General features: G+C 40.8%; 38 protein-coding genes, 1 tRNA gene and 2 pseudogenes. 34 read left to right on the top strand and 7 right to left on the bottom strand.

The window, feature by feature from the left end:
• Positions 1–30: 30 nt before the first annotated feature.
• A tRNA-Pro gene (locus UF75_RS07505) sits at positions 31–108 on the bottom strand.
• Between the two features lie 628 nt (positions 109–736).
• Between UF75_RS07505 and UF75_RS07500 the strand changes: the two genes are divergently transcribed.
• The 12 genes and pseudogenes from UF75_RS07500 to UF75_RS07445 all read left to right on the top strand — a co-directional run bounded on the left by UF75_RS07500 (position 737) and on the right by UF75_RS07445 (position 17,047).
• Positions 737–1,594 carry a DegV family protein gene (locus UF75_RS07500; protein ID WP_045573985.1) on the top strand — a complete coding sequence of 286 codons (858 nt, stop codon included), beginning with the start codon at positions 737–739 and terminating at the stop codon, positions 1,592–1,594.
• Positions 1,595–1,942: 348 nt separating this feature from the next.
• Entirely contained in the window at positions 1,943–2,707 is a 765-nt protein-coding gene (locus tag UF75_RS07495) for a P-loop NTPase (protein ID WP_045573984.1), read from the top strand.
• Between the two features lie 72 nt (positions 2,708–2,779).
• Positions 2,780–4,798, top strand: coding sequence for an anaerobic carbon-monoxide dehydrogenase catalytic subunit (gene cooS / locus UF75_RS07490; protein WP_045573983.1), 2,019 nt, complete (start codon positions 2,780–2,782; stop codon positions 4,796–4,798).
• Between the two features lie 16 nt (positions 4,799–4,814).
• Positions 4,815–6,995: an acetyl-CoA decarbonylase/synthase complex subunit alpha/beta gene (gene acsB, locus UF75_RS07485; RefSeq protein WP_045573982.1), complete on the top strand. Its 2,181-nt coding sequence runs from the start codon at positions 4,815–4,817 to the stop codon at positions 6,993–6,995.
• 96 nt (positions 6,996–7,091) lie between these two features.
• A complete protein-coding gene (acsC, locus tag UF75_RS07480; RefSeq protein ID WP_045573981.1) occupies positions 7,092–8,417 on the top strand; it encodes an acetyl-CoA decarbonylase/synthase complex subunit gamma in 1,326 nt (441 codons plus the stop codon).
• A gap of 105 nt (positions 8,418–8,522) precedes the next feature.
• Positions 8,523–10,433 (top strand): ASKHA domain-containing protein, encoded by a 1,911-nt coding sequence (locus UF75_RS07475; RefSeq protein WP_045573980.1) that lies wholly within the window; start codon positions 8,523–8,525, stop codon positions 10,431–10,433.
• 20 nt (positions 10,434–10,453) lie between these two features.
• On the top strand, positions 10,454–11,215 hold the full coding sequence (locus tag UF75_RS07470; protein WP_045573979.1) for an AAA family ATPase: 762 nt from the start codon (positions 10,454–10,456) through the stop codon (positions 11,213–11,215).
• 15 nt (positions 11,216–11,230) lie between these two features.
• Positions 11,231–12,195, top strand: a pseudogene (locus tag UF75_RS07465) (acetyl-CoA decarbonylase/synthase complex subunit delta).
• A gap of 81 nt (positions 12,196–12,276) precedes the next feature.
• Positions 12,277–13,071, top strand: coding sequence for a methyltetrahydrofolate cobalamin methyltransferase (locus UF75_RS07460; RefSeq protein WP_045573978.1), 795 nt, complete (start codon positions 12,277–12,279; stop codon positions 13,069–13,071).
• 364 nt (positions 13,072–13,435) lie between these two features.
• The gene (locus UF75_RS07455) at positions 13,436–14,581 is read left to right on the top strand and encodes a sensor histidine kinase (protein WP_082075060.1); all 1,146 of its coding nucleotides are present in this window, start codon (positions 13,436–13,438) and stop codon (positions 14,579–14,581) included.
• The gene (locus UF75_RS07450) at positions 14,578–15,216 is read left to right on the top strand and encodes a response regulator transcription factor (protein ID WP_045573976.1); all 639 of its coding nucleotides are present in this window, start codon (positions 14,578–14,580) and stop codon (positions 15,214–15,216) included. The genes UF75_RS07455 and UF75_RS07450 overlap by 4 nt, the downstream gene beginning before the upstream one ends.
• A 100-nt stretch (positions 15,217–15,316) precedes the next feature.
• Positions 15,317–17,047 (top strand): MBL fold metallo-hydrolase, encoded by a 1,731-nt coding sequence (locus tag UF75_RS07445; protein ID WP_045573975.1) that lies wholly within the window; start codon positions 15,317–15,319, stop codon positions 17,045–17,047.
• A 10-nt stretch (positions 17,048–17,057) separates the two neighbouring features.
• Here the strand turns inward: UF75_RS07445 and UF75_RS07440 are convergent, their stop codons facing one another.
• Positions 17,058–17,648 carry an HD domain-containing protein gene (locus tag UF75_RS07440; protein ID WP_045573974.1) on the bottom strand — a complete coding sequence of 197 codons (591 nt, stop codon included), beginning with the start codon at positions 17,646–17,648 and terminating at the stop codon, positions 17,058–17,060.
• Between the two features lie 147 nt (positions 17,649–17,795).
• On the opposite strand from UF75_RS07440, the gene UF75_RS07435 reads away from it, so the two are divergent.
• The 9 genes from UF75_RS07435 to UF75_RS07395 all read left to right on the top strand — a co-directional run bounded on the left by UF75_RS07435 (position 17,796) and on the right by UF75_RS07395 (position 25,655).
• A complete protein-coding gene (locus UF75_RS07435; protein WP_045573973.1) occupies positions 17,796–18,563 on the top strand; it encodes a DnaD domain protein in 768 nt (255 codons plus the stop codon).
• A gap of 38 nt (positions 18,564–18,601) precedes the next feature.
• On the top strand, positions 18,602–19,432 hold the full coding sequence (locus UF75_RS07430; RefSeq protein ID WP_045573972.1) for an ATP-binding protein: 831 nt from the start codon (positions 18,602–18,604) through the stop codon (positions 19,430–19,432).
• Positions 19,433–19,521: 89 nt separating this feature from the next.
• Entirely contained in the window at positions 19,522–20,100 is a 579-nt protein-coding gene (locus UF75_RS07425) for a hypothetical protein (RefSeq protein ID WP_045573971.1), read from the top strand.
• Positions 20,101–20,262: 162 nt separating this feature from the next.
• Positions 20,263–20,919, top strand: coding sequence for a hypothetical protein (locus tag UF75_RS07420; RefSeq protein WP_242860160.1), 657 nt, complete (start codon positions 20,263–20,265; stop codon positions 20,917–20,919).
• Positions 20,920–21,103: 184 nt separating this feature from the next.
• Complete coding sequence (locus UF75_RS07415; protein ID WP_052693068.1) at positions 21,104–21,757, top strand: hypothetical protein; 654 nt, start codon at positions 21,104–21,106, stop codon at positions 21,755–21,757.
• A gap of 179 nt (positions 21,758–21,936) precedes the next feature.
• The gene (locus tag UF75_RS07410) at positions 21,937–22,518 is read left to right on the top strand and encodes an ANTAR domain-containing protein (RefSeq protein WP_045573969.1); all 582 of its coding nucleotides are present in this window, start codon (positions 21,937–21,939) and stop codon (positions 22,516–22,518) included.
• Positions 22,519–22,578: 60 nt separating this feature from the next.
• Positions 22,579–23,001: an OsmC family protein gene (locus tag UF75_RS07405; protein WP_045573968.1), complete on the top strand. Its 423-nt coding sequence runs from the start codon at positions 22,579–22,581 to the stop codon at positions 22,999–23,001.
• A 401-nt stretch (positions 23,002–23,402) separates the two neighbouring features.
• Entirely contained in the window at positions 23,403–24,368 is a 966-nt protein-coding gene (locus UF75_RS07400) for a phosphodiester glycosidase family protein (protein ID WP_045573967.1), read from the top strand.
• Positions 24,369–24,401: 33 nt separating this feature from the next.
• Positions 24,402–25,655 carry a hypothetical protein gene (locus tag UF75_RS07395; RefSeq protein ID WP_045573966.1) on the top strand — a complete coding sequence of 418 codons (1,254 nt, stop codon included), beginning with the start codon at positions 24,402–24,404 and terminating at the stop codon, positions 25,653–25,655.
• 131 nt (positions 25,656–25,786) lie between these two features.
• Here the strand turns inward: UF75_RS07395 and UF75_RS07390 are convergent, their stop codons facing one another.
• Positions 25,787–28,534, bottom strand: coding sequence for a UPF0182 family protein (locus UF75_RS07390; protein WP_045573965.1), 2,748 nt, complete (start codon positions 28,532–28,534; stop codon positions 25,787–25,789).
• Between the two features lie 230 nt (positions 28,535–28,764).
• On the opposite strand from UF75_RS07390, the gene trxB reads away from it, so the two are divergent.
• The 11 genes from trxB to pepV all read left to right on the top strand — a co-directional run bounded on the left by trxB (position 28,765) and on the right by pepV (position 40,918).
• The gene (gene trxB, locus UF75_RS07385) at positions 28,765–29,682 is read left to right on the top strand and encodes a thioredoxin-disulfide reductase (protein ID WP_045573964.1); all 918 of its coding nucleotides are present in this window, start codon (positions 28,765–28,767) and stop codon (positions 29,680–29,682) included.
• 135 nt (positions 29,683–29,817) lie between these two features.
• A complete protein-coding gene (locus UF75_RS07380) occupies positions 29,818–30,651 on the top strand; it encodes an electron transfer flavoprotein subunit beta/FixA family protein (protein WP_045573963.1) in 834 nt (277 codons plus the stop codon).
• Positions 30,651–31,982 (top strand): electron transfer flavoprotein subunit alpha, encoded by a 1,332-nt coding sequence (locus tag UF75_RS07375; protein WP_045573962.1) that lies wholly within the window; start codon positions 30,651–30,653, stop codon positions 31,980–31,982. Before UF75_RS07380 ends, UF75_RS07375 begins: the two co-directional genes overlap by 1 nt.
• A 12-nt stretch (positions 31,983–31,994) precedes the next feature.
• On the top strand, positions 31,995–33,287 hold the full coding sequence (locus UF75_RS07370; RefSeq protein ID WP_045573961.1) for an FAD-dependent oxidoreductase: 1,293 nt from the start codon (positions 31,995–31,997) through the stop codon (positions 33,285–33,287).
• A complete protein-coding gene (locus UF75_RS07365) occupies positions 33,284–33,565 on the top strand; it encodes a 4Fe-4S dicluster domain-containing protein (protein ID WP_045573960.1) in 282 nt (93 codons plus the stop codon). Before UF75_RS07370 ends, UF75_RS07365 begins: the two co-directional genes overlap by 4 nt.
• Positions 33,566–33,729: 164 nt before the next feature.
• Positions 33,730–34,557, top strand: coding sequence for an ATP-dependent sacrificial sulfur transferase LarE (gene larE, locus UF75_RS07360; RefSeq protein ID WP_045573959.1), 828 nt, complete (start codon positions 33,730–33,732; stop codon positions 34,555–34,557).
• Complete coding sequence (larB, locus tag UF75_RS07355; protein ID WP_045573958.1) at positions 34,554–35,309, top strand: nickel pincer cofactor biosynthesis protein LarB; 756 nt, start codon at positions 34,554–34,556, stop codon at positions 35,307–35,309. The genes larE and larB overlap by 4 nt, the downstream gene beginning before the upstream one ends.
• An 18-nt stretch (positions 35,310–35,327) precedes the next feature.
• Positions 35,328–36,086: a LarC family nickel insertion protein gene (locus tag UF75_RS07350; protein WP_045573957.1), complete on the top strand. Its 759-nt coding sequence runs from the start codon at positions 35,328–35,330 to the stop codon at positions 36,084–36,086.
• 16 nt (positions 36,087–36,102) lie between these two features.
• Positions 36,103–37,044 carry a rhomboid family intramembrane serine protease gene (locus UF75_RS07345; RefSeq protein ID WP_052693067.1) on the top strand — a complete coding sequence of 314 codons (942 nt, stop codon included), beginning with the start codon at positions 36,103–36,105 and terminating at the stop codon, positions 37,042–37,044.
• A 322-nt stretch (positions 37,045–37,366) separates the two neighbouring features.
• Positions 37,367–39,373, top strand: coding sequence for a penicillin-binding transpeptidase domain-containing protein (locus tag UF75_RS07340; protein ID WP_045573956.1), 2,007 nt, complete (start codon positions 37,367–37,369; stop codon positions 39,371–39,373).
• Positions 39,374–39,517: 144 nt separating this feature from the next.
• Entirely contained in the window at positions 39,518–40,918 is a 1,401-nt protein-coding gene (gene pepV / locus UF75_RS07335; protein ID WP_045573955.1) for a dipeptidase PepV, read from the top strand.
• Positions 40,919–41,082: 164 nt separating this feature from the next.
• Here the strand turns inward: pepV and UF75_RS29945 are convergent, their stop codons facing one another.
• The 4 genes and pseudogenes from UF75_RS29945 to UF75_RS07320 form a co-directional block, all read right to left on the bottom strand.
• Positions 41,083–41,238: a hypothetical protein gene (locus UF75_RS29945; protein WP_242860159.1), complete on the bottom strand. Its 156-nt coding sequence runs from the start codon at positions 41,236–41,238 to the stop codon at positions 41,083–41,085.
• Positions 41,239–41,264: 26 nt separating this feature from the next.
• Positions 41,265–41,435: a metallophosphoesterase family protein gene (locus UF75_RS29940; RefSeq protein WP_242860158.1), complete on the bottom strand. Its 171-nt coding sequence runs from the start codon at positions 41,433–41,435 to the stop codon at positions 41,265–41,267.
• 9 nt (positions 41,436–41,444) lie between these two features.
• Entirely contained in the window at positions 41,445–43,163 is a 1,719-nt protein-coding gene (locus UF75_RS07325) for a methyl-accepting chemotaxis protein (protein WP_045573954.1), read from the bottom strand.
• A gap of 14 nt (positions 43,164–43,177) precedes the next feature.
• Positions 43,178–45,334 (bottom strand): annotated as a pseudogene (locus tag UF75_RS07320) (EAL domain-containing protein).
• A 385-nt stretch (positions 45,335–45,719) separates the two neighbouring features.
• On the opposite strand from UF75_RS07320, the gene UF75_RS07315 reads away from it, so the two are divergent.
• A complete protein-coding gene (locus tag UF75_RS07315) occupies positions 45,720–46,397 on the top strand; it encodes a zinc dependent phospholipase C family protein (RefSeq protein ID WP_242860157.1) in 678 nt (225 codons plus the stop codon).
• A 37-nt stretch (positions 46,398–46,434) separates the two neighbouring features.
• Positions 46,435–47,309: UDP-N-acetylglucosamine--LPS N-acetylglucosamine transferase (locus UF75_RS07310; RefSeq protein ID WP_045573952.1), on the top strand; the 875-nt coding region annotated here is incomplete at its 3' end.

Here is a 47,309-nt window from a genome sequence, read left to right as displayed (position 1 = left end):
GAATCAATTCAAACCTTTAGCAAATCCAAGTGGTCGGGGCGACGGGATTCGAACCCACGGCCTCTTGGTACCCGAACCAAGCACGCTACCAAACTGCGCCACGCCCCGTACTATAAGCACGTATTTATATACTAACAAATCGCTCTAATCCTGTCAATACCTTACCACTTGGAAGAAGCATCAACACCATGACAAGTCACAACTAATTAACATAAATAAGTTAATATAAAATAATTGATTTACCACATCATGAACTTAACGATGGACACATCTTATAGACTTAAAACTAGAGCTATTAGGCAGAAAAAAGGTCAAAGCTTGAAGGGCTTGATGAGTTCTATTATAATAATATTCATGGAATAATTATAATTTTCCTAATTAATAAATCTCTTGTAGGGTTGATCTATTTTTGACATCCATTTTTTATATGAAGCGGTTATTCGTAAACAATGAAGTTTTGGTTAAGACTCTGAAAAAATAATACAATAAATGAATGGTAATTCATTGCTAATTCGTGAGGGCTAAGGTAAAATATTATATAATTAACTTTTCAAAATATTAAGTATTGGATAAAACTGAATTTTGGAGCAAAAAGAGTTTATGACTTAGCAAGATTAATTCAACTAGCTAAAATTTGTCATTTATCAAGATTGCTACACTTTTTATTTTACTATATACTTTAATAATAGCTGTAAAACCTTCAAAGGTGTCCGTATATAGAGGGAGAGAAGAGATATTGAAAAAAATAGGAATCGTTATGGATTCTACAGGATACCTACCGAAGGAAATCCTGGATCGATTTCAAATTCGTGTAGTACCCCTAAATGTAACGATCGGTGATGAAACGTTTTCGGAGACGGAGTTAACCAATCAAATTTATTTTGAAAAGTTAAGTCATATCCAAGGTTTGTCTACAACCTCTCAACCTTCGGTTGGAACATTTTTGGAAACCTATGAATCATTGTTTACGGATGGTGTTGAAGATATCATAAGCATTCATATATCTTCAGGGATCAGTGGAACAATTCATTCAGCACTGATGGCAAAGGATTTGGCCTCGAGTCCCAGTATTTACGTCTTTGATTCAAGGTCCTCGGCCTTGGGTCTCGGTGTGCTTGCTTGGGCTGCTGCAGAATGGGCCGAACAAGGGTTGAGTACTTCAGAAATAATGGCGCGGCTTCCAATTCTTAATCAGCAAACAGAACTCTTTTTTATTGTCGATACACTTGAAAACTTACGTAAAGGGGGACGGATTGGAGGGGCCGCAGCGCTAGTAGGCACGTTACTGCAAATAAAACCAATCCTATACTTTAATCAGAATGCACAAATTGATGTTTTTGATAAAGTTCGTTCGCGTCATCGGGCTTGGGAGCGTGTCCTCCAAGAATTAACTAAGGCATTGTCAACCGGCAAACGCTATCGTATTTGTGTTATGCACGTTAATATACCAGAAGAAGGACAAATCTTGTTTCATGAATTGCAAGTTCGTTTTCCTGAACATGAAATTCAATTATGTGAGGCGGGAGCAGTAATTGCAACCCATGTCGGAACTGGGGCCTTTGGTCTTGTGTTTCATCCATGGCCTTTTCAATAATTCCCAAGCTATTCAATTGAATTTTAAACGACTAAATGTCAAAGCAGAACTATAAATTTTTGCATGACATTGAAAGTTTTTGCTAGATATTGAAAGAAGCGAAGAAGACCTTTTTGGGATAGAAAGAAAAGCGATTATGCAATTAGGAATACACAGAATATTATATTAATTCAAACAATTGATATAAATATTATTAAAAGTTTATAAATTTTAAAAAAACTTTAAATTAATAGATAATATATTCAGAAAGTTTGCAGGATTTTGCAAACAAAAAAAGAATATCTAATCAAGGGGATTAGTTAGCATAGGAAGTCTCATAAATATTCACGTAGAAGGAGTTGAGACAGGTTGAAAATAGCAATCTCTGGTAAGGGTGGTGTCGGTAAAACTACCTTTGCAGCTAATTTTGCTCATTGGCTCTCTCAAAAAGGAATTACTGTTTTAGCTGTGGATGCTGATCCAGATGCAAGCCTCGGGACAATCTTAGGTATCTCCGAGGATGTTCTTGCTGATCTTAAACCAATTGTCGATATGAAAGAACTGATTGAAGAGAGAATGGGTGGAAGCGGAACTTATTACCCATTGAATCCGCAGGTTGACGACATCCTTGATGATTACAGCATTTCGATAGGTGCGATTAAATTTTTCCGTATGGGTAATATCAAAGGCGGTGGAACCTCCTGTTATTGTAAGGAAAATAGCTTTCTTCAAGCTCTGGTCAATTCCTTAATACTTGGAGAACAAGACACTGTTATTTTAGATATGGGTGCTGGTATAGAACAGCTTACTCGTGGTACTGCCTTAGGGGTTGATATTCTTGTGATTGTCACGGAACCTTCCAAGGTGAGTGTACAAACTGTAAAAGTTATTCAAAAGCTTGCTTCTGAATTGGGAATTCCACATGTAGTTGTGATTGGTAATAAGGTACGTAATTCCAAAGATGAAAATTTTCTTAGAGACCACTTTCCTTTAGAACAGCTTATTGGTATTATCCCTTATAGTGACGAGCTGTTGGAAATGTCCATAAATTCAGGCAGTGACGAGTTGCCTGGTGGGTCTCTGGGAGTTATGCTCAATACAATTTACCAGAAGATAGTTGATGAAGGGAGATGACAGAGGTTTTCGTTAGTGAGATGTGAGTATAAGTAAGAAGAGACAAGATCTTAAAAAAGAGGAGGGTGTAATATGCCTAGATATCGGGATTTAACCCATACCGCCCGACCATCCGACGCACCGCGAGTCGTTGATCCTAAGAATCCCATTCGTACTACTGACCCCGGTGCTCTACAAATGTTAAAAATGATTCAGGATAAGAAAATCGAAACGGTTTATGACCGCGTAGTTGCCCAACAGCCGCAGTGTACTTTTGGATATAATGGAATTTGTTGCCGAATTTGTATCGCTGGTCCTTGCCGAGTGAAAAAAGAAGAGGGTCCTGCGAGTCGAGGAATATGTGGAGCAACTGCCTACACGATCGTTTCCCGTAACTTAGTCAGAATGATTGCCGGAGGAGCTGCATCCCACTCTGAACACGCGCGACATGTTTTGCATACAGCTCACGCTTTAGTCGAAGGACATGCTGACGATTATGAAATTAAATCCCCTGCCAAGCTTCTAGTATTAGCACAAAAGTTAGGAATTGCCACTCTTGACCGTGAGGAGAAAGACATCCTTAGAGATGTAGTAGAGCTTGGGTATTCAGATTTCGGACGTTACCAAGATCGTCCGCTGGCTTTTCTGGACTCCTTTATGACAGAAGGTCGACGTAAAAAATTCAAGCATACAAATATCATGCCTAGGAATATTGACGGTTCTATTACTGAACTTATTGCTCAAACAGCCATGGGCGTTGATAGTGATCCAGTCAATATTATCTTTGGGGGACTTAAAAGCTCACTTGCCGACTTAGGTGGGGAATATATCGGAACAAATCTCAGTGACGTGTTGTTTGGAATCCCCGAACCCATTGTCTCGGAAGCAAATTTAGGTGTAATCAACCCTAAAATGGTAAATATCGCAGTTCACGGGCATAACCCGGTTCTGAGTGAAATGGTGGTTGCCGCTGCACGAGCAATGAAAGAAGAGGCTGTAAAGGCTGGAGCTGAAGGGGTAAATATCGTAGGGATTTGCTGTACCGGTAATGAACTGCTCATGCGCGAAGGTGTTTATCTTGCAACCTCCTCTGCCTCTCAAGAAATGGCTATCTTAACTGGTGCTTTAGATGCGATGGTTGTTGATATTCAATGTATCTATCCAGCAGTGCAAACCGTTGCGGAATGTTTCCATACCAAGGTTATTACAACGGAAGCTATTATGAAAATCCCAGGTGCTCAACACATCGCCTTTGACACAACCACGGCGATGAATGATGCCAAAAAACTTATTAGCATCGCTATTGAGGCATATAAACATCGGGATCCTAAGAAAATCTCCATTCCTAGCGAAAAACACAAGCTTGTAGCTGGTTTTAGTGTCGAAGCACTCATGGAAATTTTCTCAAAGGTCTGTCCTGAACGACCGATTTCTGTGCTTACAGATGCTATTTTAAGTGGACAGCTCAAAGGGGTCGCCCTCATGGCCGGATGTAACAATCTAAAACGAGCTCAAGATGAATCCCACATTACAGTCTTAAAAGAACTCGTGAAAAATGACGTTTTTGTTATTTCTACCGGTTGTTCATCAGGTGCTTATGCTAAATTCGGACTAATGTCGCCCTTGGCAGTAGATACCTATGCGGGCGCTGGTCTCAAATCCTTCATCCAAACATTAGAAGCTGCAAATCCAGAATTATCAACAGGTCTGCCACTAGTCTTCCATGTTGGTTCTTGTGTCGATAATAGCCGTGGCGCAGATTTAGCCGTAGCAATGGCTAATGAACTTGGCGTCGATATTCCAAAAGTTCCATTTGTTGCCTCTGCTCCAGAAGCTATGCATGAAAAAGCTGTCGCGATCGGTTCGTGGTGTGTTTCTCTCGGTTTACCTACTCACGTTGGATCTCTTCCTCCTCTTGAAGGAAGTGACCTCGTCTATGGTATCGCAACACAAATTGCTCATGATGTGTTCGGTGGTAATTTTATCTTCGAAGTTGACCCTAACATTGGCGCAAAGAAACTCTTAGATGCACTTGAGTATCGTACCTGGAAGCTTAATATTCATAAAAAGACTGCCGAGAAGAATAACACTTCACTAGCCCAAGGTTGGTAAGAAAGGAGGAATGTTTATGTCTATGGAGCAAATTTATGAAGGCGCAATTAAAGATCCAAGTATTCAACCTAAAAAACTGTTACGGAAAGCTTTAGACGGCACAATTATTGCCATGACCTATGCAGAAATTCTTTTGAATCGTGCTCTTAAAGACTTCGGAAGCGAACAAGTTATTGGTTACCCAGATACCGCTTACCACCTTCCAGTTATCACGTGTCTTTCTGGCGAAAAAGTTACTAAGCTGGGTGAATTAGTGCCGATTTTAAATCGCATGCGTACTCAAATTCGCACAGAGCTTACCTTTGATAACGCAAGGCTTTGGGGGGAATCCGTCCTTTATGCTGCGGAAATCATTGAGACCCTTAATTATCTACGTGGGGATGAACCCAAAACTAAGCCTTGGACTGGATTCTTAGGCGACCCCATCGTCCGGAAACATGGGATTAAAATGGTTGACTGGACCATTCCTGGTGTTGCTGTTATCCTCGGACGAGCCAAAGATTCTCCATCAGCTAAGAAAATTGTCGACAATCTCATGGGTAAAGGGTTTATGATTTTCTTATGTGATGAGATTATCGAACAGTTGCTTGAAGAAAATGTAAAAATTGGTGAGGACTACATTGCCTTCCCATTAGGAAACTTTACTCAGATTATTCATGCTGTTAACTATGCGTTCCGTGCAGGACTTGCTTTCGGCGGAATTCCTGCTGGAGAACGGGAAAACCATCGTGATTATCAACGTCGTCGGATTCGGGCTTTTGTCTTAAATCTTGGCGAATTGGATGATGTCAAAGTAGCGGCTTCAATGGGCGCGATTTTCATGGGCTTCCCAATTTTGACGGATCAGGTACTCAGTGATGATATGCAAATCCCAGATTGGTATATTTCCGAGCCTGATTATGAGAAAATAGTTCCGTTGGCCTTGGAAGTTCGAGGGATTAAATTAACCAGCGTCGAATTACCGATCCCGGTTAACTTCGGACCAGCGTTTGAGGGCGAGACTATTCGCAAAGGAGATACCTACGTCGAATTTGGTGGTGGACGAACGACTGCATTTGAACTTGTCCAAATGGTTGGACCTGAAAATATCGTTGACGGTCAGGTCACGGTTATAGGTCCCGACATTGATACCGTTCCTGAGGGAACCAAACTTCCTTTGGGAATTAAAATTGATATCTATGGACGAAAAATGCAGGCAGATTTTGAAGGAGTTTTTGAACGTCGAATTCATTATTTTGCAAACTATGGTGAAGGCGTTTGGCATGTGGCTCAACGTGATTTGTGCTGGGTCCGGATTTCTAAAGATGCTAGAGCAAAAGGTTTCTTAATGAAACACTTTGGCGATCTTTTGATTGCTAAGTTAAAAGAAGAATTCCCGGCAATTATTGACCGTGTTGAAGTAACTATTATGCTTGACCAAGCTGCGGTTGATGAAGGCCTTATTCTCGCGCGCGAACGTTATAGAGCTCGAGACGATCGCATGAGGAGCTTGACAGATGAATCTGTTGAAGACTTCTACTCCTGCTTGCTCTGTCAGTCATTTGCTCCAAACCACGTTTGCATCGTTACGCCAGAACGGGTTGGATTGTGTGGCGCAGTGAGTTGGTTAGATGCCAAAGCATCCCATGAAATCTCTCCAAATGGTCCAAATCAACCGATTCCTAAAGGGCCAGCCATTGATGAGTTAAAAGGTATGTGGCATAGTACTAATGAGTATTTGTATAAAGCTTCGAACAACACCTTGGAAGAGGTTAATCTCTATACTCTCATGGATAGACCGATGACCTCTTGTGGTTGCTTTGAGGCCATCATGGCCATCGTTCCTGAAGCAAACGGTCTTATGATCACGACTCGTGAACATTCAGGGATGACCCCTTGTGGAATGACTTTCTCATCACTAGCGGGAACATGCGGTGGAGGGATGCAAACCCCAGGGTTTATGGGAATTGGCAGAACTTATCTGCTCAGTAAAAAATTCATTCCTGCCGATGGTGGACTTGCTCGCATTGTTTGGATGCCAAAAGAACTGAAAGAATTCTTGCGTGAGGACTTTGTTCAACGCTCCATCGATGAAGGCTTAGGGGCAGACTTTATTGACAAAATTGCCGATGAATCAGTTGGTTCCACGGTAGAGGAAATTATACCTTTCCTTGAGGAAAATGGACATCCCTGCTTTAACCTTGAATCTCTCATGTAATATTTGCTCGCAGACAACAAGGTCCCAACGGTAAATCTCACTAGGGACCTTGCTAGTCTGCTCCTTATCCTATATCGATTAGAAAGGGGATTTAAAATGGCTCTTACAGGTTTAGAAATCTATAAACAACTACCCAAGAAAAACTGCGGAGAATGTGGTGTGCCGACTTGCTTAGCTTTTGCCATGGCTTTGGCGTCAGGAAAAGCAGCGTTAGACGCTTGCCCATATGTCACTGAGGCTGCCCGAGAAAACCTGGATTCTGCAGCGGCTCCCCCGATCAAAGCTATAAAATTTGGCAAAGATTCTGTTCTCGGAGATGAAACAGTCCTTTTCCGTCATGATAAGACGTTTTATCACCCAACGACGTTATTAATTCAGGTCTCAGATACCCTCAATGATGATCAATTGAATGCTAAAATTCAGGAGATTAAGGGCTTAGAATTTGAGCGTGTCGGTCTCCAATACACATTAGATGGTGTGGCTATCGTTCAAGAATCTGGTGATGCTGCACGTTTTGCTAAGGTAGCAGCTACTGTGGCAGAAGCTACTGATAAATCATTGCTTCTGTTAAGCAGCGATGTTGGAGCATTAAAAGCGGCCCTTGCACAATTGGCAGCCCGTAAACCCCTGATCGGTGCGGCGACTTCTGAAAATTATGAGGCTATGGTCAACCTAGCTAAAGAAAACTCAGTTCCAGTCATCCTTAAAGAAGAAGGACTGGATGCTCTAGAAGAACTCGTGACAAAAGCTCAAGCCTTGGGTTATAAAGAATTTGTCTTGGATCCTGGTGCAAGGACTCCCGTTCAGACGTTGGCCAATCTTACCCATCTGCGACGTTTAGCCATTAAGAAAAAGTTCCGGCCATTCGGTTATCCAGTCATTGCTTATACCAGCAATTCTGAGCCGATGGAAGAAATCATGGAGGCATCAGTTTATGTGGCTAAATATGCTAGTGCTGTTGTCTTAAAAACTAGCAAGAAAGCGCACATTTTACCACTCATGACTTTAAGACAAAACATTTATACTGATCCACAAAAGCCAATTCAAGTTGAGCCAAAACTTCATTCTGTAGGAAATGTCAACGAGAACTCACCTTTGTACATTACGACAAACTTCTCCTTAACGTACTATAGCGTCGAAGGGGAAGTAGAAACCTCCAAAATTCCAAGCTATATTCTACCGATCGATACTGACGGAACCTCAGTTCTTACAGCCTATGCCGCAGGTAAATTTGAACCTGAGAAAATCGTTGAAGCAATGGTTGCCAGTGGTATTGCTGACAAAGTAAAACATCGTAACGTGATCATTCCGGGTTACGTCGCCGTTATTTCAGGAAAGCTTTCAGAACTATCCGGCTGGAAAGCAGTTGTTGGACCACGGGAGTCAAGTGGAATTGTTTCTTTCTCTAAATCCTTAACCTAAGTCTTTTGGGTATAGATACCAATTACGTTATGATGAGGGCAAATAACTATGCTTGGCTTGACTGATTTTAGTGGGATTTCTTGGTAAAGTAAGGAAGTGAAAACGTTGACTCAATTTCAAGTAAAATTCATGCCAGATAACCGAGTTGTTGAGGTTGATCTTGGAACATCTTTGCTTGTTGCAGCTGCTAAAGCGGAGATTTTCATCAAATCCGGGTGCGGTGGTAAAGGGACTTGTGGAGCTTGTAAGGTTGTTGTGGCAAGTGGGGATCCCTTAGTAAACGGAACCGGAAATCTAACGCCTGAACAACTTTCTAAAGGGGTTCGACTAGCCTGTAAAACCATGATTCAAGGGGATATGATCATTGAAGTACCTCCTGAATCTAGGTTACAAGAACATCAAGTTTTAATGGGAGATGTCCAAAAGGGACTCTTACAGGAAAGCGAACATGATTTACTAGAACGGTTAGGGTATCACCCTTTAGCCATTAAGCAAAGGATTTCACTTTCTAAACCAACTTTGACGGAAAATTCGAGTGATTGGGCTCGCCTGAGCTTAGAACTTCGTCGAGTTTTAAAAACCGGAGATAAACCCCTTCAAATTCCCTTATCCGTTCTCAAACATCTGCCAGAGGCTCTCCGCAAAGCAAATTGGGATGTATCCGTTACTTTGACCGATAGTGAAGCAGGTTTTACTATTACTCATATTGAACCTGGAAATGATGATGCTCCATATGGACTTGCTATTGATATCGGTACCACGACAGTAGTCGTTTACCTCGTTAATCTCTTAACGGGTGAGATTGTCGATCAACAGGGTACTTACAACAAGCAAGCAAAGTTCGGAGATGACGTTATATCGCGTATAGTGTATGCGGTTGAAAACGATCAAAACTTGCATGAGATGAGAAACGCCGTGGTAGAAACGATCAATGGACTTCTAGATAAGATTCTAGCCCGACAGTCTTTGAGCAAGAAGGATATCTCTAGCGCAATGGTAGCCGGAAATACGACTATGACACAATTGTTCTTAGGTGTTGATCCTCGGTACATTCGCTTAGAACCTTACATTCCTACCATGACATCGATTCCTTCTTTTCCTGCTCGTGAAATTGGACTTCATATGCTGCCTGAGGCCTTGGTGCATTGTTATCCATCGGTTGCGAGTTATGTCGGGGGAGACATTGTTGCTGGAACACTTGTCACGGATTTAGCCAACAACGAAGATATAATTCTCTTTATTGACATTGGAACGAATGGAGAAATTGTCCTCGGAAATCAAGATTGGCTTGTTGCTTGTGCTTGTTCCGCGGGTCCAAGCTTTGAAGGTGGCGGCATTACATTTGGTATGCGGGCAATGCCAGGGGCGATTGAACGGATTATCATTGATCCTGAATCGTTGGATGTATCCCTGAAGGTGATTAACAACCAAACACCTGTAGGAATATGCGGCTCGGGGCTTGTGGATTGTATAGCCAAATTACTCGGTGCCGGTATTATTGACCGCGCTGGGAATTTCCAGTTAGGACATAAATCGGGCTCGGGACGATTACGTGCAACGGCCGATGATAAAGAATTTGTTCTAGCTTGGGCTTATCAAGCCGGTGGGGAAAAAGATGTCGTTATCACTGAAAATGATGTCAAAAATGTTATTCGCGCCAAAGGGGCAATTTATGCAGGAATTCGTTCCTTATTGAATATGGTTGCTGTGGATATTGACATGATTAGCAAAATTGTCATTGCTGGCGGTTTTGGGAATTACCTTAATATTCATGATTCCGTTCAAATAGGTCTCTTGCCGGATATAGAGCCAGAACGGTATGTGTTTATAGGAAATGCATCCGTAAAAGGTGCCCGTCTTGCTTTATTATCTCAGAATGCTTGGCGAGAAGCAGAAGAATTAGGTCGAAAAATGACCTACGTTGAGCTATCCGTTGGAGCTACCTATATGGACGAATATATGGCTGCCTTGTTTTTACCCCATACGGATATTTCTCTATTTCCATCTTTTCAATAACGTTATAATTGGAGGTCAGTATGTCTAAATATATAGCCGTTGCAGGTAAAGGTGGAGTAGGAAAAACCACATTCACCGCTTTATTATTAAGGCAAATGGTTCGCCGGAAACAAGGAACTTCAATCCTGGCTGTCGATGCAGACCCCAATGCAAACTTAGGCGAAGCTTTGGGCTTAACTGTTTCGTCGACAATCTCGGAATTGCTTGAGCAAAGTAAAGATCCCAAAGCGATTCCTCAAGGTATGCCCAAAAATATCTTTATCGAATACAAACTCCAACAATCATTAGTCGAATCAAAGGAAATTGATCTTCTGGTTATGGGTGGGCCACAAGGTGCAGGGTGTTACTGCTATCCTAATGATATCTTGCGTAAATATCTTGAGACCATCGGAGAAAACTATGATTTTGTTGCAGTTGATTCTGAGGCTGGTTTAGAACATATCAGTCGAAGAACGATCCCCCATATCGATGTGATGTTTGTGATTAGTGATTCTTCAGCTCGAGGCATTCGTTCGGCAGGACGGGTCCACGATCTTATACGAGGACTTAAATCAGCCGTACAAACCATCTACTTAATTGTCACTAAGACCACAGAAGGCAGTATGGAATCCTTGAGCGAAGAAATTGAACGAACCGGTCTCACAGTGATTGGTGATATCCCATTAGATCCGTTAGTTGTGGAATATGACTTGGCAGGTAAACCATTATTTGATTTGCCTGATGATGCCGTCTCGGTCAAGGCTGTAGAAAGCATTTTGAACCGTGCCGGAATCTTTAACTAGAAAGGAGAGAAGTTCATGTCCGTAACATTAGTGAAAGAAAAATATTCCAGTAAGGTTGGAGAGGTAGTACTCGGTGCAACTGCTGAACAGGGAGGAACAAGAACCTCCACAATTACTGTTGGAGGGGATAGTGCCTTACCTTTTCTCCACTTTGAAGGAGAAATGAAAAATCGTCCAGTGATCGCCATGGAGGTCACAGACATTGTGCCAACTTGGAATGATTTGATTAAGAATCAAATTGGGGATGTCATTAATGATCCAGCAGCTTGGGCTAAAAAAATGCGTGGACGATTTTGGCGCTGATCTTATCTATCTAAAGCTTAACGGCGCAGATCCTGAAGGAGAAAACCGTTCCCCAGAAGATTGTGCTCGTATCGTAAAAGACATCTTAGCAGCGGTTGGAGTCCCCCTTATTGTTGAAGGGTGCGACGATGCCCAAAAAAATAACGAGATTATGACAGTTATCGCAGAAGCTGCAGCAGGTGAAAACCTTTTTGATCGGTATTGCAGAGCAGGATAACTATAAGTCCATTGCTGCAGCTGCGATGGTACACAAACATACCTTGATTGCACGTTCACCACTGGATATTAATATCTGTAAGCAACTCAATATTCTAATCCATGAAATGGGACTACCACTCAACAAAATTGTGATCGACCCTACAGTAGCGGGTCTTGGCTTCGGAATTGAATACGTTTATTCAATCATGGAGCGGGCTCGTCTTGGAGCCTTAGCCAATGACAAAATGCTTTCTATGCCGATAATTTGTACTGTTGGCTATGAAGCCAATCGCTGCAAAGAAGCTTATGCCTCCAATGAAGAGTTTCCTGGATGGGGAGATCTCGAAGATCGTGGAGTGCTTTGGGAAGCTGTAACTGCTTCTGGTGTTCTCCAAGTCGGTGCAAGTATTCTTGTTATGCGTAACCCTGCTGCAGTAAAGGTAGTTCAAAAGAACATTGCTGATATGTTCAACAAGTAAGTCTTGATCAAGTAGTTATGGTTCAGTGAAAAATATCTCCATATAATCATTAATTAAATAATTTTGAAAGGACGTGACCGAATGCTTATTTTTGGCGAACGGATCAACGGTATGTTTACTGATATTGGAGATGCACTTCGCAATAAGGACCCAAAGGCGATCCAATACTGGGCAGTGAAACAACAAGAAGGAGGGGCTCACTACCTTGACGTTAACTCAGGTCCAGCCATTCCTACAGAAGAGCGAGTCGCAGCCTATGAATGGATGGTTAATGTCATTCAAGAAGTATCTGAATTGCCTCTTGTTTTAGACTCAACAAACTATAATGCCATAGAAGCTGGTTTGAAAGTTTGTAAACGCCCAGCGATTATTAACTCTTGTCCAGCAGAACAAGCGAAAATTGAACGTGTTTTCCCGATGGCTATTCAATATAACGCTGGTATTATTGGTTTGACTATGGACAAGAAAGGGATTCCCAAAGACGCCGAAAACCGTGTAGCCTTTGCCATGGAATTGGTAGCTGCTGCGGATGAATATGGTTTAGCGATGGAAGACCTATTTATTGACCCTCTGATTCTTCCGGTTAACGTCGCCCAAGAGCATGCGCCAGAAGTCTTAGAATCCTTACGTCAAGTAAAAATGCTTGCAAACCCGGCACCTCGCACAGTTCTTGGTTTATCCAATGTTTCACAAAAATCACCAGATCGTAATTTGATCAATCGAACTTACTTGGCTATGGCAATTGCCTCAGGACTTGACGCAGCCATTATGGATGCTAATGACGATGACCTTGTCGATGTAGCAGCGACTGCTCAAATCCTTCTCAATAGGAGTGTCTATGCAGATTCCTATTTAAAAGTTTTCCGTGCACGCTAATTTCTTTTTTATACAAGCAGCCATGAAAAATTAAATATCCTAAGCAATCCAAAGAAGCGATATTAGGTCGTCTACGACCCAGTATCGCTTCTTTCTATCACGTACCCTGACCGATCAATAAAGATCAATTTTTCATACTAGTCAGCTCCAGATACAATATCAACAGATATATATTCTATCTGGAGGTGGAAACATGGAGACAATAGAGAGAAGAATTCGTCAATTCCAGCGTATAGGAAAGAAGTCCTATCTTTAGTAACATTGTTGGATATTTCTTGTGAAGAAGTAGGAAATACAATTTCTATGTCGAATTAATAAAAAGGGTATTTAAGACTACTAATTTACATTGAAATGAGGAGTCGTTTTGTTGGATCAGTTGGGAGAAATCTTAAAGAAAACATTATCAGCGATCGAATTAGGAAAAGAAGAGATTTTTTTCATAGCAGAAACATCGCGGACTGAAACGCATCGGCTGATTGATGAACTCTCTCAACTAAAAATTGATATTAAAGAAATAATTTCCCAAGTCGATAAACAAGAAAAGATAGATCGACGCATGCGTCATAAACTCATGGAAGTAAATCGTGCTCATCACATACACACCCAAGAAGAAATGATCGAAACTTATGCAGAAGCAAAAGATGCACAGGTTAAATTGCAACTTCTACAGCATAAGGAAGTTCAATTACGTAAGCGTAGAGAAGATCTGGAACGTTCCCTGCGTCAGATGCATGAAACTATTGAACGTGCCCAAAATCTAATGGCCCAGGTAAGCATGGCAATCGGATTATTACAAGGCGGTTTAGCTGAAGCTCTAATACAAACTCAGAGCCATGAACAACGCTTTGAAATGGGTTTAAGAGTCATTAGAGCACAGGAAGAAGAACGCCGTCGAGTGGCAAGAGAAATTCACGATGGACCTGCTCAAACGCTGGCGAATATCGTTTTAAGGCTAGAAATTGCTGAGAGGTTACTCGAATTAGATCCTAGCCGAGTTAAAGCGGAGTTAGTTGATTTAAAAAATTTAGTTCGTGCAAATTTACAAGATATTCGTAGAATAATCTTTGATCTTCGACCGATGGCTTTAGATGACTTAGGTATTGTACCTGCAATTTCGAAATATCTTGATAACTTTCAGGATACCTATGGTATAAACTGTATATTGCGGATTGAGGGGCGCGAAAAACGGCTTCTTCCCGCTATGGAAGTTGCTCTTTTTCGTTTAGTTCAAGAGGGAATGACTAATGTTGCGAAACATGCCTACTCGTCTAAAGTCGAAGTTATGATAATATATCGCGAAGATTGGACCATTGCGCGGATTCATGACTATGGAAAAGGGTTTGATGTTAAATCTGCCATGAAAGCACCCGGGGAGCATTTTGGACTAGTGGGAATGCGTGAACGCGTTGAAATGTTCTCAGGACATTTTTCAATCCAATCTAGTATTGGAAATGGTACTTTAATAGAATTGTCAATTCCAACAAGTCAGGAGGGAGGAACGACAACTTGATACAGATCGTAATTGCCGATGATCACCCCCTATTAAGGGAGGGACTACGTAGAATATTAGAATTTGAGAAGGGGATCGAAGTTGTTGCTGAAGTAGGGGATGGACAAGGTGCCATAAATATTGCACGGAAGATGAAATTTGATATCTTACTAATGGATCTTAATATGCCAGGTGTAAACGGCTTAGAAGCTGGACGTGTCATTCGTCGTGAATACCCAAATATTGGAATATTAGTACTAACGGTTGACGATTCTGATGAGAAAATATTACAGGTCCTGCAAATTGGAGTAGCAGGTTATTTGCTTAAAGATGTGGACTCAAAAACATTGGTTCAGTCAATACGCAAAGTATTCTCTGGTGAACCAATCTTATCTCCAGCTGTTACTGGCAAGTTAATGGAGCAGTTAAGTAATCCAACCCCTTTGCGAGATAATTGTGGACTTAGTGACCGAGAAATGGAAATTCTTCACTATGTTGTTCAAGGGTCATCAAACAGAGAGATTGGCACCTCTTTATTTATTAGCGAAAAAACTGTTAAAAATCATCTATCTAGCATTTATCGAAAGTTATCTGTAGACGATCGCACCCAAGCAGCTTTAAAAGCCGTTAAATTAAAATTTTTTGTGCTTGACTAAATCGTTATAATTTTATTATGATTGCCAATTTTCGGACAACCTAGTAAAATAGGAAGAGTAAGTTAAGCTATGAAGGCATTATTTTTGGAGGCTTGATTAAATGAAAATTAGTTTTTTTGGTGCAGCGCAGGTTGTCACAGGTTCATCCTTTCTAGTGGAATCAGGTGAATCACGTATTCTCATAGATTGTGGAATGTTTCAAGGGTCTAAATCGCTGAAAGAGTTAAATTATAGTGAATTTCCCTATAACCCAGCGGATATCGATGCAGTTATTTTAACTCATGCACATACTGATCACGCAGGTATGCTTCCGAAACTTATAAAAGCCGGTTTTAAGGGTAAAATTTGGGCAACCCCTGAAACTATTAAGTTATGTTCAATTATGCTTCCAGATAGTGGACATATACAAGAGATGGAAGTTGAACGTAAAAACCGAAAGCGTTTAAGGGCAGGTCTACAACCTTTAACTCCAATCTATACCGTCCAAGATGCAATTGATACTATTCCGTACTTTCAAGCGAACCCTTATCAAAAAATTATTGATTTAGTTCCAACGTTATCATTTGAATTTTATGATGCAGGTCACATTTTGGGTTCCGCTCATGTGTTACTCTATGTCAAAGAACAAGATTTTACGAAAACCATCGTTTTTTCGGGCGACATTGGAAATACAAACCAACCCTATATTGAAGATCCTAGTATTATTAATGCTGCAGACACTGTTATAATGGAAACTACCTACGGAAACCGTCTTCATTCCGAAGGTTCAGATACAAAAAATACAGATCGCTTAGAACAACTTGCTGAAACAATTCGTACAACACATCAAGCTGGAGGGAATTTAATTATTCCTGCTTTTGCAATAGAACGTACTCAAGATTTGCTTTTTTATCTCCGTAAATTGCAGAACGAACGTCGCATACCTACTTTACCAGTTTATATAGATAGTCCTTTAGCCATTGCTGCAACAAAGATTTTTCAAGAAAACACAGACCACTTTGATAAAGAAACACAAGACTTAATTAGTCAGGGCGGTAGTCCTTTAACAATGCCTAACGTCCATTTTAGTCAGACCGCTGCCGATTCAATGGCTTTAAATCAGATTGAAGGTGGGTCCATTATTATTGCCGCTAGTGGCATGGCTGATGCAGGTCGGATAAAATATCATCTTAAAAACAATCTTTGGCGTAATAATGCTACCATATTATTTGTTGGGTATCAGGCACAAGGGACTCTCGGTCGGCTTCTTTCAGATGGTGCCGAAATTGTTACCATTCATGGTGAGAAGGTAGCTGTTAAGGCCCGTGTCAATCACATGGATGGGCTTTCGGCGCATGCGGACCAAGCTGAATTGCTCCACTGGCTTTCATATCTAGGGAAAAAAGCCGAACAAATTATTCTGGTACACGGTGAATTAGAATCCCAAACAATTTTTTCCGAGAAAATATTGGAGTTGTTTAATAAGAATCCAATTATTCCTCAATTAGGAGATACAATTGAGTTCAAGTCCGGACAAATGGTTCTGTATCCTGCTCCAAAACCTTGGTTATCCTTAGAACCTCAAAGTACAAACCAAGAAATGGAACCGCTTGTTTCTCGCCAACAGTTTTCCAAATCAGTTCCTCCTACTGATATGCAAACTCACAACAAAGACAGAAAGACAAGAACTAACATATCACGCATAAATATCAATAGGGTATATGGACGGCTTAGAAACCAACTCAAACAGCTTATCAATGAAGGTCAACGGACTGGTGATTTAGAACGAGTTATCAACCTCCTAGACGGCATGTCCAGATCGCTTGAAGAAGAACGTAAAACACGACACTAGAAATAATTTATTAAAGCCAAGCATATTCTGACGTTTGGCGTTTTATACCAGCCAAGAAGCGTAACGTTTCCTCACGTCGCTTTACGGCTAAACGTTTACCTGCTTTTGTCGAGACTTTGTCAGGAAGGGCATCTGCCAAAAGGCGAGCTCTTTCGATGGCATCTTCAGGAGTCTGTATTAATTCATCTTGTCCGACCAAACTAAATAATCGCATTAAGCCTATGTTCCCTAAATTGTCTAATATATCGGATTCCCGTATATAGACGGCTTCATCACTACGACCAGGTTCCGAATAGTACATGTGGTTTTCTACTGCGTCTAAAACCTTTGGTATTTTGAGAAGTGGAAACATCATTTGTGGCAAGATATTGGCCGTAATCCCTTTAGAGCGTAAAGCGTGGTCAATATTTTTTATGGCATAAACTGGGTATTTACCTGTGTCATGTAACAAAGCGGCTGTATATAGGGCTTCATCGTCAAGAGTTAAGTGACTTGAAAGTTCTTTAGCCAAATGGTATACTCTAAAACAATGTTTAACCCCCCAAGCTGAGTGGGCCCCCGATTTATTAACGATTTGAATCAGTTGTTCTTGAAAGTCCATAATTTACCTCCTTATTATTGAGTTCACCTGAAACTATATACGCCATAGAAGCTTGATTTACCTGCCAAAAAATGGAATACATATTGGGAGATATAGATAGCTTTTGTCAAAAAGAAGTGTGTTTACAGAACATGGGGAGTGACAGAGATGAATAATGTCAGTGTTTATGGGAGCTTTACACAAGCTCTTTTCTTTTCAGGTGTCGTTTCAATTCCTAAATATTTATTAACTCATTATAAAGAAATAGGTTTGAATGATCTTGAGATGATGGTTTTGATTCAAATTCTTTGTGAAGCCGAATCAAATCCTTATCCTTCAATAGCCACTTTAACTGGCCGAATGACTGTTTCAACCTCTGATATAGAAGAGAGCGTGGGTCGGTTAGTGGAGCGAAAGTTACTCAAGATTGAGAGATACTGGAATTCTACTGAGACAAAGTGGTGTAATAGTTATAGTCTAGTAGGTCTTATAGATGAGCTAGCTGAATTTTGGGCAATTGAACGTTCTCAACAGTTGGAGGAGGAACGTGCACTTAAACAAAATCAAACTCCTCCCCAACTAATATCTACTCAACCTAATTTGCCAATGGAAAACTTAGTTCGTACCTTTGAACAAGAACTGGGTCGTCCGTTAACTCAATTAGAATGTCAGAATTTTGACCGTTGGTTGTCATCCCATTTTTCTGAAGAGTTGATAATTGAAGCCTTAAGAAGGGGTGTTAGTGCAGGAATTCGAAATTTTCGTTATTTAGACTCCATTCTTCGAGAATGGGAAAAAAAGGGACTTAAGACTCGGGCTGAGATAGAAGTTGAAGATGCATATTTTCAGTCTCGTCAGGATAAAAAAAATATTAAGCCTAAGGGTCAGGCCCGTAAAGAAACGACTACCAATAAATATGATAACTTTTATCTATAATTTACTAAGGCTTTATGATTTTGAGGAGGATATCTAAAATGAAACATGTTAAAGATATCTTAAAAGATAAAGGCATATCCGATAAAATACTCAATCCAGATTTGAAGTCCACTTACCTCGTAAACGATGCTTCGGGTCTTATCCCCTCGGATCCCTTTAAGTGCTCAATTTGCCAAGATCGAGGTATTTATCTTGAGGGAGATTTAGCCTATCCTTGTAGTTGTATGAAGACAAGAAAACAAGAAAATCAATTTCGCCATGCGAGGATTTCGCGTGAGTTAATGAATTGTCGCTTTGAAAAATTTAAGTTCGATTATTATATTACAGAGAGCGAAAATCAAGCGCACCGAGAAGGTGCAGTAAGGGCGTTCAACGCTTCCAAACTATTTGTTGAAGAATGTCAGCATAATGCCCATGGTCTTGGAATTATGTTGACTGGCCCGGTTGGATCAGGGAAAACATTTCTTGCAGCCGCCATAGCAAATAAGCTTATAGAATCTAAATTACAAGTGCTTTTTCTGATTGTTCCTGATCTTTTGGATGAGTTAAGGGCAACCTACAAGTCAGATATCAATGAACTTGATTTATTAGATACTGCCCGCACAATTCCCATTCTTATTCTTGATGATTTAGGAGCTCATAATTACACGGATTGGACGCGGAATAGACTTTATTCCATTATAAATTATCGCATGAATGAACAACTTCCCACAGTGATTACTTCAAATCTTTCGCTCGATGAAATGGAAGACTATTTAGGGGTACGAACAACCTCACGCATCATTCAGTCCTCAAGAATCTTCCGATTAACCGTCCACAATGATATTCGTCATCAGATTTATCAAGAACGAGAAAGAAAAAATAAGTAAATATTTTTCCAAACCTATGCATGTCTACAAGGAGACATGCATAGGTTTTTTTAAGAGAAAAAATGAGTATCTATAGGAGGTGTTCAAGTTTGTCTAAAATCATTACGATTGACCGCAAATACATCGTCATGGTCGCCAGCGTTTTTGTGATTTGTCTTATCGGATTTGCAGGATTTTCTTTCTGGCAAAAAACGGATACTAGTGTCTCTAAGAACAATGCGACACCAGAGATCAAAATGCTCGGTGTGACCGTAGAACCAGCTTCAGTGGTTAAAGATCTTACTTATGGCAGTGTTACTTTAAAGGGGGCCCAAGTAATATCGACAAAATCATTTGACCTTATCGCAACAATACAGAACACATCAGCGAAAAAAATGACAAACGTACCAGTTGAATTACAAGTTACTCTCGTTGGGGATAACACAAAGAAAGTTACTTCGCCAGGAAGTTTGCCATCTTTAGAACCAGGTGCAACCGCCCGCGTGGCTTTTCGCCAGATAAAGGTTTTAGGTGATGCTTTAGGAAAAAGTTCGACTGCCGGACAGCATTTGATAACTTTGAGAATCAATCCAAACCCTGAAGGGGGAGTAGAACAAGCTACCGAAGCAAGTTTTCGCTTTAACGTCGATACCACGGTTAAAATACCTCCCACTGTAAATAAGCAATAACAGAAATTCAAAAATAAGTGCTAAATACTAGCACTTATTTTTCATGTAGGGGTATTTTTTATAAGTACACAGATTTGTTCTCTTCCATATATTGTATTGAAGGGGGCGTTTCGAATGTCGTGTAATCAGTCAAGAGAGGGACCTTCTAAAGAACGACTTAGCATGGGTATTTATGTTTTCGCACCCATAAGTGCTGAGGCAGGGAGCCCATCTCTATACTTTACTCAACCTCTCTTAAATGGAAGTGTTTTCGCATCTTCAGCTGTTTTAATTGGAACAGCATTATTCCTGTTCATAGCCAAACACATTTTTTGCCTTGAAAGTATACCTGTTCTTGATGTCAAGAACGGACAAACCGTGCAAATGCCTCTTTCAGAACTTCAAGAATTCTTAAAATGGATGGTAAAGGGAACTGACAACACTACGAACTTAAACTTTTCTACTAATGGAAGAAACGTGTTGTCGACTGATAGAAACTTGTCAGTAGATCGGGGCTTTCCAACTCCAGAAAGGCCGGAAGCACCTCTGATTCTTGCAATATATGTTTCTGGAGATTATTCAAATAGGTTATATTCACCGTACATTACTTTGACAGTTCCTATTTTCACGTTTCCCGGCTTAAGAGGTTCACTTCCTCTTTTGATTTTGGCCCTCATTGTTACGATCTTTGTTCGAGCAGTAGTATTACCAGATACAACGGGAGCAATGCCACTAATTAAACCAGATGCTTTAAAAAAATCGAATAAATCTATAAACCTAAGCCCCAACGATCTGCTAGAACTGCTCTCAAGGTTCGGAAAACACTTCGGTACTAATTGAACTAAGCAATAGAGAGCTTCTTTGAAAGAGTGAGCAGATAGTAGTAAAATTTAAATTACTCTAAGCGTTATTAAATTTCTTCATTTGTTTCACTTTAATATTTATAGTACAATGGGTTTTGTGGGCAAACTAAGTGAAAAATAACAATTGACTTGAATTGTAGAAGTGAAGGACGTGTCATAGAGTGTTTATAAAAGGAAATATGATAGATCGAGAACGAGTTGCTGGAGCAACAATATTAATAAGCCTTTCTATTATTTTAATGACCATGCTTGGAATCTTGTTCTTGGATGTTAAAGTTTCGAACATAGAATTGGTTGACCGCGGACTATACACCATAATTACAGATAATGGCCCCATAAATGTTAGTGAAGAGGATATCTTGAGAATTGAAAGAACGTATACTAAAGCTGCTATAACTGGTGCTTCTGTTGAACTCGATAAGATTTTTACCACTAAAGGGTTTATTTATATTTCTTCATTAGATCCCTTTTATAAGGCTGGGAATCAGTTAATAAATTCCGTCGATTTCGAAGGGAAGCCAGTCTGGATTCATTCGAATAATACAGGCTCTGATGTTACGCTAGAGCAACGTCAAAAAGCTAATTTAAAATTAGTTAAACCTTTTAGTTATGCTATAGGAACTTCTTCTAATCTTACAATTGTTATCTTTTCAGTTTTATCGCTTCAGTATTTTGCGCTTTCTATGGGAGGGTTTGCTTTATTAGTCCTTATTTTTCCATTACGCTTAAGGACAGGAATTTCTGATCAGCCATTTAAGAGACAAGATTTAGAGTTTCCGTTGGAAGAGGATCAGAGAGACGCAGTAGCGAAATAGTATATCTATAGTCATTAAAATCTTAGACGTGGATAAATAGTCTATAAATGACGCTCCTATGGAGCGTTTTGTAATATTAGAGTTCATTAATCTGCAGGGATATATCTTCCGACTGTCGAAAGTTTGGGGAACTAAACATAAATCGGTAATTAAGAACAATATGGAGTGGGTGATTTAGGGTGAAAAGGGCAATATTGGTTTCTCAAAAAGGATCATTAAATCAGGAAATTAAATCGATGTTGCCCTTGGCAAATTATCAGGTTCTTTCAACAACGGACAACGGGATGGAGGCGCTACGCCTTGCCCATCGGTTTGAACCTGATCTAATTATTATAGGGTGGAATCTACATGGACTAAGTTCGTCTGAAGTTCTTCAGAATCTAATTGTACAACATCTCTGTCCGGTCATTGTAGTACTAACCCGAGAAGAGCATCATGTCTTGTCAGAAGCCATTGAGGCTGATGCTCATCACGTAATTCTTTATCCTTGCAATATGCTAGAAATAGCTGCAGCTATTCAACTTGCAGAACATCGTTATGCCCTTGAAACCAAATACACCCAGCAAATCCAACGATTAGAGGAAGAATTAAAAACACGAAAAATAGTTTTTCAAGCTACACTTTCTCTCATTGAACAACGAGGTTTCACTGAACAGGCTGCTTATTCAGCTTTGCGTAGTCAAGCAATGTCCACACGTAAGTCTATTCGTGCCGTCTCTCAAGATGTTCTTAAGGGACTGTGGCTTCCTAATTCCGAATAAATATTGAATGCTTGTATTAATTAGCTGGATTGTAGGAACCTAACGAAAGGGAGTCTAGTCATGAAAGTATCTGTCAAACATATAAAAGGAATGCATTTTCAGGGTGAAGGAAGTACTAAGGTCATGACCAATATGGACGCTAGTATTAATGCTGGAGGAACTGGGCATGGAACTAGTCCAATGGAACTTCTTCTTATGTCAATCGCCGGATGTAGTGGTATGGACATTGTCGCTATTCTTCAAAAGATGCAGGTTAAAGTTCAGCGTTTTGAAACAACCGTGGAAGGTGAACGTTCTAACGACCATCCGAGAGTTTTTAAAGATATTGAAGTAGTTTATATGTTTTGGGGTAATGCTCTTCCTGAGGATAAACTTCAGCGAGCAGTACAACTTTCAATGGGTAAATATTGCAGTGTTGCTAACATGATTGATAAAGCTGCTAATTTAACCTACAGGATTGAAATTTACCCCACCAAGGGATAAACATAATTGTAATGGATTAAAAGATAGAGCCGTTCTTATATAAAGGACGGTTTTAATTTTTTATTAATCGTCAGGAATTCTCAGCGGGTTAGTTTAAATTAACAAACGATAATTGGATGGTATAAATTGGGCTGAATTATTAAATATAATTAGCAGATACTTTACAGACAATCCTTGATAGAATATACATGTTTTGTTATACTGAGAAAGGTGCAATTTGAATCAAAAGTATTCTTATTTCAGGAATTGATCAATGTTACTAAGAATTGGATATTATTGTCCGTGATTTTAGCCGCACATTGTATTTCTGCGGTAGTTTTTTTTGAAAAGGAAAACTATACAATAGAAATCTTGTTAAAAATTTAATTTGTTTTATTATTGAAGAAGGAGATAAAGCTTGCATGAAAACGAAGAGTAGAATTAGAATAAAAAAGATTTTTTTATTTTTAGGTTTCAATATTATTTTTGCATTCATCCTCGTTCCATTTGTGTTGTTTTGGGGACCTTTCCAATCTCTTAAAAATGTTGCTGTTGGAGCAGTGTACATGTCAAGGCACCCACAAGTTGTGCAGGCGTTCCTATCTCAATCTGAAATCGATCGAATTATGGCTTTAAATTCATCTCAGGGAATGAGTGAAGGAGCAACCCTAGGACGCACGAAAGTAATAACGGATAAGGATTCTGGAATCACAATTGAAGATATTCAAGGTCGCAGCTTCAAAGGAAAAGTAATGTTGATCAAAGATCCTAAGCGTGTCAAATTAGCGGTGACTCAAGAAATAGGAGTTACGGGCGAACGTGTTAGCGACTTAGTTAAGGATCTGAATGCTATTGCTGGGATTAATGCTGGTGGTTTCTACGACCCCGACGGAAAAGGAAATGGTTCATTTCCTGATGGATTAACTATGCATGACGGAAAGCTGGTCCACAACAACGTGGGTGATAAAGCTGTAAATATTGTAGGGTTTAATAATAAAGGAGAATTGGTTCTTGGTAAAATGACAGCGAACCAATTAGTAGAGAAAAATATGCGCGAGGTAGTAACCTTTGAACCTAATTTAATCGAGGATGGTAAACCAGTAATTTCCGGAGATGGTGGTTGGGGCATTGCTCCACGAACTGGAATAGGGCAAATGGCGGATGGAACCGTCATCTTTGTTGTTATTGATGGGCGACAACCTACATGGAGTATAGGGGCAACTTTGCGTGATCTTATGAATGTATTTATTGACTATCATGCAGTCAATGCAATTAACCTTGATGGAGGTTCTTCTTCAGAGCTCGTTTATAACGGAAAAATAATGAATCGACTTTGGAACATTTTCGGTGAACGGTATATCCCCACTGCCTTTGTAGTGACCCCCTAAAATTATAAATGTACTATAAAGGAGAAATCTCGCATGAAAAAGAAATTGCGTATTATATTGGTTTGGACACTAGTATCACTCCTCCTGCAATTTGGAGCTTATGCCTTTTTGAATCAACAAGTTGCTAATGTCCTATCTCCTCCAGGAGCTGACAATGTACCCATTACAAAACAACTTAAAGCAATCATTCCCGGTACCAATCTTAAAAATATTCAAATATCCTATGCTAAGGATTATTTGGCCTATACAGAAAATGGGACACTTAAAGTCTTTAATCTTACCAAAGAAAAGCTTGTTTTTGAAAAGAAACTTCCCTCCCCAACGGATCTAACAATGGGTGTACTCACGTACCAATGGTTACCCGATCGGGATACACTTATTTATTTTTATGCTAAAAAAAATCCGAATCCTGTAACGTATGTTACCGTGCAACCCACCCAGACTCCGACGACTCAACAAGAGTCGACAGTACAACCAAAAACAGAAGACCCTAACCAAAAAACTAACAAAGAAGTACCAAAAGAGACCCCAAAAGAGGTTCCAGTTAAACCCAAGGTTGAAGCACGTTATGGAAACCCTCAGATTACAGAACTATATTCTCTTGAGCTTCCAGATAGCAATGAGGATACTGCCCCTGATGATCGATTTAATCAAACAATTAGCAATTTCCCTGCAGGGGGGAAAATTGAAGAATTGGTATTCTCAACGTCGACCAATTTAATTTACTTGACAGTCAAGAACGGTACGAGTGAACTTCTTATGGAAATTGATGTTATGAAAAATGTGCGGACCATGAGCAAATCAGGTGAGTCCATAGATGATATGGCTGCTTCGGATCGATATGGAACTCTCTATATTAACAGTAAACTTGGAGGAACCCAACAAATTGTTGCTTTAAGTGGGGATAAACGAGTAGTAATTTCAAAAAATAGTAAGGATAGAGTCATAGGAGTTAGAGATGGAAAGGTGTATATTGGGGAAATAAACAATAATATGCTTGTTAAGATTAAGACAACGGCGGATCGTACGGACGTAACAATTAATCCGGCTCTTAAAACAGAGTGGGAAGGCTCTATACCCTATAAGAGTGGTATGGCGCTAATTGGTTCAAAAGGCCAGGTAGTCATTAATGATCAAAGTACTGCTTATATTATTACGAATGGTCAACTAAATGAAGTTAAATTACAAGGGGACGAAAATTACATCTCAGATGATGGTGCCGAGCTTATTCAGTTGATTCGATCGGGAACGTCTACTAATGTTGAGTTACAGCCCATCAAACAATAAAAACAAATTCTGAGGAATTGAATATCAAAAGGAGCATAACAAGAAAAAGATGGTTACTCTTAGGTCATAAGAGCAGCCATCTCTTCTTGTTATACTCCATGCTGTGTAATCCTCATTCTGATTTTAGAAGCTTATGGAGTTTCACTGGGAGCACTTTCTAATCCTTTAAGTTGGGCTTCCAGATTATCTAGCAAGGTGCGAATTTGATTCATTTGGTCAATGACAGATGACATGGTTGGTGCATTCAAGTTGGGGTTGGGAGTTTGAGGTGGCGTGCTGGGAGCTGGGATACTCTGGCCAGGTGTCGTCGGTTGAGGCGCTCCTTCACCAAAGAGTTGGGTTAATGCTGAACCAATATTATCGGTCATCACCAAACGATCTTGGTAAGCTAAGACAACTCGTTTCATTTCTGGGATACTTCCACCTTTATCTGATTGCAGATAGATTGGTTCAACATAGAGAAAGTTACCTCCGATTGGAAGAGCTAAGAGATTTCCTCGAATGACACTTGAACCTTTTTGATCCCATAAGGAAAGTTGTTTAGAAATTTCAGGGTCTTGGTCAATCCGTGATTCAATTTGTAATGGACCGTCAATTTCAATATTCTTAGGTAGCTTATAAAGTAATAATTCACCGTAATGCTCTTGATCCATTCGCGCTGCCATCCAAGCAATCATGTTATTTCGCGTATTCGTAGCGCTAGAAGCAGGGGTAAAGGGAAGCATCAGTACAAATTCAGGTTTAGCTTCACCTGGAATTTTCATGATGGTATAATAGGGTGCCACGTTTTGAGGCTTGGTTTCAAAAAGTTCTTTAGCGATGTCCCAAGAGTCTTCCTTATTGTAGAAAACCGAGGAATTAGTCATATGGAAGGTTTTAAGCATATTGCTTTGAACGCTAAAAAGCGTTTCAGGATAACGAAGGTGAGCCTTTAAGCTCTCTGACAAGCTTGAAAAATCCTTAAATACACCTGGGAATATTTTCATGTAGGTTTTTAGAATTGGGTCTTGAGGATCGATTGCATAAAAATCAACGGTTCCGTCATAAGCATCAAGGATCACTTTAACAGAGTTTCGGATGTAGTTAAATTCCTGATTTGGATACATATTAGAATAAGGAAGGGCGCCGGATGTGGTATAGGCATCCATGATCCACTTTATACGTCCGTTATCAATAACCATATAAGGGTCCATATCATAGGTTAGAAAGGGTGCTAGTTTTTGAACTCTGTCCTTTATATTACGGTACACAAGTAATTTACTCGCAGATGTCACTTCACTGGCCAGGTAGAAGCGTGGGGTCCCATGGCGTAAGGAAAGCATTAACTTATTAAGTGGGGTTAACTGGAGCCCGGTTTTACCTTTATAGGAATTTTCTGCATTTGTGTTTCCTAGGGGATAATCAAATTCTTTTACTGTAGTATTGGCGACGACCCAGTTATTGGTTAGTTCACCGAAATAGATTCGTGGCTCGGACATTTTGAATTCTGTGAACTCGCTGACCGGTGGAACATCCTTAATGGCAAAGGAGGGTAGGCCCTCGGAAGTGACGGCATTAGCAAATGAGGCAGAGGCGCCGAAACCGTGCGTGTATTTAAAACGTTCATTGACAAACGTTTTTGCCTTAGGATCCAAATCGGGAGTTGATATTTCTCTTGGACCAATCATGACTTGACGATATTCTCCATTGATGGTATATCGGTCAATATCAATATCATTAAATTTATAATAAAGTCTGATGCCTTGTTTCTGATTATAAGTTTGTAACATAGGTCGAGCATCATTAAGTCGGATGTTATTGAGAGTTCCTTCATCCGCCTTTAAAGCATCCGTTGTGATTGGTACGTTACCAGGATATTCAATGTCTTTAACCCGATCCAAACCATATCCGAATCGTGTCAATTGAATTTCATTTTGGATGTAGGGTTGTTCTTTGCTGAGTTCGTTCGGTAGAACAATAAACGATTGAACAAGTGCTGGAAAAATGCTATTCACTAGAATTCCAACTACAAAAATCCCAGTGACTGGAACGGTTAATAAGCGTGAATCGGTAAAAACAAGAGATAAGAAGGCGAAAATAGCTCCCAAGATGCTAACAACTACTAAAAGTTTTAAAGCTGGAAGAGTAATATTTAGGTCTGTAAATCCAGCTCCAACTACGTGTCCATGGACAGAATATAATAACTGAAAAATATCAAGATAATATCCAAACGCTTTTAAGGCTAGGATGATTCCTATTAAGAGTGCCAAATGTTTTCTTGAGGCTGCGCCTATTAGGATTGCTCCCTTTTGCCAAAGTTTTCTGGAACGAAAACGTATGACACCGGTTACAACATAGAAAATGAATGTGAAAAAGGTAAGCAAAAATAAAGGACCAAAAAATGCATTATATAAGGTTTGTAAAAAAGGAAGTTGAAAGAAATAAAACGCCAAATCTTTACCGAAAATTGGATCGACTTGGTTAAATTGGGTAGCATGCGTAAAGGACAAGATATCTAACCAGCCGGTGAAACCAACCACAAAGCTGACTCCAAAACTGACTATGGCTGAAATAATGAGTAACAATACTGTGACCCTTCGTTGACTTAAACTTAAGACAGGGCGGTTCATATCTTGTACTAATCTCAATCGAAGGCGTAAGCGCTCATTAACAAACGTGACAATAGAATGGCGAATCGATAGTAAAGTCCCTGCCATGAAAATAAATAATATTGTTCCGTTGACAGCTTGAAAAAGTGTTTTGCTTAAAAGTGGGGTCCAAAATAATTGAGCATATCCAAGATCTTTAAACCACAACCAATCTTCGAATAAACCACTAGAAGCGACCAAGACAGAGATAAGTATCATTAAGGCAATAAGAAATTTGATAAAACGGTGCAATAGTGACTCCTCCTTTAAACTCAAGAAATCTTGATTAACTATAAAAATATGTGCAATACTAAGATATCATAAATATATTCTTCCCACAAAAACGAAATACCTTCATTCATTTTCAAAATATGGTTTAATTTCTTTTTAAAAATTAGATTAGATATGGTATACTATGCTTAAATACCCATAAGGGGTATATTGTGGATGATCTATAAGTATTTCAAAGGAGATGAAAAGTTATGTATGACGTGATAATTGTTGGGGCAGGTCCTGCAGGCCTTACGGCTGGAATCTATGCTAGTCGTGGAGGGCTTAAGACCGCAATTGTTGAATTAGCAATGCCTGGAGGACAAGCAGCCTCGACAGAAAACATTGAGAACTATCCGGGATTCCCAAATGGTATTAATGGGTATGAGTTAATGAATTTATTTCATAAACAAGCCATAACGTTTGGGGTAGAGTTTATCTTTGAAGAAGTTCAAAAATTAGATCTTAAAGAACAGATCAAAAAAATTCACACAAATTCTCAAGTCCTCGAAGCACGTGCGATTATTATCACGGCAGGTTCCAAACCACGTTTGTTGGGTGTTCCAGGTGAGGACACATTTCGAGGGGGGGGCGTCTCTTATTGTGCTACCTGTGACGGAGCCTTTTTCAAGGGTAAAACCGTTGTCGTTGTAGGCGGGGGGGATGCTGCGCTTGAAGAAGGAGCATATCTTACTAAATTTGCGGAGGAGGTTATTATTGTACACCGTCGTACAGGTTTCCGAGCCTCACAGATCGCCATGAACCGCGCTAAAGGAAATCCGAAAATACGTTTTGAACTTAACGCCGTCGTTGAGGAAATCATGGGATCAAATCATGTAGAGGGTGTGCGTATTCAGGATGTGATAAGTGGCGTTCAACGGGAGATCCATGCTGATGGTGTCTTTATCTATGTCGGCACAGATCCAAATGGTCAATTTATTAATGAGGAAATTGAGACGGACGACCGAGGGTATATTCTTACCGATCATCGTTTACAAACCAACATTCAAGGGGTATATGCTGCAGGTGATATCCGTAATACTCCTCTACGTCAAGTGGCAACCGCTGTTGGAGATGGAGCGCTAGCTGCAGTAGAAGTAGAAAAGTACCTATCTGAATGTGATAACTAGATCAATTTTGGGAAATTCTTAAGAATTTAAAAATAATGTCGAAATTAGTCTTGAAATTTTCTGTGCTTTGTAATACGATAAAATTAATTGAATTTTACAGCTTCTAAAATATTAGAGGAATATGGAGGGGTTTTCGTGCACTTTGTGGTCTGCCTAAAGCAAGTTCCGGATACATCCGAAGTTAGGATTGATCCAATTACAAATACCCTCATGCGTGAGGGCGTGCCATCAATCATTAACCCCTATGATGCCCATGGATTGGAAGAGGCTATTCGCCTTAAGGAAAAAGTCGGAGGTAAAGTCACAATCGTTAGTATGGGCCCACCTCAAGCCAAAGAGGCTCTCAAAAAAGCAATGACGTTTGGAGCTGATCGAGCTATTTTACTTAGTGACCGTGCGTTTGGAGGGTCGGATTCCTTAGCAACAGCTTATATTCTTTCATCCGCGATCCAAAAGATACAGGAAACAGATCCGATTGACCTTGTCTTTGCTGGCAAAGAGGCCATTGATGGAGACACCGCTCAAACAGGCCCAGGAATTGCCCAACGCTTGGATTTCCCGCAGTTAACATACGCTATTAAAATTCAAGAACTTACAGAAACGACTGTAACAGTAGAACGTAAAACTGAGAGTGGTCGTCAAATTGTTCAAGCTCAGTTGCCAGCTCTGATTACTGTTGAAAAAGAACTCAATGACTTGAGGTATGCAAGCTTACCCAATATGATGAAAGCCGCAGCCTATGAGCCTGAGGTTTGGGATGTCAAGTCATTATCCTTTGATACCAAAAAAATGGGTCTAAAAGGGTCACCGACCAGTGTCTCGAGGATTTTTGCACCCCCCGGTCGCAGTGGTGGAGAAATCATGGACGGCACGAAAGATCCTGCCGCAACAGTGGCAACGGTCGTGCAAAAACTATTCCAACAAAATATCATTATGGTTAATCCCCTAGCGAAGGGAGGAAAGTCCTAATGACCGTCGCAGTTGACAAGACAAAATGTATTGGTTGTGGGGCATGTGTCGTAGAATGTCCGATTGAAGCGCTTGACCTTATTGATGGGCTGGCTGTTGTTAATCCTCAAAAATGTAATGATAATGGCAAGTGCGTCATAGTATGCCCAACAAACGCTCTCACTCTTCCCAATCAACCTGATCAACCTAAACAAGCTCTTGATCCCGAAGCGGGTTCCAAATTTGATTTAAAGGAACCTCTACCTGATACCGTCAAGGATTATGCCCAGGACAACCAAAAGAAGACGATAAGTGCACAAGCCGCGCCGGTTGCTGGAGGAGATGTCTGGAGTGGTGTTTGGGTTATTATTGAATATAGCAACGGTAAAGTGGCTCCAGTGTCTTGGGAATTATTGGGGGAAGGACGCAAACTTGCAGATTCAATTGGCTGTGGACTTTGCGGAGTGATTACGGGTTATCAAGTAGACAGTGTAATTCCTGAAGCATTTGCTTACGGTGCCGAGAAAGTATATGTCGTAGATCATCCTGCTCTTAAAGACTACCGCACGGAACCTTATGCTGAAGCAATTACGAGTCTCGTGACAAAGTATCAACCTGAGATTATTTTAATGGGTGCAACATCTATGGGAAGAGATGTTTTTCCGGCTATAGCAACAAGGGTACAAACTGGGTTAACTGCTGACTGTACAGTTCTTGGCATTGATCCAGAGACTAAACTTCTTCAACAGACACGTCCCGCTTTCGGAGGAAATATTATGGCTACGATTCTTTGTCGTACCAGCCGACCACAAATGGCAACGGTTCGCCCAAGAGTTATGGCAATGCCTGAACGTGTTGAGGGCCGAGAAGGTGAACTCATTCATGAGGATATTCCTTTTGATGAAAGTACTATTCGGACAAAAGTTCTCGAGTTTATCTCCTCCGATGCCAAGAGTGCTTTTTTGGATAAGGCTGAAATCATTGTCGCTGTTGGACTAGGAATAGCAGCTAAAAGGAACATGGTCCTTGCGGAAGAATTAGCGGAGGTCTTAGGGGCTACTATTGCTGGTTCGCGTGGAGCAGTGGAGGCAGGCTGGCTAACTCATGATCAACAAGTAGGGCAATCTGGAACTACGGTTCGTCCAAAAGTCTATATCGCCATCGGAATTTCAGGGGCAATTCAACATCTAGTTGGAATGGAAACGTCTGACTTCATTATTGCTATCAACAATGATCCAGAAGCTACCATTCTTAAAGTAGCGAATTATGGAATTGTAGGCGATCTTTTTCAAATAGTACCTGCAATGACTGCTGAATTCAAGAAACGCCTTCAGCACGGCGTGGCAAATTAAGGAGGGGCAAACATGGAAAACTTTGATGTGATCGTCGTTGGAGGCGGTCCGGCTGGCCTGTCTGCCGCGCTCAGTGCTGCCCAGGCTGGCATGAAAACAGTCGTTATTGAACGTGGAGATTATCCGGGAACTAAGAACGTAATGGGTGGGATACTTTACACAAAAGCTACGGACCTAATTGTGCCTGAATTTTGGAAAGAGGCACCCTTAGAACGTCCGATCATAGAACAGCGAATTGCAATGTTAAGCGGAGATGAGTCAATCTTAGCAGGATATCGAGACCCTGCCTGGGCTAAAGAACCCTATAATGCTCATTCTGTTTTTAGAGTTAAATTTGATCGTTGGCTAGCACAACAAGCTGAAAAAGCAGGAGTCATGATCATTCCGGAAACGATTGTCGAAAATCTTTTATATAAGGGCGACAATGTTGTTGGAGTCCGTACTGGACGCGCTGAAGGGGATTTGGGAGCCAAAGTAGTGATCATTGCGGAAGGGGTTAATAACTTCTTAGCAGTCAAAGCAGGCCTTGCTAAGCCTTTAAAGCCAGAATCAGTAGCTGTTACAGTCAAGGAAGTCATCGCCTTACCTAAAGAAAAGATTGAAGACCGCTTCTGTCTTGATGAAGGACAAGGGGCTACTATAGAATTATATGGGGATTCAACGGCAGGGATGATGGGAGTAGGCTTTATTTATACAAATAAAGAATCTATTTCAATCGGAGTTGGGGCTATTCTACAGCCATTAATTCGAAATAATTGGACCCCGAATGATCTTCTCGAGAACTTGAAATCTAAACCTTATGTTAAACGTCTTCTTCAAGGGGGAGAAACTAAGGAATACTTATCTCACCTTATACCTGAAGGTGGATATACACAAGTACCTAAGCTCCATCGTCAGGGAGTCCTTGTTGTTGGGGATACAGCAATGCTGATGAATTCCTTGAATAGAGAAGGTTCAAATCTGGCGATGATCTCGGGTAAGATTGCAGGAGAAGTTGCTGCTCAAGCAATTAAAACGGGGGATGTTAGTGATCAGGCCATGACAGTCTATGAAACTCGCTTGCGTGATTCCTTCGTGCTTAAAGACCTTCACCATTATCGACATATGGGCAAATTCTTTGAGGAAAATACTCATCTCCTGAAAGTTTATCCGAAGTTATTTTCTCAAGCTGTCAAGATGTATTTAACAGCGGATGGAACACCTAAAAAACAGCGTCAAAAGGAAATTATCAAGATGGCCTTCGAAAAGCGTTCTAAAGGCGGGTTAATTAAAGATATCTATGGGGCATGGAGGGCGCTGTTATGAAATTAGATGATAAACTTTTTTTAGTACGATTTAATACGGATAAATTAAGTCATATTAAGATTGTAGATTCTAAGGTATGCTTACAACAGTGTCAAGATAAACCTTGTACACGGTTTTGTCCGGCGCATGTTTATGATTGGGACGAAGAAGAAAAACGTATTGCGGTAGGGTATGAAGGATGTCTTGAATGTGGAACATGCCTGATTGGCTGTCCCTTTGGCAATATCGATTGGAAATACCCCAGAGGTGGATTTGGTGTATCGTGGAAGAATGGCTAATTATTTGATCAGTTGTTAGTGAAACTACGTTAATGTGTTAAGAGCAGCGGGGTTACCCCCTTGCTCTTAATTATTTTCCACCATTTATTCTCGATAATGTTCTTTTCCTTTACAGTCATTTATTCGATAGGTAGAATAGAGAGGAAGGAAGGGATAAACTAAGTATGGACGCAACACTTGAAGAAGCTTATCAAAAAGAATTACAGCTGATCGATCGACTAAAGTCCCTAAAAAAGGTCTTGGTTGCTTTTTCTGGGGGCGTAGATTCAACCTATCTGTTAGCCGTCACTCAAGAGGTGTTAAAGCTAGATTGTAAAGCCGTTTTTGCGCGTGGTGCCATGATTTCTACACGGGAACAAGAAGAAACCTTGGCTCTTGTTCGCCATCTCAAATTTCCAGTTGAGGTGATCGACTACGACATTTTATCGTTAAAGGAGTTTAGGGAGAATCCCAAGGATAGATGCTATTTCTGTAAGAAGGAGATCTTTGAGAAATTTAAGAATTTCGGAGACCAGTTTGGATACTCTACCATTATTGAGGGAACGAACTCTTCTGATATTTCTGATTTTCGGCCTGGTCTAATAGCTCTTCAAGAGTTAAACATCATTAGCCCGTTACTTGAAGTAGGTCTTACAAAACCTGAAATCCGGTATTTATCTCAACGTAGAAATTTACCTACCTGGAACAAGCCTTCTCTAGCTTGTCTGGCGTCAAGAGTCCCTTATGGAGATAAGATTACAGAAAACCTTCTTTTACGTATTGCTCAAGCTGAGGAGATCCTACATCAGAAAGGCTATCCTGAATGCAGGGTAAGAGTTCATGCAGATATTGCTCGTATTGAGATTCCTATTAGGCAGTTCCCTGAGTTTTTACAGGAACCATCAGAAATTACAAACTCGTTTTTAAAGTTGGGCTTTCGATATGTTACCTTAGATTTAATGGGTCTGCGTACGGGTAGTTTGAACCCAATCGAGTCGGAGGATTTACGATGAACGAAGAGATGTTAAAGACTTTACTTCAATCTGTTAAGCTAGGTTCATGTTCCCCAGATGAAGCGTTACAAGAATTGAAGGATCTATCATTTGAAAATTTAGGATTTGCGCGTTTAGATCATCATCGTGCCTTGCGTACTGGTCAAGCAGAGGTGATTTTCTGTCAAGGAAAGCAGCCTGAGCATATTATAACCATCTTAACGCACTTGGGTGCAAAGTCTCAAAATGTGCTGGCAACCCGTCTTGAACCGGCTAGTGCGGAAAAGGTTTTACTCCATTTTCCAAATGCCCATTATGATTCCCTTGCTCGATGTCTCCTGCTTAACCCTCTAGCTGAACCGACTATTTCTGGAAGAATTCTTATTATGACGGCTGGTACCGCAGATTTGCCTGTGGCTCAAGAGGCATATCTGACGGCTCGCTACATGGGGCACGAAGTAGATACATTATTTGATGTAGGTGTAGCGGGAATACACCGTCTACTTGTGCAGCGTGAGCTTATGGATCGAGCAGAAGTCCTGATTGTCGTTGCAGGAATGGAAGGTGCCTTGGCCAGCGTGGTGGGTGGATTAGTGGAGCAACCTGTGATTGCCGTACCGACTAGCGTAGGTTACGGTGCCCACTTTCAAGGCTTAGCTGCCTTACTTAGTATGTTAAACAGTTGTGCCTCAGGAATCGGAGTTGTTAATATTGATAACGGCTTTGGCGCCGCCTCTTTAGCTTCTGCTATTATACGAAGAATTTCAAAGTAATTGGGGAGGAACAGAAACTTGAAAGTTTTATATTGGGATACGTTTGCAGGAATCAGCGGGGATATGGCACTCGGCTCCTTGCTTGCTTTAGGTGCAGAGCCTGAAGAAATTGTTAAGCAACTTCACTCGATTGGATTAACGGAATTTGAGTTTAAAGTGAGTTCACGCCAAGTCCATGGTATTCAAGCAACTGACATTGATGTTGTCTTAGAAAAGATAGAAGAAAATCACAGTAAAGAACATAAACATGAGCATGAGCATGAGCACAGACATAATCGCCATCTCGCTGATATTCAAACGATGATTCTAAGCGGATCTTTGTCTGAACGTGCGCAAAAAAATGCTCTTCAAGTTTTTAATGTTTTGGCGGAGGCTGAGGCTCTTGTTCACGGAACCACCATCGATCATGTTCATTTTCACGAAGTAGGAGCAGTCGACTCCCTTGTTGATATCGTAGGGACCTGTATCGCTTTAGATCAGCTGAATATTGACATGATTAGGATCTCCACACTCCCGTGGTCAAGGGGCTTTGTACATTGTGCCCATGGAATTTTACCTTTGCCTGCTCCAGCCACACTCTTACTTTTACGAGGCTTTAAATTTCAAGAATCAGGGATTACGGGAGAACTAATTACTCCTACCGGCGCAGCACTCGTAAGAGCCTTAGCCCAACAATCCACCTTTCCGGAAATGACTGTACTAAATGTTGGGTATGGTTCAGGAAAAAATGACTATGGCATTCCTAGTTTGCTACGTGGGGTTTTAGGGGAGATTTAAGACCAGAGGTGTTAATATGTTCGAACTCGTTATAAACAATCTCATTCAATCAGGTTGGACAATTCATAGACTAGAAGGATATTGGGTATGTGCTACCCATGAGTCTCTGCGAAGGGGACTTTTTATTGGTAACCAAAATGAACTTCCCCAGGAGTTTCAATCATGGATGCAAAGATTTTCTGATTTTCCTAAGTTTGATGCCCTAGTTTTTTGTCCCCAGGGGATCGATTCTTCGCTTTTAAAGCAGCACCATTTCCCCAATGTTCAGTTTTGGTACTTAGATACACAAAACGGGAACTTATTTCCGTTCCCTCCATCGAATGATCCCATGATTCCTCAATGGCTAAAGCAGCTAACCAGTGGAAATCCTATTCTTTTTGAGCAAACTATTCACGCCGGGAAACTTTTTTTGCCGTTTTTTACCTATGCTGTATTAAGCATCAATCTCATCGTTTTTGTCCTGATGACTCTAGCTGGAGGTTCAACTGAGCAACGTGTTCTTATTGCCTTCGGAGCAAAAGTTAATACGCTTATTCAAGAAGGTGAATATTGGCGGTTAATTACCAGCATGTTTATTCATATTGGTGTAATACACCTCTTTTTTAATCTATATGCCTTAAAGTCACTAGGGTCACTAGCAGAAGAAGCTTTTGGACACTGGAGGTATCTTCTGATTTATTTACTCGCGGGTCTTGGAGGCTCTCTTGCCAGTTTTATCTTCTCTCCAGCACTCTCTGCAGGGGCTTCCGGGGCAATTTTTGGACTTCTTGGCGCGTTAGCCTATTATAGCTATAAACGACCTAATCTGTGGAAATCCGGCTTAGGAATGAATCTTATTATAGTCATATTAGTGAATATCGGTTTTGGATTTATCCAACCTGGTATCGATAATTTTGCTCATTTGGGTGGGCTTTTAACAGGGACTTTAATAAGTATTTTACTGACTAGATGGCATTAAAGAATTGTGCTAAGTGTTCCAAAGTTTCAAGAATATACCTAGACTTAAGAGTGTATTATTCCACTCTCAAGGGACAAAATACAACCAAGAACTTGCGGTTTTTTAGCAAGGTGGCTTTAATCAATGCCATCGTTAGTTAAGAAAACGTGAGTTCTCTTCTAGTAAAATGATAAAAAAATACATAGCAGGAACCATGAATTTATTCTTTCTGATAGGACTAGGAACGACGTAGTTAGATGCTATAATGAAGATAGAAGAGCTTGGAACTTCCTCTTATAGAAGTGATAGTCTTAGAAGTGATAGAAGGGACGCATTTTGGAAAATGAGCAAACGAATCAATTATTTTTCGCGCGATCATTGGATCCGAGTTATCCTATCTATGGTGATCCTCCTCATTTTGGGGAGACTTGTATTACTACAAGTTGTTCAAGCCCCAGATCTTAAAGCTAAAGGAATTGAACGTCGAACGATTGATCAAAGCATTCGGCCGGATAGAGGAACTATTTTTGACACTCAAGGTAATGTTTTAGCTCAGAATATTCCAGTCAAAGAAATCTATGCGGATCCTAAAGCTCTCAGTGAATCAATTTCCAAAAACCAATTTAAAAAAACAAAAGAAGATGCTGCTAAGGAACTCGCAACTATTCTAGGACTTGATTCTAAGGACATCCTTGAGAAGCTAACGAAGGATTCGTTATGGATTAGTTTAGCACATCAAGTGGATATTCATAAAGCAGAGCAAATTATGGCTCTAAAAATTCCAGGAGTGGGGCTCAATGAAGAAGAAAAACGTATTTATCCCATGGGAATGTTTGCCGCTTCAGCCCTTGGGATCGTCAATCGTGAAGGGCATGGAGTCGAGGGAGTAGAATATTATTATGACAAGGAGTTATTTGGCAAGCCTGGCTTCCAATCCCAGGAACAGGATACTCGAGCAAGCTTTATACTTGATGCCCTCCATCAAAGCGCGCCTTCAAGTCATGGAAACTCCCTTACATTAACCATCGATTCTACGATTCAATATTTTATTGAGCAGCAACTTGATCAGGCATACCAATCAACCAAGCCCAAAAGTGTTACGATTTTAGCCATGGATCCAACAACTGGGCGAGTATTAGGCATGGGATCTCGTCCCTCCTTTGATCCGACTGATTATGATAAAGTAACACCCGAAGTTCGCCGCAACTTAGCGATCGGTATGTCCTACGAGCCAGGATCAACGTTTAAAATCATTACAGGATCAGCCGCTTTGGAAGAAGGAGTTATCAGTCCAAATGATACCTTTAAAGATCCTGGCTACCTAGACATCGCACCTCGACGAATCACAAATTGGGACTCTGATCTAAAACCGCACGGTAACCCCACGTTTACTGAAGGGATGAAACTGTCATCGAATGTTGTACTTGCTCAGGTTGGAGAAAAGTTGGGTAAAACGGCGTTTGATACGTATCTAAAAGCTTTCGGTTTTGGAGCTAAAACAGGTATCGATATCTCCGGAGAAGAAACAGGAATACTCCTTCCACCAGACAAAGTTCGAGATATCGACCTTGCTACAATGTCCTTTGGACAAGCCAATTCAGTGACACCGATCCAATTATTGTCTGCCATTTCTGCTGTCGCTAATGGGGGTACTCTCTATCGTCCATATATTGTGGACAAAATTACTAATTCTGAGGGGCAACTAATAAAACAGCAAAAACCAACTCCCATACGCCAAGTAATCTCAAAATCAACTGCTTCACAAATGACAGAAATCCTCGAACAAGTTGTTGCCGATGGCACTGGTCATCTGGCTAAAATTCCTGGTGTCAATGTCGCGGGTAAGACAGGTACCGCTCAGAAAGTTGATCCGAAAACAGGAGAATATTCCAGTACTGACTATATTGCCTCTTTTGCTGCCTATGCACCCGCTGAAAATCCAAAAATCGCTGTGCTCATTATTATTGATACCCCAAATACCGAGGAAGGTCATCAAGGGGGTTCATTAGGAGGACCGAGGGCAAAAGCGATTATTGAGGGAGCTTTACAATATTATGGTTTACCCGTGGCAAATAATACACAGAGTACGGTTAGTATTTCACCCAATGATTCTGCAGTAAGGCCTACTCCACAACCAGTAATACCTGAACGAACCCCAGTCGGGGGTGAAGTTATTATTCCGAATTTATTAGGTATGACAATGCGTCAAGCTGGTGAAACCTTAGCAAAATCTGAACTTCATTTTAACTTTACGGGTAGCGGCTTAGTTAATCAGCAATCACCGCCAGCAGGAAAAGTCGTGATTAAGGGAACAATTGTCGATGTCAAGTTTTCTTCCTTATCTCAGTGATTAGAGCGCTAAATTTCAGGCTAGCTCTTCTGCTACAAACTTATAAATTTGGGTAACCTAGGATGAGTATTGAGTTAGAATATAGTCACCCAATTATTGAAGAAGGTGACTTGAAAGATATTAGAAATTACGGAGGAATAAATAATGCGTCTTGACCAAAATATTGATTCGATTAAAGAAGATTTAGTCTCTGCTATCAGGACATGTATTCAGATTAAGAGTGTTAAGGATGTTGAGCATGCTGCTCCAGGTGCTCCATTTGGACCCGGAATTAAAGAAGCTTTAGAATGGACCTTGGCATTAGGAGAAAAGTTTGGTTTTACTGTTAAAAACGTTGAAGGATACGCAGGTCACATAGAAATGGGCGAAGGGGAGCTTCTGGGGATTTTAGGTCATTTAGACGTGGTGCCGGAAGGGGATGGATGGTCTGTTCCTCCTTATAGTGCTGCTATTAAAGATGGGAAAATTTATGGTCGCGGCGCATTAGATGATAAAGGGCCTACTTTAACAGCGCTTTTTGCTATGAAAGCTATAAAAGATGCGGGAATTCCTTTAAATATGAAAGTTCGTTTGATCTTAGGAACGGATGAAGAGTCTGGCTGGGCGGACATGGATTATTATCTTAAGCAGGAACAGGTACCGAAGTTAGGATTTGCGCCAGATGCAGAATTCCCACTAATTCATGCGGAGAAAGGGATTCTACATTTGGAATTAAGTCAATCCCAGATCTCATCCCTTCCACACCTTGTACATATACAAGGAGGGGAACGTGCCAATGTTGTTCCAGATCTTTGTGAGGTAACCTTAAAGGGGATTTCGGAAGAACTAATTGCAAAGTCATTGAGAGGTTTTCCGTTTCCAGAAGGGGTTAGTGGAATGCTGGATAATCAAGCATCAGACCAAGAAATTAGGCTTTTTTTCAATGGAGTGGGAGCCCATGGCAGCCTTCCTCAAAATGGAAAAAACGCCGTCATTTATGCCTTGCAATTTCTTAGAACATTGCCACTTGACACTAAGGAACAACACTTGATTGATAAAATCTTAAAATTTCCTGGCACAGGCTTTTATGGAGAGGGTTTTGGAATTACTCTAAGTGATGAACCCTCGGGAAAGCTATCCCTCAACCTAGGCATTTTAGAATTGAGTTCCGACCAGATGCGTTATGTGATCGATATCCGGTATCCTGTTACCTATAAACGGGACGACGTATTGCTTCCCATTGAAAGAATCGCCAAGACTGAGAAGCTAACGTTAAACGTTTTAAGCCACCAAGCCGCACATCACGTTCCCAAAGACAGCGCCTTGGTACAGTCTCTACTTAAAGCTTATTCTGATGTAACTGGACTCGAATCCTTTGCTTTTGCAATTGGTGGTGGAACCTATGCCAAAGCGTTACCTCAAGGGGTTGCCTTTGGTCCTGTTTTCCCAGGTGAACCTGAAGTGATTCATTGTCCTGATGAGTATATTTCGATTGATAATCTTCTTTTAACAACTAAAGTTTACGCACAAGCAATTCTTAATTTAGCGGCTGACCCCGAAAATTGATACTCTGATTAAATGCTCACCACGAAATGATTAGTGATCGCAGCAAGAGAAATAAGCTCACTGGCATAATCTTCCGAAATTTCTTCTGTGACATACTCGTTTAACCTATTTGGGCTACCATGGACTAAAAGCAATCGTTTATCCGCTATAGTTACCCGTATTTCCTAAGGGAGTTTTCTTAAAAATTCTTTATTTTCTTCGGAGGTGTGATTCTTGGTCCAAATTATAGATTCATGTCCTAAAGCCTCAGCTGTAGCATCCTTGTAGTCACAACCACAAATAAATCGCTGATAACCAATTCCATCATCATAGTTACCCATGACTGTCGGGATGTTCTTCTCTTTGATTAAATCAATAACTTCGTTGGGAACGGGGCATATCCTACTAAATCACCAACACAATAAATCCTGTCAACTTGTTGTTCTTCAATATCTTTTAGCACAGCCTTTAGAGCAACGACATTGGCATGAATATCCGATATAATTGCAATTCTTGTTATAAATTTACTCGTCCTCAAAATGTATTTTTAGATCCTAAAAGTGCTAACCCCAGTTTGTAAGTTCTGGGCCAAGTCTGTCAGACTTTGACACGATAAGTTAATCTGATTGATAGACGCTGTGAATTCTTCAATTGCCGCGGAAACGGTGGTTGCCTGGTCGGCAGTAACCTGGCTGACAGCACCGATGTGCTGAATTCCTGAAACGATTTGTTGACTTCCGCCCGCCATTTGCTGTATGGAAGAGGCAATCCCACCTACTTGTTCGGAAACTTCAATCACCATATTTAATATATCAGATAGGCCAAGACCAGCGGTGTTTACCACCTTAATTCCATCGTTAACGTGAACTTCTTCTGCATCAATAGCAACGATAACACGATTGATGTTATTCCTGTTTACAACCACTAAAGCAGTGATTTGTCCAGTCGCTACTTTGGCCTTTTCAGCCAACTTGCGAACCTCTTCAGCCACTACAGAGAAGCCACGCCCCTGCTCGCCAGCACGGGCAGCCTCGATAGCGGCGTTTAAGGCCAGAAGATTTGTTTGTTCTGTAATACCAGTTATTAAGCTAGCGATATCCGCTATCTGTTCAGAGCCCTCAGCCAATAAGGTGATAGTTTCTTTAACAACTCGATTACCCCTGCTGATGTTGCCCATTTGCTCAATAGCCTGAGTAAGAGCCCTTTGCCCATTTTCAGTAGTCGTAGTTGTTTTTGAGGTGAGGGTAGTGACGCGCTGGCCTGCCTCCGCTACCATTTGAATGTTAATGTTCATTTGTTCCATAGCCGCTACGGTCTCGTTAACTGCACCGGCTTGTTTTTCCGTACCACCAGCCACCTTGGCTATGGAAAGTGCTATTTGGCCAGAGGCACTTGAACTTTGTTCCGTAATATTTAAAAGCTGGTGAGCTGAGGTAGCAACGTCCGTCGATGACGCAGAGACTTGTTTGACCAAGCCTGACAGATTATCCGTCATAAGATTAAAGGCCTCTGCAAGTTGTCCAACTTCGTCCTTGGAGGTCGTTTTTAACTTGGTCACCCTAAGATTTCCTGAGGCAAGCTCTCGAACGTTTGTTAGCATTATTTGTAGAGGTTTGGCGATGGCTCGGGCCACCAGAGCTCCAATGATAAATGCCAGAACAGCGACGGCCAGTGGGAAACCTAATAGCATTTTCACCGTTTGTGCAGAATTAAGATTTTCGCGCAAAATGCTACTTTTTGCTTTCTGAGTGCTAAACTCTACGAGTTCAGCGAGCATAGTTTGAATATCGTCTAAGTCTTTGGTAGCGTTATTAGAAAAGTAGATATAGGCTCCTTCTTTGTCCCCGCTATCCATTAGCGAAACTACCTTTTGCCATTCGTCGCTGTATTTTTGCAGTGAGTCCCTCACATTCGCCAGTTTGTTAACTTCAAAGGGCTCTTTAGCAAGGGGGGTATAGTTGTCCAGTGATACGGTGGTTAAGCCTTTTAGTACAGTAGTCTGAATGAGTAGGTTTTGCTTCTTGGAAGCGTCAAGAGGGGCTAAGATAAGTTCTACGTTTACACTACGCATCATACGCATATTGGAATTGGCATCATTAATAAATTTTACTGAAATCAGAGCATTTGAATAGGCATCATTCATGGCTACTTTGGATTGATTATAAAAATAATACCCCATAAAACTTAAACCGAGCATGAATACTACCATGACAAGGACTAAGGCATTAATTTTGTAGAACGTTTTCCAGTTGTAAAACCATTTCATTTACATTACTCCTCCTATCGTAATAAAAAAGAGTTTCCTCTCAATGCCTTAACTTCTTTCTTGATTTGGGCAGCTCGTTCAGAAACGAGTAAAGGCGTCCAATTTCGGTCCGTGGTGTTTATGATCAGGCCGGCTAGGGCAACGCTAAGGTTTTCTGTACCAGGTAACTGCTCGCAAGATTGTTCAAATTGGGCGAGGATGTTGACTGCTAACTTTTCCAAGTCTGAGGGGGAAGAAATTATAATAAAATCGTCGCCTCCTATGTGTCCGACAAAGGTTTTTCCAGCGGTTTTAAATGACTCATTTAGCAAAACCTCACTTAACATTTTGATAGCAACATCACCTCGTTGAAAACCGTATAAGTCGTTATAATATTTGAATTTGTTAAGGTCAACATATAATAGGCCAAAGGTCAAACCGCGTTCTAAATGTTGTCGAATCTCCTGGTCAATTCAGTTGCCTGGCAACCCAGTCAGCGGGTTAGCTCCTTGGGCAAGCTGAATCTGCCTTTCGGATATAGCTTTAATTAGATTTGCCACGGAAACCATACCAACCGGCTTGCGTTGGTTAGCCACAATAATGCCGTCATACAGCTGGGCATCCGAGCGTTGCATAGCTAAACTAGACACCACTTCCAAAGGAGTGGTGTCTTCCACTATGAGCGGATTTGAGTCCATTATAACGGAAACAGTTTTCTCTAAAAAAAGAGAGACACCATAGCGGGTACCTAGCGCGGCAAAAAGTCTGTCGCGCTGCATCACACCAACAATACGGGAGTTTTCGGTTATCCCCACCAGCCATTGGTTTGGGTGCTCGCGGAAGTAAGTTTCGATGGAACTGACAAGGGCGTTGGTATCGAACAAGGGTATGGGCTCTACCATGGAAAGAACAGGGCTTTGATCTATAGATTTAAGCCGACGCACTGGATCTAGGATCTCCATAACGGCTGGATTAATGATTTTTCGTTCAAAAGTGGGTCTTGCAACAAAGAAGCCCTGTACGTAGTCCACTCCCAATTGGACCACAGTACGCATTTCCTCTGCCGTTTCCACTCCTTCTGCGATGATACGGCACCCTATACGCTTAGAAAAGGTGACAAAGGTCTCCAGCAAGGCCCATTTTATAGGATCAGTATTCACTCCCTGAATTAAAGATCGGTCAATTTTAAGAAAGTCAGGATGTAGCTCCGCTACGGACTGTAACGAGGAGTAGCCGGCTCCAACGTCATCCAAAGCAATTAGGTAACCCTGATTACGATAATGATCTAAAGCATCACGGAACGTGGAGAAATCCTCGATTGCACTTCGTTCGGTAATTTCCAGGACAACATCCGTTGGGGCTAACCCTTTCTCACTAAGTAATTTTCTAGTATGACCAGAGGCAAACTCGGGGTCGATTAGGACTTGAGGGTTAATGTTGAGGAAGAGCATTTCTTTGTTTTGGACAACATTAGGGTAGGAATTAATAGCTTGGCGCCGGCAATGTGTTTCGATCGGATAGAGCTGACCTATTTTTTCGGCAAAGGGGAAGAGTTCAGCAATATTGTTAAAACAAGTGGAGCCTGGTATACGGGCCAACGCTTCAAACCCAAACACCTCTCCACTTCGTGTTTCAATAATTGGTTGAAAAGCGGCTTTCAAGTACTTGTCGGGTTTTTCGATCAGATGGGTAATCTCTTCACGGCGCGCAAAAAAATTGGGATCTGGTTCGGATTTGTTAAGAAGGAAGGCCTCTTTCACAGCCGCATACAGTAAATAATCGGCACTTCGGCCGACTTCGTTGATACACTGGGCGAGTCCGGAACGAAGGCTTATTTTCTCGTTAACTAGCTTTCTAATTCTGCGGTTAAACCTTTCTTCCATAGGGCGAACCCATTGTTCGATGACTTCGGTTATGTCCCAATGTATGGTTTCTCCCGGAACAAAATAAACAACGAAGTCATCCCCACCTCTGCATTCTATATGAGAGAACAAATAGAGGCTGCGTTGCTGTTTAAGTGTAAGATTAAGTTCATTTTCAATTTCAGCCAGAATTTGGTTACAGATTTTGTACCCATAACGAAATTCCACCTCCTGAAATTTAATGATATCAAGATATAACACCCAGATTGTTTTCTTGTCCCTAAGTAGACGGTATAGCTTTTGTTGGCTCATATCTACCGACTTAAACATTTGGAAACTCCTTCTTTGACCCAGCATCGTGCCTAATTTGAGTCTGTTACAATGTATAATATCCTTACTACATAATAGTATCTAATTGTAAAAATCTAATTAAGTGAATGTAAATTTATTGTTAAATTTATCCTCTTTAGAGTTTTTAAACTAATTTTAAGATAAGTATAATGTTGCTGTTTCAGTAATAACAATATTTGTTATTACTGAAACAGCAACATAAACAACTCTATAAATAATTAACTCAAATTTAACAGAACTTAGTTGTTTCTTAACATGAGAATAATACTTCCTTTACAGTCATGCGATAAAATTGTCTTAAGAACATAGGAAAGGTGTTGACTTGGACATGTATGATAGGATTATTGGTCAGACACTTGGGAGGATGACAAAGTTGCTTCTTGCTTCAGCGGGCCCCTTGCAATATTTTCTCGACACACCAGGCGTAACCCATGTTCAATGTCTGGAACAGGCCTATATTACTTTAAAGCAGGATGGAAAAGAGGATGTAGTCAGATTATTCAAGGCACATCACTCGACACTGACAAAAGGTTTATACTGGGCTGACCGCGGTTGGAAAAACGTCAATCATTTTTATAGCCATCCCGATAAGCAAGGACTCATTAGCTGGCCGGGCGCAACAGCCGAGTGTCAATATTATTTCAACAAGGCTTTTACTTTTTTCCCAAAGAACGTCGATAAAGGAATGTTCTTTTTGGGCGCAGCGCTACACCTAGTACAAGACATGTGTGTTCCACACCATTCCTTAGGGATTCTTTTCGACGGTCACAAAGAGTTCGAAACATGGGCAACCAATAACTGGGGCATGTTTCCTGCAATATGTGGTATGTATTTGCCGTTTTTATATCCAGCCCAATGGATTGAGCATAATGCTAGCGTTTCCGGTCCGCTATATTCCTTGGTATCTCAGGTGGAGGGATGTTCTGAAGAGAGCTATCAAAAGGCATCAGAAATATTGATCCCGCTGACAATTGCCACTTCAGCGGGTTTTTTGAATTTTGCCCGGAACCAATTAGACAGTTTAACCTTACGCCTCGCGTAAATAATCAGAATAAGGAAATTGAGAGGGAGGGCTAGAAATGAAACAATTAAGGATTCTCGTATTCTCTGCAGCGTTCGGAAATGGACATTTTCGGGCGGCAGAAGCAATTATTGAAGGCATACGACTCAAGGAGCCCTATGCAGAAATTATTCATTTAGATTTCGGAGATTTTTTGAGTAAACGGTTGAACACCATGGCTAAAAGCTTATACATGGAGATGATTAAACATACCCCGAGGCTTTGGGGACGATTTTATGATAAAACAGCTAGGCTACAACCTAAGTCGATGATGCAACGTTTTCTGAATCACATAGGGCGCAGTGATTTTCTTAAATACATTCAGGCATTTGAACCAGATCTCATCGTCTGTACTTATCCTACAGTTTCTTCGATTCTAGCCCAACTCAGGCTGGAACGTATTCTTAATGTTCCGGTAGTTACTGTAATCACCGATTATACTGTTCACAGTCTTTGGGTCCATCCAGGTGTTGATCGTTACATGGTGGCTTGTAAGGAAGTAAAGAAAAGTTTAGTGTCCTGGGGAATTGAACCACAACGTGTTTATGTGACGGGGATCCCAGTCAGTCCGAAATTCGAACGAGAAATGGATCGAGGGCACATTGTTTCCAAATTAGGTTTAAAGCCAAAGCTACCCACCTTTTTAGTGATGGGAGGTGTGTATGAGGTCGAAATTGTGAAGAGAATCTGCATGCAACTTGCAGATTCTCTCATTCCAGTTCAAACTATTATTGTCTGTGGAAAGAATGAAAAGCTATATAACTCGTTAGTAGAAGTAAATGTCCAGGCTCGTAACCTCATCGTGCGGTTGGGGTATGTTCATAATGTTGAGGAATTAATGGAGGTTTCCGATCTGATTATAACTAAGGCGGGTGGATTAACGGTTTCCGAGGC

It is taken from the genome of Desulfosporosinus sp. I2 (genome assembly GCF_000960765.1).
GTDB lineage: Bacteria > Bacillota > Desulfitobacteriia > Desulfitobacteriales > Desulfitobacteriaceae > Desulfosporosinus.
The sequence above is the reverse complement of the archived record's forward strand: the minus strand, read 5'-3'. Positions and strand labels throughout refer to the sequence as shown.

Bases quoted from the DNA above. Each gene is read 5' to 3' on its own strand.
- cooS (WP_045573983.1), top strand. From the start codon at position 2,780: ATGCCTAGATATCGGGATTTAACCCATACCGCCCGACCATCCGACGCA.
- acsB (WP_045573982.1), top strand. From the start codon at position 4,815: ATGTCTATGGAGCAAATTTATGAAGGCGCAATTAAAGATCCAAGTATT.
- acsC (WP_045573981.1), top strand. From the start codon at position 7,092: ATGGCTCTTACAGGTTTAGAAATCTATAAACAACTACCCAAGAAAAAC.
- UF75_RS07470 (WP_045573979.1), top strand. From the start codon at position 10,454: ATGTCTAAATATATAGCCGTTGCAGGTAAAGGTGGAGTAGGAAAAACC.
- UF75_RS07460 (WP_045573978.1), top strand. From the start codon at position 12,277: ATGCTTATTTTTGGCGAACGGATCAACGGTATGTTTACTGATATTGGA.
- UF75_RS07445 (WP_045573975.1), top strand. From the start codon at position 15,317: ATGAAAATTAGTTTTTTTGGTGCAGCGCAGGTTGTCACAGGTTCATCC.
- UF75_RS07440 (WP_045573974.1), bottom strand. From the start codon at position 17,648: ATGGACTTTCAAGAACAACTGATTCAAATCGTTAATAAATCGGGGGCC.
- UF75_RS07435 (WP_045573973.1), top strand. From the start codon at position 17,796: ATGAATAATGTCAGTGTTTATGGGAGCTTTACACAAGCTCTTTTCTTT.
- UF75_RS07430 (WP_045573972.1), top strand. From the start codon at position 18,602: ATGAAACATGTTAAAGATATCTTAAAAGATAAAGGCATATCCGATAAA.
- UF75_RS07420 (WP_242860160.1), top strand. From the start codon at position 20,263: ATGGGTATTTATGTTTTCGCACCCATAAGTGCTGAGGCAGGGAGCCCA.
- UF75_RS07405 (WP_045573968.1), top strand. From the start codon at position 22,579: ATGAAAGTATCTGTCAAACATATAAAAGGAATGCATTTTCAGGGTGAA.
- UF75_RS07400 (WP_045573967.1), top strand. From the start codon at position 23,403: ATGAAAACGAAGAGTAGAATTAGAATAAAAAAGATTTTTTTATTTTTA.
- UF75_RS07395 (WP_045573966.1), top strand. From the start codon at position 24,402: ATGAAAAAGAAATTGCGTATTATATTGGTTTGGACACTAGTATCACTC.
- trxB (WP_045573964.1), top strand. From the start codon at position 28,765: ATGTATGACGTGATAATTGTTGGGGCAGGTCCTGCAGGCCTTACGGCT.
- UF75_RS07375 (WP_045573962.1), top strand. From the start codon at position 30,651: ATGACCGTCGCAGTTGACAAGACAAAATGTATTGGTTGTGGGGCATGT.
- UF75_RS07370 (WP_045573961.1), top strand. From the start codon at position 31,995: ATGGAAAACTTTGATGTGATCGTCGTTGGAGGCGGTCCGGCTGGCCTG.
- UF75_RS07365 (WP_045573960.1), top strand. From the start codon at position 33,284: ATGAAATTAGATGATAAACTTTTTTTAGTACGATTTAATACGGATAAA.
- larE (WP_045573959.1), top strand. From the start codon at position 33,730: ATGGACGCAACACTTGAAGAAGCTTATCAAAAAGAATTACAGCTGATC.
- larB (WP_045573958.1), top strand. From the start codon at position 34,554: ATGAACGAAGAGATGTTAAAGACTTTACTTCAATCTGTTAAGCTAGGT.
- UF75_RS07345 (WP_052693067.1), top strand. From the start codon at position 36,103: ATGTTCGAACTCGTTATAAACAATCTCATTCAATCAGGTTGGACAATT.
- UF75_RS07340 (WP_045573956.1), top strand. From the start codon at position 37,367: ATGAGCAAACGAATCAATTATTTTTCGCGCGATCATTGGATCCGAGTT.
- pepV (WP_045573955.1), top strand. From the start codon at position 39,518: ATGCGTCTTGACCAAAATATTGATTCGATTAAAGAAGATTTAGTCTCT.
- UF75_RS29945 (WP_242860159.1), bottom strand. From the start codon at position 41,238: ATGGGTAACTATGATGATGGAATTGGTTATCAGCGATTTATTTGTGGT.
- UF75_RS07325 (WP_045573954.1), bottom strand. From the start codon at position 43,163: ATGAAATGGTTTTACAACTGGAAAACGTTCTACAAAATTAATGCCTTA.
- UF75_RS07315 (WP_242860157.1), top strand. From the start codon at position 45,720: ATGACAAAGTTGCTTCTTGCTTCAGCGGGCCCCTTGCAATATTTTCTC.